Source organism: Bradyrhizobium sp. LMG 9283 (assembly GCF_045571415.1).
GTDB lineage: Bacteria > Pseudomonadota > Alphaproteobacteria > Rhizobiales > Xanthobacteraceae > Bradyrhizobium.
This window is the reverse complement of the sequence record NZ_CP120691.1, coordinates 3806638-3859792: the sequence shown is the minus strand read 5'-3', so window position 1 is coordinate 3859792 and position 53155 is coordinate 3806638. Positions and strand designations below refer to the sequence as shown.

67 protein-coding genes (2 of these 67 running past the window's edge) are annotated in these 53155 nt (G+C 64.0%); 13 read left to right on the top strand and 54 right to left on the bottom strand.

Annotation, left to right across the window (positions count from 1 at the left end; genetic code table 11):
• Nucleotides 1-1268, bottom strand: partial view of an IS1182 family transposase gene (locus P6U29_RS18110; RefSeq protein ID WP_407118805.1) — the 5' portion only. It extends 985 nt beyond the left edge of the window; 1268 of the gene's 2253 nt are visible here — the first part of the coding sequence; its start codon is at nt 1266-1268; its stop codon lies off the left edge, out of view.
• 182 nt (nt 1269-1450) lie between these two features.
• Nucleotides 1451-4942 carry an indolepyruvate ferredoxin oxidoreductase family protein gene (locus P6U29_RS18105; RefSeq protein ID WP_407118804.1) on the bottom strand — a complete coding sequence of 1164 codons (3492 nt, stop codon included), beginning with the start codon at nt 4940-4942 and terminating at the stop codon, nt 1451-1453.
• A 293-nt stretch (nt 4943-5235) separates the two neighbouring features.
• Here P6U29_RS18105 and P6U29_RS18100 point away from each other — a divergent pair, with 293 nt between their 5' ends.
• Nucleotides 5236-6459 carry a c-type cytochrome gene (locus P6U29_RS18100; protein WP_407118803.1) on the top strand — a complete coding sequence of 408 codons (1224 nt, stop codon included), beginning with the start codon at nt 5236-5238 and terminating at the stop codon, nt 6457-6459.
• A 34-nt stretch (nt 6460-6493) separates the two neighbouring features.
• Here P6U29_RS18100 and P6U29_RS18095 read toward each other — a convergent pair whose 3' ends face one another.
• Entirely contained in the window at nt 6494-7168 is a 675-nt protein-coding gene (locus P6U29_RS18095) for a trimeric intracellular cation channel family protein (protein WP_407118802.1), read from the bottom strand.
• A gap of 132 nt (nt 7169-7300) precedes the next feature.
• Between P6U29_RS18095 and P6U29_RS18090 the strand changes: the two genes are divergently transcribed.
• A complete protein-coding gene (locus tag P6U29_RS18090) occupies nt 7301-7690 on the top strand; it encodes a hypothetical protein (RefSeq protein ID WP_407118801.1) in 390 nt (129 codons plus the stop codon).
• A 189-nt stretch (nt 7691-7879) separates the two neighbouring features.
• On the opposite strand, the gene P6U29_RS18085 is transcribed toward P6U29_RS18090, so the two are convergent.
• Genes P6U29_RS18085 through P6U29_RS18075 form a run of 3 tightly spaced genes read right to left on the bottom strand, consistent with a single transcriptional unit; the run spans nt 7880 to nt 9426 of the window.
• Entirely contained in the window at nt 7880-8692 is an 813-nt protein-coding gene (locus P6U29_RS18085; protein WP_407118800.1) for an oxaloacetate decarboxylase, read from the bottom strand.
• A 51-nt stretch (nt 8693-8743) separates the two neighbouring features.
• The gene (locus P6U29_RS18080; RefSeq protein WP_407118799.1) at nt 8744-9094 is read right to left on the bottom strand and encodes an antibiotic biosynthesis monooxygenase family protein; all 351 of its coding nucleotides are present in this window, start codon (nt 9092-9094) and stop codon (nt 8744-8746) included.
• 23 nt (nt 9095-9117) lie between these two features.
• On the bottom strand, nt 9118-9426 hold the full coding sequence (locus P6U29_RS18075) for an NIPSNAP family protein (RefSeq protein WP_407118798.1): 309 nt from the start codon (nt 9424-9426) through the stop codon (nt 9118-9120).
• A gap of 148 nt (nt 9427-9574) precedes the next feature.
• Between P6U29_RS18075 and P6U29_RS18070 the strand changes: the two genes are divergently transcribed.
• The 3 genes from P6U29_RS18070 to P6U29_RS18060 all read left to right on the top strand — a co-directional run bounded on the left by P6U29_RS18070 (nt 9575) and on the right by P6U29_RS18060 (nt 11929).
• Nucleotides 9575-10273, top strand: coding sequence for a metalloregulator ArsR/SmtB family transcription factor (locus tag P6U29_RS18070; RefSeq protein WP_407118797.1), 699 nt, complete (start codon nt 9575-9577; stop codon nt 10271-10273).
• A gap of 217 nt (nt 10274-10490) precedes the next feature.
• Nucleotides 10491-11498 carry an alpha/beta fold hydrolase gene (locus P6U29_RS18065; RefSeq protein ID WP_407118796.1) on the top strand — a complete coding sequence of 336 codons (1008 nt, stop codon included), beginning with the start codon at nt 10491-10493 and terminating at the stop codon, nt 11496-11498.
• A 185-nt stretch (nt 11499-11683) separates the two neighbouring features.
• Nucleotides 11684-11929, top strand: a complete 246-nt coding sequence (locus tag P6U29_RS18060; protein WP_407118795.1) for a GCG_CRPN prefix-to-repeats domain-containing protein — start codon at nt 11684-11686, stop codon at nt 11927-11929.
• A gap of 161 nt (nt 11930-12090) precedes the next feature.
• Here the strand turns inward: P6U29_RS18060 and P6U29_RS18055 are convergent, their stop codons facing one another.
• Nucleotides 12091-12366, bottom strand: a complete 276-nt coding sequence (locus P6U29_RS18055; protein WP_407118794.1) for a twin-arginine translocation signal domain-containing protein — start codon at nt 12364-12366, stop codon at nt 12091-12093.
• A gap of 116 nt (nt 12367-12482) precedes the next feature.
• Nucleotides 12483-12797 (bottom strand): hypothetical protein, encoded by a 315-nt coding sequence (locus P6U29_RS18050; RefSeq protein WP_407118793.1) that lies wholly within the window; start codon nt 12795-12797, stop codon nt 12483-12485.
• Between the two features lie 128 nt (nt 12798-12925).
• On the opposite strand from P6U29_RS18050, the gene P6U29_RS18045 reads away from it, so the two are divergent.
• Both P6U29_RS18045 and P6U29_RS18040 read left to right on the top strand, forming a co-directional pair.
• Nucleotides 12926-13579, top strand: a complete 654-nt coding sequence (locus tag P6U29_RS18045; RefSeq protein ID WP_407118792.1) for a glutathione S-transferase family protein — start codon at nt 12926-12928, stop codon at nt 13577-13579.
• A gap of 91 nt (nt 13580-13670) precedes the next feature.
• Entirely contained in the window at nt 13671-13823 is a 153-nt protein-coding gene (locus P6U29_RS18040) for a hypothetical protein (RefSeq protein WP_407118791.1), read from the top strand.
• 28 nt (nt 13824-13851) lie between these two features.
• On the opposite strand, the gene P6U29_RS18035 is transcribed toward P6U29_RS18040, so the two are convergent.
• Both P6U29_RS18035 and P6U29_RS18030 read right to left on the bottom strand, forming a co-directional pair.
• Nucleotides 13852-14199 carry a hypothetical protein gene (locus tag P6U29_RS18035; protein WP_407118790.1) on the bottom strand — a complete coding sequence of 116 codons (348 nt, stop codon included), beginning with the start codon at nt 14197-14199 and terminating at the stop codon, nt 13852-13854.
• A gap of 110 nt (nt 14200-14309) precedes the next feature.
• Complete coding sequence (locus tag P6U29_RS18030) at nt 14310-15842, bottom strand: acyl-CoA carboxylase subunit beta (protein WP_407118789.1); 1533 nt, start codon at nt 15840-15842, stop codon at nt 14310-14312.
• A 139-nt stretch (nt 15843-15981) separates the two neighbouring features.
• On the opposite strand from P6U29_RS18030, the gene P6U29_RS18025 reads away from it, so the two are divergent.
• The 3 genes from P6U29_RS18025 (at nt 15982) to P6U29_RS18015 (ending at nt 17808) form a co-directional block, all read left to right on the top strand.
• Nucleotides 15982-16386 (top strand): DUF4260 domain-containing protein, encoded by a 405-nt coding sequence (locus P6U29_RS18025; RefSeq protein WP_407118788.1) that lies wholly within the window; start codon nt 15982-15984, stop codon nt 16384-16386.
• A 170-nt stretch (nt 16387-16556) separates the two neighbouring features.
• On the top strand, nt 16557-17153 hold the full coding sequence (locus P6U29_RS18020; RefSeq protein WP_407118787.1) for a hypothetical protein: 597 nt from the start codon (nt 16557-16559) through the stop codon (nt 17151-17153).
• Between the two features lie 163 nt (nt 17154-17316).
• A complete protein-coding gene (locus tag P6U29_RS18015) occupies nt 17317-17808 on the top strand; it encodes a hypothetical protein (protein ID WP_407118786.1) in 492 nt (163 codons plus the stop codon).
• On the opposite strand, the gene blaOXA is transcribed toward P6U29_RS18015, so the two are convergent.
• The 8 genes from blaOXA to P6U29_RS17975 all read right to left on the bottom strand — a co-directional run bounded on the left by blaOXA (nt 17805) and on the right by P6U29_RS17975 (nt 25849).
• Entirely contained in the window at nt 17805-18623 is an 819-nt protein-coding gene (blaOXA, locus tag P6U29_RS18010) for a class D beta-lactamase (protein ID WP_407118785.1), read from the bottom strand. The two genes, P6U29_RS18015 and blaOXA, sit on opposite strands and share 4 nt — an antisense overlap.
• Nucleotides 18624-18697: 74 nt before the next feature.
• Nucleotides 18698-18961, bottom strand: coding sequence for an EscU/YscU/HrcU family type III secretion system export apparatus switch protein (locus tag P6U29_RS18005; RefSeq protein WP_407118784.1), 264 nt, complete (start codon nt 18959-18961; stop codon nt 18698-18700).
• Nucleotides 18958-20577, bottom strand: coding sequence for a flagellar hook-length control protein FliK (locus P6U29_RS18000; protein ID WP_407118783.1), 1620 nt, complete (start codon nt 20575-20577; stop codon nt 18958-18960). The genes P6U29_RS18005 and P6U29_RS18000 overlap by 4 nt, the downstream gene beginning before the upstream one ends.
• A 56-nt stretch (nt 20578-20633) precedes the next feature.
• Nucleotides 20634-21428 (bottom strand): ATP12 family chaperone protein, encoded by a 795-nt coding sequence (locus tag P6U29_RS17995; protein WP_407118782.1) that lies wholly within the window; start codon nt 21426-21428, stop codon nt 20634-20636.
• Between the two features lie 76 nt (nt 21429-21504).
• Nucleotides 21505-21801 (bottom strand): hypothetical protein, encoded by a 297-nt coding sequence (locus tag P6U29_RS17990; protein WP_407118781.1) that lies wholly within the window; start codon nt 21799-21801, stop codon nt 21505-21507.
• A 40-nt stretch (nt 21802-21841) separates the two neighbouring features.
• Entirely contained in the window at nt 21842-23056 is a 1215-nt protein-coding gene (locus tag P6U29_RS17985; protein ID WP_407118780.1) for an RluA family pseudouridine synthase, read from the bottom strand.
• A gap of 52 nt (nt 23057-23108) precedes the next feature.
• Nucleotides 23109-24446 (bottom strand): replication-associated recombination protein A, encoded by a 1338-nt coding sequence (locus P6U29_RS17980; RefSeq protein WP_407118779.1) that lies wholly within the window; start codon nt 24444-24446, stop codon nt 23109-23111.
• Nucleotides 24443-25849: a DegQ family serine endoprotease gene (locus tag P6U29_RS17975; RefSeq protein WP_407118778.1), complete on the bottom strand. Its 1407-nt coding sequence runs from the start codon at nt 25847-25849 to the stop codon at nt 24443-24445. Before P6U29_RS17975 ends, P6U29_RS17980 begins: the two co-directional genes overlap by 4 nt.
• A gap of 313 nt (nt 25850-26162) precedes the next feature.
• On the opposite strand from P6U29_RS17975, the gene P6U29_RS17970 reads away from it, so the two are divergent.
• Nucleotides 26163-27776: an OprO/OprP family phosphate-selective porin gene (locus tag P6U29_RS17970; protein WP_407118777.1), complete on the top strand. Its 1614-nt coding sequence runs from the start codon at nt 26163-26165 to the stop codon at nt 27774-27776.
• Nucleotides 27777-27818: 42 nt separating this feature from the next.
• On the opposite strand, the gene P6U29_RS17965 is transcribed toward P6U29_RS17970, so the two are convergent.
• Nucleotides 27819-28196: a winged helix-turn-helix transcriptional regulator gene (locus tag P6U29_RS17965; protein WP_407118776.1), complete on the bottom strand. Its 378-nt coding sequence runs from the start codon at nt 28194-28196 to the stop codon at nt 27819-27821.
• A 121-nt stretch (nt 28197-28317) separates the two neighbouring features.
• Between P6U29_RS17965 and P6U29_RS17960 the strand changes: the two genes are divergently transcribed.
• Complete coding sequence (locus tag P6U29_RS17960; RefSeq protein ID WP_407118775.1) at nt 28318-29331, top strand: zinc-binding alcohol dehydrogenase family protein; 1014 nt, start codon at nt 28318-28320, stop codon at nt 29329-29331.
• A 119-nt stretch (nt 29332-29450) separates the two neighbouring features.
• Here P6U29_RS17960 and P6U29_RS17955 read toward each other — a convergent pair whose 3' ends face one another.
• The 3 genes from P6U29_RS17955 to P6U29_RS17945 are packed head-to-tail and all read right to left on the bottom strand — an operon-like array spanning nt 29451 to nt 31916.
• Entirely contained in the window at nt 29451-30764 is a 1314-nt protein-coding gene (locus P6U29_RS17955) for a chloride channel protein (protein ID WP_407118774.1), read from the bottom strand.
• Nucleotides 30765-30820: 56 nt separating this feature from the next.
• The gene (locus P6U29_RS17950; protein ID WP_407118773.1) at nt 30821-31117 is read right to left on the bottom strand and encodes a DUF1330 domain-containing protein; all 297 of its coding nucleotides are present in this window, start codon (nt 31115-31117) and stop codon (nt 30821-30823) included.
• Nucleotides 31118-31127: 10 nt separating this feature from the next.
• Nucleotides 31128-31916: an SDR family NAD(P)-dependent oxidoreductase gene (locus P6U29_RS17945; protein ID WP_407118772.1), complete on the bottom strand. Its 789-nt coding sequence runs from the start codon at nt 31914-31916 to the stop codon at nt 31128-31130.
• Between the two features lie 187 nt (nt 31917-32103).
• Here P6U29_RS17945 and P6U29_RS17940 point away from each other — a divergent pair, with 187 nt between their 5' ends.
• Entirely contained in the window at nt 32104-33081 is a 978-nt protein-coding gene (locus P6U29_RS17940) for a Bug family tripartite tricarboxylate transporter substrate binding protein (protein WP_407118771.1), read from the top strand.
• A gap of 79 nt (nt 33082-33160) precedes the next feature.
• Here the strand turns inward: P6U29_RS17940 and rplQ are convergent, their stop codons facing one another.
• From rplQ to rpsL, 32 genes are all read right to left on the bottom strand, one after another.
• A complete protein-coding gene (rplQ, locus tag P6U29_RS17935) occupies nt 33161-33577 on the bottom strand; it encodes a 50S ribosomal protein L17 (RefSeq protein WP_407118770.1) in 417 nt (138 codons plus the stop codon).
• A 162-nt stretch (nt 33578-33739) separates the two neighbouring features.
• On the bottom strand, nt 33740-34771 hold the full coding sequence (locus tag P6U29_RS17930) for a DNA-directed RNA polymerase subunit alpha (RefSeq protein WP_029674561.1): 1032 nt from the start codon (nt 34769-34771) through the stop codon (nt 33740-33742).
• 112 nt (nt 34772-34883) lie between these two features.
• Nucleotides 34884-35273, bottom strand: coding sequence for a 30S ribosomal protein S11 (gene rpsK, locus P6U29_RS17925; RefSeq protein ID WP_007603045.1), 390 nt, complete (start codon nt 35271-35273; stop codon nt 34884-34886).
• A 122-nt stretch (nt 35274-35395) separates the two neighbouring features.
• Nucleotides 35396-35764 carry a 30S ribosomal protein S13 gene (gene rpsM / locus P6U29_RS17920; protein ID WP_166815452.1) on the bottom strand — a complete coding sequence of 123 codons (369 nt, stop codon included), beginning with the start codon at nt 35762-35764 and terminating at the stop codon, nt 35396-35398.
• Nucleotides 35765-35951: 187 nt separating this feature from the next.
• On the bottom strand, nt 35952-36806 hold the full coding sequence (locus P6U29_RS17915) for an adenylate kinase (RefSeq protein ID WP_407118769.1): 855 nt from the start codon (nt 36804-36806) through the stop codon (nt 35952-35954).
• Nucleotides 36803-38008 (bottom strand): preprotein translocase subunit SecY, encoded by a 1206-nt coding sequence (locus P6U29_RS17910; RefSeq protein WP_407118768.1) that lies wholly within the window; start codon nt 38006-38008, stop codon nt 36803-36805. The genes P6U29_RS17915 and P6U29_RS17910 overlap by 4 nt, the downstream gene beginning before the upstream one ends.
• Nucleotides 38005-39336: a preprotein translocase subunit SecY gene (secY, locus tag P6U29_RS17905; protein WP_091894740.1), complete on the bottom strand. Its 1332-nt coding sequence runs from the start codon at nt 39334-39336 to the stop codon at nt 38005-38007. Before secY ends, P6U29_RS17910 begins: the two co-directional genes overlap by 4 nt.
• A 148-nt stretch (nt 39337-39484) precedes the next feature.
• A complete protein-coding gene (rplO, locus tag P6U29_RS17900; protein ID WP_407118767.1) occupies nt 39485-39970 on the bottom strand; it encodes a 50S ribosomal protein L15 in 486 nt (161 codons plus the stop codon).
• 75 nt (nt 39971-40045) lie between these two features.
• On the bottom strand, nt 40046-40240 hold the full coding sequence (gene rpmD / locus P6U29_RS17895) for a 50S ribosomal protein L30 (protein ID WP_027574064.1): 195 nt from the start codon (nt 40238-40240) through the stop codon (nt 40046-40048).
• 25 nt (nt 40241-40265) lie between these two features.
• Nucleotides 40266-40862, bottom strand: a complete 597-nt coding sequence (gene rpsE, locus P6U29_RS17890) for a 30S ribosomal protein S5 (RefSeq protein ID WP_014494507.1) — start codon at nt 40860-40862, stop codon at nt 40266-40268.
• 47 nt (nt 40863-40909) lie between these two features.
• Nucleotides 40910-41272 carry a 50S ribosomal protein L18 gene (rplR, locus tag P6U29_RS17885; protein ID WP_260371160.1) on the bottom strand — a complete coding sequence of 121 codons (363 nt, stop codon included), beginning with the start codon at nt 41270-41272 and terminating at the stop codon, nt 40910-40912.
• A gap of 11 nt (nt 41273-41283) precedes the next feature.
• Nucleotides 41284-41817: a 50S ribosomal protein L6 gene (rplF, locus tag P6U29_RS17880; protein ID WP_407118766.1), complete on the bottom strand. Its 534-nt coding sequence runs from the start codon at nt 41815-41817 to the stop codon at nt 41284-41286.
• A gap of 16 nt (nt 41818-41833) precedes the next feature.
• On the bottom strand, nt 41834-42232 hold the full coding sequence (gene rpsH, locus P6U29_RS17875) for a 30S ribosomal protein S8 (RefSeq protein ID WP_024342456.1): 399 nt from the start codon (nt 42230-42232) through the stop codon (nt 41834-41836).
• A gap of 14 nt (nt 42233-42246) precedes the next feature.
• Nucleotides 42247-42552: a 30S ribosomal protein S14 gene (gene rpsN / locus P6U29_RS17870; protein ID WP_122402699.1), complete on the bottom strand. Its 306-nt coding sequence runs from the start codon at nt 42550-42552 to the stop codon at nt 42247-42249.
• Between the two features lie 46 nt (nt 42553-42598).
• Nucleotides 42599-43156 (bottom strand): 50S ribosomal protein L5, encoded by a 558-nt coding sequence (rplE, locus tag P6U29_RS17865; RefSeq protein WP_036017455.1) that lies wholly within the window; start codon nt 43154-43156, stop codon nt 42599-42601.
• The gene (gene rplX, locus P6U29_RS17860; protein WP_122402697.1) at nt 43149-43463 is read right to left on the bottom strand and encodes a 50S ribosomal protein L24; all 315 of its coding nucleotides are present in this window, start codon (nt 43461-43463) and stop codon (nt 43149-43151) included. Before rplX ends, rplE begins: the two co-directional genes overlap by 8 nt.
• Nucleotides 43463-43831: a 50S ribosomal protein L14 gene (rplN, locus tag P6U29_RS17855; RefSeq protein ID WP_007603030.1), complete on the bottom strand. Its 369-nt coding sequence runs from the start codon at nt 43829-43831 to the stop codon at nt 43463-43465. Before rplN ends, rplX begins: the two co-directional genes overlap by 1 nt.
• 84 nt (nt 43832-43915) lie before the next feature.
• Nucleotides 43916-44164, bottom strand: coding sequence for a 30S ribosomal protein S17 (gene rpsQ, locus P6U29_RS17850; RefSeq protein ID WP_024342452.1), 249 nt, complete (start codon nt 44162-44164; stop codon nt 43916-43918).
• Nucleotides 44165-44177: 13 nt separating this feature from the next.
• On the bottom strand, nt 44178-44384 hold the full coding sequence (rpmC, locus tag P6U29_RS17845; protein ID WP_011088144.1) for a 50S ribosomal protein L29: 207 nt from the start codon (nt 44382-44384) through the stop codon (nt 44178-44180).
• 5 nt (nt 44385-44389) lie between these two features.
• Nucleotides 44390-44803 (bottom strand): 50S ribosomal protein L16, encoded by a 414-nt coding sequence (gene rplP, locus P6U29_RS17840; RefSeq protein ID WP_008136349.1) that lies wholly within the window; start codon nt 44801-44803, stop codon nt 44390-44392.
• Between the two features lie 30 nt (nt 44804-44833).
• Entirely contained in the window at nt 44834-45559 is a 726-nt protein-coding gene (gene rpsC / locus P6U29_RS17835) for a 30S ribosomal protein S3 (protein ID WP_130212057.1), read from the bottom strand.
• A 17-nt stretch (nt 45560-45576) separates the two neighbouring features.
• A complete protein-coding gene (gene rplV, locus P6U29_RS17830) occupies nt 45577-45963 on the bottom strand; it encodes a 50S ribosomal protein L22 (RefSeq protein ID WP_008549264.1) in 387 nt (128 codons plus the stop codon).
• A 10-nt stretch (nt 45964-45973) separates the two neighbouring features.
• A complete protein-coding gene (gene rpsS / locus P6U29_RS17825) occupies nt 45974-46252 on the bottom strand; it encodes a 30S ribosomal protein S19 (RefSeq protein WP_008136357.1) in 279 nt (92 codons plus the stop codon).
• A 12-nt stretch (nt 46253-46264) separates the two neighbouring features.
• Nucleotides 46265-47098, bottom strand: coding sequence for a 50S ribosomal protein L2 (gene rplB, locus P6U29_RS17820; protein ID WP_407118765.1), 834 nt, complete (start codon nt 47096-47098; stop codon nt 46265-46267).
• Nucleotides 47099-47110: 12 nt separating this feature from the next.
• A complete protein-coding gene (locus P6U29_RS17815) occupies nt 47111-47413 on the bottom strand; it encodes a 50S ribosomal protein L23 (protein ID WP_025036992.1) in 303 nt (100 codons plus the stop codon).
• On the bottom strand, nt 47410-48030 hold the full coding sequence (rplD, locus tag P6U29_RS17810; RefSeq protein WP_091894751.1) for a 50S ribosomal protein L4: 621 nt from the start codon (nt 48028-48030) through the stop codon (nt 47410-47412). Before rplD ends, P6U29_RS17815 begins: the two co-directional genes overlap by 4 nt.
• A 1-nt stretch (nt 48031) precedes the next feature.
• Nucleotides 48032-48745, bottom strand: coding sequence for a 50S ribosomal protein L3 (rplC, locus tag P6U29_RS17805; protein WP_407118764.1), 714 nt, complete (start codon nt 48743-48745; stop codon nt 48032-48034).
• A 52-nt stretch (nt 48746-48797) separates the two neighbouring features.
• Nucleotides 48798-49106 (bottom strand): 30S ribosomal protein S10, encoded by a 309-nt coding sequence (gene rpsJ / locus P6U29_RS17800; protein WP_002712302.1) that lies wholly within the window; start codon nt 49104-49106, stop codon nt 48798-48800.
• Between the two features lie 81 nt (nt 49107-49187).
• Nucleotides 49188-50378 carry an elongation factor Tu gene (gene tuf, locus P6U29_RS17795; RefSeq protein WP_027574053.1) on the bottom strand — a complete coding sequence of 397 codons (1191 nt, stop codon included), beginning with the start codon at nt 50376-50378 and terminating at the stop codon, nt 49188-49190.
• 40 nt (nt 50379-50418) lie between these two features.
• Nucleotides 50419-52491 (bottom strand): elongation factor G, encoded by a 2073-nt coding sequence (fusA, locus tag P6U29_RS17790; protein WP_122402694.1) that lies wholly within the window; start codon nt 52489-52491, stop codon nt 50419-50421.
• 33 nt (nt 52492-52524) lie between these two features.
• On the bottom strand, nt 52525-52995 hold the full coding sequence (gene rpsG, locus P6U29_RS17785; protein WP_018647239.1) for a 30S ribosomal protein S7: 471 nt from the start codon (nt 52993-52995) through the stop codon (nt 52525-52527).
• 15 nt (nt 52996-53010) lie between these two features.
• Nucleotides 53011-53155, bottom strand: the 3' end of a protein-coding gene (rpsL, locus tag P6U29_RS17780) for a 30S ribosomal protein S12 (protein ID WP_007603006.1). It continues 227 nt past the right edge of the window; the window shows 145 of its 372 coding nt (coding positions 228-372); the start codon falls outside the window, past its right edge; the stop codon is at nt 53011-53013.

Sequence of the window (53155 nt, the reverse complement as noted above, 5' to 3'; positions counted from 1 at the left end):
CGATGACGTTCAAGAACGCCTTCATGCTCCCAGCGACCGATCGTCCGGTAGGCCGCGTTCGACGAGAGACACTGGACCTTGAGCGGGCAGGTCCTGCAGATCGCTCCGCGCGCCGCATAGCGGATCTCGATGCGGCCGCTGGTGTTCTTTTGCCTGCTCTTCATCGGATGTAGCGGTTGGCCGGCAGGACAACGGTAGGTGTCGGTTGCGCCATCATAGTTGAAGTCCTTGAGGGCAAAGCGGCCTTGCTTCTCGAGCCGGGCGTTGCCCTCCGGCACCGGCACATAGGGCGTGATGCCATCGTCTTCACAGGCCTTCAGTTCGCGACTGCTGTAATAGCCCTCATCTGCCAGCGCCTGCAGGGCCCCGACCTCGAGAGCCTCTTTTGCCGCCATGGCCATCGCATGTAGCTGGCCGACATCGCTGCTGTCGTTCACCACCTCGCTGGCGACAATGAGCTTGTGCTTGTCATCGACGGCGGTCTGCACATTGTAGCCTGCGACGCCCTGGCCGCTCTTGACCAGAAGCCGGGCATCCGGATCAGTCAGGGATAGCTGCGTCGCGCCATTCTCTTCCAGCCGAGCAAGGTCGCCTTGTGCGCGCAAGCGCTTCGCCAGCAGCGCCGCGATCTTCGCACCGATGTCGCCGCCACCTCCGCCGCCGCCATCGGGGCCATCCTTGCCCGGCTTCTTGGCTTCCGCGGCATCATTGTCCTCAAGGCACTTGCCGTAAGCCTCGATCTCTTGGTCCAGCTTGATGATCTGATCGGCAAGCCGTTTGCGCGTAAAGATGCTGGCCTTGCTGGCGTCGCCATGGAAGAACGAGCCGTCAATTGCAACAACGCTGCCGCCGACAAGACCAAGCTCGCGCATCAGCAGCACGAAGCTGCGGTTGGCTGCCTTCAGCGCCGCCCAGTTCTCTTTGCGGAAATTGCCGATCGTCCGATAACCCGGCTTCAGATTCTTCAGCAGCCAGATCAGTTCCAGATTGCGGCCGGCCTCCCGCTCCAACCGACGCGACGACCTGATTTGGTTGATGTAGCCGTAAAGGTAGAGCTTCAGCAGATCGGCTGGATCGTATGGCGGCTGGCCGACCTCTTCAGCCTTGCGATCCGCATGGCGAAAGCCGAGCTTGGCAAGGTCGAGGACACGAACGAAGCTCTCAATCGCCCGGACGGGGTTGTCCGGTCCGACATAGTCCTCAATCCGAGCAGGAAGCAGGCTGGCCTGGTCGCGGTTCTCGCCGGTCTTGAATGTGCGATTCGTCATGAACAGAATCGTACATCAACTCACCAAAATGCCGAGTTCTTGCTCAGTCTCGACGGGCAACGCAATGGGTGGTGTCGTAGGGTGGGCAAAGCGAAGCGTGCCCACGTCTTCTGATGCAAACTGGTGAGATGGTGGGCACGGCGCTTTGCGCCTTTGCCCACCCTACGAGATCGTGGACCGCCCTACTCCGCAGCGATCTGCCTTGGTGCCGGCGGCGGGTTGGCCAAATCCGCGGCGAGCTGGGCGTAGCGGGCCTTGGCGTCGTTCACGGCCTTCTCCTTCACCGGGCCGTAGCCGCGGATGCGGTCGGGCAGCGACAGCAATTCCACCGCGGTGTCGATCGTGACCGGCGACAACAGGCCGAGCACGGTGGCGACGTCCTTCTCGTAGCCGGCGATCAGGTCGCGCTCGAGCTTGCGATCGGCGCTGCGGCCGAAGATGTCGAACGGCGTGCCGCGCAGGAATTTGAACTTTGGCAGCACGCGGAAGACGTTCAGCATCCACGGGCCGAAGGCGCGCTTCTTCGGACGGCCAAGCGCGTCGACGCCACTGCTGAGGATCGGCGAGGCGAGATTGAAGTTGAACTTGAAGTCGCCCTCGAACTGGTCGCGGAGCTGCTGCTCGAAGGCGCCGTCGCTGAACAGGCGCGCGACTTCGTACTCGTCCTTGTAGGCCAGCAGCTTGGCGTAGTTCACCGCGACCGCGCGCGGCAGCGCATCGCCGTAACCGCCCTGCGTGGCGGCGTCGCGGACCTGATCGACCAGCTTGCGATAGCGCTTGGCGAGACGGGTGTTCTGGTAGGCAGTCAGATGCTTGGCGCGGTGCTCGATGACCTCGTCGAGCGTCATCGCATCCAGCGTCTTCGGCGCGGCTACCTCGTCCGTACCCTTCAGCATGTCGGCGAGGCGCTTGGGATCGGCGACCGCGAGACGGCCGAGGCGGAAGGCTTCCTTGTTCATCTTGATCGAGACGCCGTTGACCTCGATCGCCTGCTCGATCGCTTCCGCGGACAGCGGCAGCAAGCCCTTCTGATAGGCATAGCCCATCATCATCATGTTGGTGGCGATGGCATCGCCGAGCAGCTGCTCGGCCGGCTTGGTGAAATCGAAGAACACCGAATCCTTGTGCAGCGCGGTTTCGAGCAGCCCGTTCAGCTTGCGCGTCTGGAAGTTGAAGTCGCGGTTGAGGATGAAGTCGGCGGTCGGAATGACGTGGCTGTTCATGATGCCACGGGTGCGGCTGGTGTCGCAGAGCGTGATCGTGTCCTTGGCGACCGCGACCACTTCGTCCGCGGCGAGCACGAGATCGGCCGTGCCGGTGACGATGCGCGAGCACGTCACTTCCGCCGGATGATCCGATAGGCGGACATGGCTGAGCACCGCCCCGCCCTTTTGCGCCAGGCCCGACATGTCGAGGATCATCGAGGCCTTGCCCTCGATATGCGCGGCCATGCCGAGCAGCGCGCCAATGGTGAGCACGCCGGTGCCGCCGACGCCGCCGACGGCGATGTTATAGGGCTTGTCGAGCGTCGGGCGCGATGCCGGCTCGGGCAGCTCGCCGATCTCAGCGAGTTCGGCCGGCGCGCGGTGGCGCGGCGCGCCGCCGTCGATGGTGACGAAGGACGGGCAGAATCCTTTCAGACAGGAATAGTCCTTGTTGCAGGACGACTGGTTGATGGCGCGCTTACGGCCGAACTCGGTCTCCAGCGGCTCGACCGAGATGCAGTTCGACTGCACCGAGCAATCGCCGCAACCTTCGCAGACCGCGGGGTTGATCATGACGCGGCGTGCCGGATCCTCCATCAGACCGCGTTTGCGGCGACGGCGCTTCTCGGCGGCACAGGTCTGCACGAACACGATCGCTGAGGTGCCCTTGAACTCGCGGCACATCTTCATGACGTTGTCGAGCTCGTCGCGGTGATACTTCTTCACGCCGGGCGCGATAGTATCGGCCGGGTAGGCGTCGGGATTTTCCGAGACCAAATAGAGCTCGCGGATGCCTTCAGCGTAAAGCTGCTGGGTGATCTGCTGTGGCGAGAGATCGCCGTCGTGGCGCTGGCCGCCGGTCATGGCGACGGCATCGTTGTAAAGGATCTTGTAGGTGATATTCGCCTTGGAGGCGATTGCCTGGCGGATGGCGAGAATACCCGAGTGGAAATAGGTGCCGTCGCCGAGGTTGGCGAAGATGTGGTTCTCGTTGGTGAAGGGTGCGATGCCGACCCAGGGCACGCCCTCGCCGCCCATATGGGTGAAGGTCTCGGTCGAGCGGTCCATCCACAGCGCCATGAAGTGACAGCCGATGCCGGCGAGCGCGCGGCTGCCTTCAGGAACTTTCGTCGAGGTGTTGTGGGGGCAGCCGGAGCAGAAATAAGGAGTGCGGGAGACGGGTGCGACCGCCTGCATTTGCGTGGCCTGACGGCCATTGAACCAGTCGGCCTTGGCGCGGAGCATCTCCGCAATTTCAGGATTGAGATTAAGTCTAAGAAGTCGCTCGGTGAGCGAGGTCGCAAGCGAGGCGACGCTGAGCTCGGCGGCGAAGGTCAGGAAACGCTTGTCGTGCTCGTCCATCTTGCCGACGATGCGCGGGCGGACGTCGTCGCGCCAGTTGAACAGCTCCTGCTTGACCTGATTCTCGACGATCTCGCGCCGTTCCTCGACGATGAAGATCTCCTCTAAGCCGACGGCGAACTGGCGCACGCCTTCCGGTTCCAGCGGCCAGGGCATGCCGATCTTGTAGAGGCGCAGGCCGATCTTGGCGGCGACCTCCTCGCTGATCCCGAGCTCGCGCAGCGCCTGCCGCACGTCCTCGTAGCTCTTGCCGGATGCCATAATGCCGAAACGCGCGTTCGGCGAGTCCATGGTGACGCGGTTGACCTTGTTGGCGCGGGCAAAGGCGATCGCGGCAAAGCCCTTGTAGTCCTGCAGGCGGCGGTCCTGCTCGAAGCGGTCGTCGGGCCAGCGCAGATTGAGGCCGCCGGGCGGCAGCTCGAAATCGGTGGGGATGATGAAGGGCTTCATCTCGTCGGTGAGGTCGATCTCGGCGGTGGTCTCCACCGTCTCCGTGATCACCTTCATGCCGACCCAGCAGCCGGAATAGCGCGACATCGCGATGCCGAGCAGGCCCATCTCGATCATCTCGTGGATGCTGGAGGGATAGAGATAGGGCATCAGCGCCGAGATGAAGGCATGGTCGGACTGATGCGGGACGGTGGAGGATTTCGCGCCGTGATCGTCGCCGGCAAGGCATAGCACGCCGCCGTTCTTGGCCGAGCCTGCGGCATTGCCGTGGCGGAACACGTCACCGCAACGGTCGACGCCAGGGCCCTTGCCGTACCAGATGCCGACCACGCCGTCATACTTGGCGCCCGGCGAGAGGTTGAGCTGCTGCGAGCCCCAGACGGCGGTTGCGGCGAGATCCTCGTTCACGCCGGGCTGGAACTTGATGTTGTACTGCTCGAGATGCTTGCGGGCGGCGAAGAGTTGCTGGTCGTAGCCGCCGAGCGGCGAGCCGCGATACCCGGAGATGAAGCCGGCGGTGTTGAGGCCATTGGCGCGGTCGCGCCGGATCTGGGCCATCGGCAGGCGCACCAGGGCCTGGATGCCCGTGGTGAAGACGTGTCCGGTCTGCTGGGTGTATTTTTGATCGAGACTGATCGGACCCTGGTTGATGCCCATGCTGTCCTCTTTAACCGCCCTGTTCAGGTCTTTGTCACTTAGCGTCGCTCAAGCCGTTGCATCCCCGTTGTTTTTAGCTAGGGCGTGCCGACCACCTCCGCCACTCTATGTCGGATATTTCACGATCCGCATCACAAATCTGGACCAAAGGGAGCGTCGGGTAAAAATCGCAATTTCGTGGCCTGAAACACGTTGGGCATTTTCAATTTGTGTCACCATACCCCCGCCGTCGCGAAATGAATTGATGCTCGTTTCACGCAGGCGGGGTCGATTGGTCGCAGGAGAGGCTTTCGATGCGGACGATTCTGGCTGGCTTGGCTCTTGCGGGTTTGGCGTTGTGCAGTGCGGTTGGAAGCGCCGCCCGTGCCGCCGAGCCGTCGCCGGAGCTGATCGCCTACGGCAAGGCGCTGGTCGAGGCCGGCGACTGCGCGGGCTGCCACACCGCCGATCCGGCGAGGCCCTTCGCGGGCGGCAAGCGCATCGACACGCCCTTCGGCGCGATCTATGCGCCGAACCTGACGCCGGACCGCGACACCGGGATCGGCGCCTGGGCGGATGCCGACTTCACCCGCGCCCTGCGCTACGGCATCGCGCCCGATGGATCGAACTATTATCCGGCGTTCCCCTATCCTTACTTCACGCGGATGACCAAGGACGACACGCTGGCGATCCGCGCCTATCTCGGCACGCTCGCACCAGTGGCGAGCCGCAACAAGCCACCCGAGCTGCGCTGGCCGTTCGGCTACCGCGGCCTGATGCGGATCTGGAACGCCATGTATTTCAAGCCCGGCCTGTTCGAGCCGGACCAGAGCCAGAGCGCGGCGTGGAACAGAGGCGGCTATCTCGTCAATGGTCTCGGCCATTGCGGCGCCTGCCATACGCCGAAGAACTATTTTGGCGCCGACAAGCAGGCGCAGGCACTCTCGGGCAACGAGGTCGGCGGCTGGTACGCGCCAAGGCTCGACGGCGCCGCGCGGACCGGGCTTAAATCGTGGAGCGAAGCTGATATCGCGGAGTATCTGCAAAGCGGACGCAACGCGAAGAGTCATGCCGGCGGTCCGATGGCCGAGGTGATCGTCAATTCCACGGCGAAGATGAGCGATGCCGACGTTCGTGCGATCGCGCTGTATCTGAAAAGCCTACCGCCGGCGCGGCGCGAGACGATCGTGACGCCGCCGGACGAAGCCGAGATAAAGGCCGGCCAGGCGGTCTACGCAAAGCTCTGTATCGCCTGCCACGAGGCCGACGGCACGGGCAGCCCGCGGATTTATCCGCCGCTGCCGGGCAATGCGCTACTGCAATCGATTAATCCGTCCTCGACCTTGCGCATCATCCTCGACGGCGCCCACACCGTCACGACTCCGCGTGCGCCGAATACCGGCGAGATGCCGGGCTATGCCAAGCAATTGTCCGACGGCGAGATCGCCGCGGTGACGAACTACATCCGCAATTCCTGGGGCAATGCCGCGCCGCTGGTGACGCCGTCGCAGGTGGCGAAGGCAAGGAAGGAGGATTAGCCCCCGCTCCCCGCTTGCGGGGAGAGGCGAAGACCTACCTCTCCTCGTCTCCCGTGAACACGAATTTCGGCATCTCCCATTTGTAACGCACCGCGAGCAGGCGGAAGCTGATGCCGAGGACGCAGGTCAGGATGGTCCAGAGCTCTGCGTTGAGCTGCAGGCCGAAGGCGGTGGTGTAGAACAGGCCTGTCACCACCGAGACGCTGGCGTAGAGCTCGGAGCGAAACAGCAGCGGCACGTCATTGCAGAGCACGTCGCGGAGCACGCCGCCGGCGCAGCCCGTCACCATGCCGGAGACGATGACGATGGGCAGCGTCGCATCCATCTGCCAGGCAACGTCGCAGCCCGCCATGGTGAAGATCACGAGGCCGATCGCGTCGAGCACGATGAAGGCGACCTTCAGCCGGTGCACGAGACGCGCGATCAGAATGGTGACGAAGGCGGCGCCGCCGGCGAGCGCGAGATAGATGGGGTTGGCGACCCAGGCCAGGGGATAATGTCCGAGGAAGAGATCGCGCAACGTGCCGCCACCGAGCGCGGTGATGCAGCCGAGGAAGCAGACGCCTAGCCAATCCATGCTGCGACGTCCGGCAGCGAGCGCGGCCGTCATGCCCTGTGCGGCCACCGCGACCAGCGACAGGAAATGCAGCACGCTATCGGTCGGTGGCAGGCTCCACCCCTGTTCCTCTCTCCGCGCGATGGAACTCACGCGCGGCGCTCCCGACGGAACAGGTTCCCGATTCCCGAGATAAGAGCAACATGCGACGAAAGCATTGGGTGGCGCGGAACAGAACCTCGCATCTGAGGGTTGTCCGAGGTCATAACCCGAGGAGACCAATCGATGGCTGACGACCGTTTTCCCAACGATCCGTACCGCCCGAACCTCGCCGACGATGAGTATTCTCGCGCGGTGCGCCGGGATGCCGACCTGCAGGCCGATCCCGAGCTCGGCGAAGGCCCTGCCTCCAGCGGCAAGATCGCGCTGTTTGCGGTGGCGGTCGCTCTGGTGCTGGGCGCCGTGTTCTACGGCTTGAACAATACCAGCACGACCAACCAGGCCAGCAACCCGCCGGCTTCGCAGACCGCGCAGACGCAGCCGACCAATCCGGCCGCGCCTCCCGGCATGCGTGACGTGACGCCGCGCAGCAACACCGAGCCGGGCGTAACCACGGGTGCAGCACCGAGCAAGCCGGCCCCGGATACGCAGACGCCGTCTAACGGCGCGAAGTAGCGACGCGACTGCCATCGCGTCACACACAACTGTCGTCGCCCGGCTCGACCAGGCGATCCAGTACTCCGACACGGCAGCGATTGAATCGAGAAGCCGCGGAGTACTGGAGGCTTCGTCTGCGCGGGGCATGACAGCGAGAGGACGGCGGGACATAACATCCCGCCGCTCTTCGTTTGCCTATATTGTTTGCTACTGGCTGAACATCTTGTTGAGCTCGCCGCCGGAATAGCCGCCGGCAAGCTCGGTGAATGTCCCCTTCTCCGCCATCTCCTTCGCGGCGCGCATGAAGCCGCCCCAGGCAGCGCGGGCGAGCGAGCCGCCGACGCTGATGCGGCGGACGCCGAGATCTTCGGCCTCCTGCAGCGACAGGCCGGAGCCGCCGATCAACAGGTTGAACGGCTTCGGATGCACCGCCTTCACCACCGCGGCGATGTCCTCGCGGCTCTTCAGGCCCGGCGCGTAGAGACAGTCGGCGCCGGCATCGGCATAAGCGGTCAGCCGATCGATGACGAGCTTGAGGTCGGTGACGCCCCACAAATACGCCTCGCAGCGGCCGACCAGCAGCGTGCCGCTGTCGCCGATCGCCTTGCGCGAGGCCTTGATGCGCTCGACCGCCAGCGCGCGGTCGTAGAGCGGCTTGTCCTTGTCGCCGGTGGAATCCTCGATCGACAGGCCGGCGACGCCGGTGCGCACGCAGCGCTCGACATTGTCGGCGACGTTCTCCGGCTCGATCGCAAAGCCGCCCTCGAAATCAGCGTTCACGGGGATGTCGACGGCCGAGCTCAATGCTGCCAGATGCTGACAGACCTCCTCGACGCTGACGTGATTGTCTGCCTTGCCGATAGTCCAGGCAAAACCTGCGCTCGAGGACGCAATCGCCTTGAAACCGAGATGCTGCAACGCTTTCGCGCTGCCGACATCGACCGGATTGGGTAAAATGAAGCAGCCGCTCTCGTGCATCTTCCTGAACGTCGCGCGCTTGTCAGCGGTCGTCACATGCATGTTTCTCTCCCTTGTTGGCCGCGCAGACATAGGCGTGCGGTTTCAAGTCCGCTAGTGCGCATCGTGTACGGCGCGGCTGTCCTTCGGGGCCTGCTCGCGGTCGGTCATGCCATAGTCCCGGATCACGCTGGCGATGCGCAAATGATAATCCGCGAAGATCTGTGCGCGGCCTTTCGCCTGGGTGCGCCGATGCTCCATCGTGTTGCGCCAGGCCGCCACTGCTGCCTCGTCCCGCCAGAACGACACCGACAAGATCTTGCCCTTCTCGGTCAGGCTCTCGAAGCGTTCCACCGAGATGAAGCCGTCGATGGTCTGCAGCAGCGGCTTCAGATCGGCGGCGAGGTCGAAATAGTCCTGGCGGTGTTCCGGCTTGGGCCAGACCTCGAAGATTACGGCGATCATGGGCGTCTCCTGTTGTTGCTGGGCTACAATACCACCTTGCGCAGGAAGGTGCGCTCTTCGGCGAGGATGAATTTGCTCTCCTCGGCGAAATGGAAGTTCGCCATGCCCTCCGCGTCCTGCCGCAGCCGCGCGCGATAGACCTCGTACGCGGCGAGGCTCTCGAAGGTGATCAGTGCGAAGGCGATGTTGTTGGTGCCCTCATGAGGCATGAAATAGCCGATCAGGTCACCGCCGCATTTCGGGATGATGGTGAGCCAGCGCTTCGCATATTCCTCGAACTGCGAGCGCTTGAAGGGATCGAGCTGATAACGGATGAAGACGGTGACGGGCATGATGGCTCCTTAATTTCTCGACCAAAACGCAAAACGACGCCGTCGCCGCTGAAGCAGTCTGGATTTGCTCCGCTGCGCTCGCAATGACGTGTTTGCACAGACAGACTACGCGCTTGCACCACCACAATGCTTCGGCTACCATCGAAGCATGAAATCAGGTCCCGACATTGCCATGGTCGCCTCCCTCGTCGGCGACCCCGCCCGCGCCAACATGCTCACGGCGCTGATGAACGGCCGCGCGCTCACTGCGAGCGAGCTGGCGCAGGAGGCCGGCATCACACCGCAAACCGCGAGCTCGCATCTTTCGAAGCTCGAGGCCGGCGGCCTCGTCGAGCCGGAGAAGCAGGGCCGGCACCGCTATTACCGCCTCACCGACGACGACGTCGCCGGCGTGCTCGAGGGGCTTGCCGGCCTCGCCGCGCGGACCGGTCACATGCGCGTGCGCACCGGACCGAAGGACCCTGCACTGCGGCGCGCGCGGATCTGCTACGACCATCTCGCCGGCGATCTCGGCGTGCAGATGCTGGACTCCCTGCGCCAGCGGCAGCTGGTCAGGCAGAGGAAACAGGACATCGAGCTCACGGCTGAGGGCGAGCGCTTCCTCGCCAAACATCTGCAGATCTCGCCCGACATGCTCAGCCACCCACGCCGCCCGGTGTGCAAGGCCTGCCTCGACTGGAGCGAGCGGCGTCACCATCTCGCCGGCACGCTGGGCGCGGCCTTGATGCAGCGCTTCGCCGAGCTGAAATGGGCTTCGCGCGATGCCACGCCCGGCAGCCGCGTGGTGAATTTCACGCGCACCGGCGAGAAGCAGTTCGCCGCGCTGTTCGGGAACGGAAAAGACTGATCACGCACTCCACCTGTGATCGCACGTTTGCGTGTGATTGGATGATCTCGTTATGGCCGGGCTTGACCCGGCCATCCACGTATTTATGGCCACCGTCATTCCGGGATGGTCCGAAGGACCAGACCCGGAATCTCGAGGTTCTCAGGTGCGCAATTGCGCACCTGAGTTCGCTGCTTCGCATCGCCCCGGAACGACATTACCAAACACGGGATTCCGAATGAACCGCCTCCTCCCAGCTGCGCTCGCTGCCGCCCTCGTTACAATCCCACCCGCAACACACGCAGCCGATACCGCGCCTCGCGAACCCTATGGCATCGCGCTAGAAGGCTTTGCCTATCCCTATCCCGCGCACCTCTTGCCTGTTATCAACGACGGCGAGCAGCTCAGCATGGCCCATATGGACGTGCCACCTGCGCAGCCGAACGGCCGCACCGTGGTGCTGCTGCACGGGCGCAATTTTCCGTCGAGCTATTGGGCGCCTGTCATCAAGATGCTGAGCGAGGCGGGTTATCGCGTCGTGGTGCCGGACCAGGTCGGCTTCGGCAAGTCCTCCAAGCCGCAGGGCGAACTGCATTTCGACAATCTGGCTCGCAACACCATTGCGCTGCTCGACCATCTCAAGATCGACAAGGCCGAGATCGTCGCCCATTCACTCGGCGGCATGCTCGGCGTGCGCATCGCCCGCGCCTATCCCGACCGTGTCGCCCATCTGGTGCTGACCGCGCCGATCGGGCTCGAAGACTACCGCCTCTACGTGCCGCCGACGCCGACCGAGAAGATGATCGAGACCGAGGACAAGCTGACCGCCGAAGGCTATCGCAAGCAGCTCCAGACCAATTACGCGATCAAGCTGCCGCCTGAGGCGATCACGCCGTTCATCGATGCCCGCTTCAACATCAAAGGCAGCCCCGACTATCCGCGCTGGCTGCGCGCCTTCGTCTCTTCCGGCCAGATGATTTATCGAGAGCCGGTGGCGCACGAGATCCCGCTGGTCGCGCTGCCCACGCTGTTCATCATGGGGGCCGACGATCACAACGCGCCGGGCCGGCCACTCGCGCCGGAGGCGCTGCGGGCCAAGATGGGACAGAACGCCGAACTGGCGAAGGCGCTGGCGGCGAAGATGCCGAATGCGCGGGCCGAAGTCATTCCCGACACCGGCCATCTCGTCTTCCTGGAGGCGCCGGAGAAGTACAAGGAGCTGGTGCTGGACTTTCTCGGCCGCTAGCGACACGTGCGTGTCGTCTGAGGCAGGACGCGGGGAACGTTCATGCCGCATTCAGGTCATGATTGGCAGGTTTGGATCGCAACGTGTCGGCACGTCCCAGATTTAACGTGTCGAATCGTGTCTCTTGATTCATTGTGCGCTGCAAGCGCCCCTAAGCCTGCCCCAAGGACAAGAAGGAAGATCCAATGAAATACCTGTTTGCCGCCGTCATGCTCGCCAGTGCGGTCGTCGGTTTCAGCGAGGCGGCCAGCGCTGCCGGTGGTTGCGGCCCGGGCTGGTATCGCGGCCCCTATGGCGGCTGCCGTCCGATGCGCGGCGCTGTCGTCGTTCGCCCCGCCGCCGTGGTGGTCGCCCCGGTCGTCGTCGCGCCTCGCGCGCGCGCGTGCCCCTACGGCTTCCGCTGGTACGCCGGCCGCTGCCGTCCGATCTGATCTCGTCCATTTGCCTTGCAGAGGCCGCGCGGCGAAAGCTTGCGCGGCCATCTTTTTGGGGGTGCTGCCGACGATTCCATCCTCCGTGGAACTGGAGCCTCGGAATGGAAACGGGGATCGCCAGCTGCGATCCCCGTCCATTTTCGCCGCGTATAGCGAACTTACCAGTAATGGCGGCGGCGCCAGCGCCGGCGCCAATGACGGCGGCGCCAGCCCCAGTGACGGCCGCGCCCACGCCAGTGCACCTGCTCGGGCTTCAGCTGCGTGGCCTCCTCGCTGGTCGTGACGGCAGGATGAGCGTCGGAATTGCCTTGCGGCGTGCGGGTGGGATCAGCGAGCGGTTGCGGTGACAACGGCGCGGCCTGCGCGGTCGCGGCGAAGGCGGCGGCGCTCGCCGTCACCCCCAATGCGAGTTTCAAAAAGTTCCGGCGCTCCATGACTTTCTTCCTCTTGGATCATCGTGCCAGTGATGCAGAGGAAGTGTCGCGGTGACGACATGAACCGAAGCTGAATCGTGCGTTCAGATTCAGGCGCAGCGGACTATGTATCCGGCTTATTCTGCAAACTCCTGCGCCAGCACCAGCGTCTCGCGCGTGCGCTTCACGTCGGGCCAGTCGCGGTTGAAGTCGGCGACGAGCTTATGTAGGGCGTCACCTTTCAGCATCGCATTCAGCTTCGCCTCGTCATCGAATTGATACATCGCCTGGTGCAGCGAGGGATCATCCAGGCTCCAGAACCGCCAGGCTTTGCTGACGCCGAACGCCTTCACCGCATCGGGCAGATGTTCCGTCTCGTACCATCGGTCGAAGGCGGCGCGCTTGCTGGCGGCGGTGACGGTGGCGCGGACGACGAAGAACGCTGACGGCATTGGGTTTCCTCCCATTGTTTGCAGCGAGACTAGCCGCTTCAGTCGCCGGCGACAAAAAAGTTCGTCCTTATGTCGGAATGCGCCTTCTTCGCACGTCCTTGCTTCGAACAGCGACGTGGAGATGCAAAATGGCCGACCTCACGCTGACCACTTTTGACTGGGTTCCCGAAATGCCCAGGGGCTTCGTGCGCGACCTGCGCGTGCGCTGGGCGCTGGAAGAAGTCGCCCTGCCCTATCGCGTCGCCAGCGTGCCTTTCGGCGATCGCGGGCCTGCGCATCTTGCGCACCAGCCTTTCGGTCAGGTGCCGTGGCTGACCGACGGCGACCTCTCGATTTTCGAGACCGGCGCGATCCTGCTGCATCTGGGCGAACTGAGCGAAGCCTTGATGCCGGTCGATCCGCGCGGTCGCAGTGAGACGATCAAATGGGTGTTTGCGGCGCTCAATTCGGTGGAGATGGCCAGCCTGCCCTGGGCAATGTCGAAGTTCATGGGCCATGCGGACGACACGCCGGCATGGAAATTCGTGGACGAGTTCCTCAAGCTCCGCCTGAAACATATGGAGGCGGTGCTTGCAGAGCGCGAATGGCTGGCGGGCTCCTTCTCCATCGCCGACATTCTGATGGCGGACGTGCTGCGCCCGGTCAATCGTTTTGATGGGCTCGCGAATCATCCGGCCTGCCGCGCCTACCTCGCACGCGCCACCGCCCGCCCCGCCTTCGCCAAGGCTCACGCGGATCAGATGGCCCATTTCGCCGCGGCGGATAAGGCGCGCGGAACGTGATGCGCCTCACACAATCGCTCGAGCTCTCGGCGTAGAGTCACCGCCGAAATGAAGCAGTTCGCCCGAGTTTATGTCCACCACAAGGTGCCCCATGGCCCGCATCGACTATCTCAAGCAACAGATCGCCCGCGCCGAGCGGCTAGCAAAAGCCATCCTCGACAGACAAACGGCCGAGCGACTTCAGGCGTTCGCAGCCGAATGCCGCACGGAATTGTCGGAGCTGACGCTCAAGCGGGCCGCGTGAGGCGTGCTGTTGCCGCCCGAGCGGCGCGTCACACCAGCTTCATCGGCGCATCGGTGACGACCCGAAGATCGATGCGCCCGATCAACGCCGAACGTCGCGCCTCGGCAGCACTGATGGCTTCATCCGTTTGCCGCAGCGTGCTGATGTTCGAGCCGAGGGAGACGATCCCACCGAGCACTACGGCAATCGAGCCAAGCGCTGCGGTCTGACCAAATCCGAACAGGCCGAGGATCGTAACCAACAGCAGCACCGCCCCGCCACCGATGGCGATCTTGGACGCCAGAATGTACTTACGGCACCGCTCGGCGATCTCGGCAAGCGCCTCGATCCGATCTTCGATATCAGAGATTTCGTCGGTCGGATCGTCTTCGGTCATTGGATCGAGGATACCAAATCAGAAGGAACCTGTAGCCCGCATGAGCGAAGCGACATGCGGGAACTGAACAAAGACCCGGATGTCGCTGCGCTCATCCGGGCCACGAGGCCTCACAACGGCAAATTGTCGTGCTTCTTCGCCGGCATTTCTGTCTTCTTGTCCTTCAGCATCGCCAGCGCGCGGGCGATGCGCTTGCGGGTCGAGTGCGGCATGATGACGTCGTCGATATAGCCGCGCTCGGCTGCGATGAACGGCGACAGGAAGCGGTCTTCGTATTCCTTGGTGCGCGCTGCGATCTTGTCGGGGTCGCCGATGTCGGAGCGAAAGATGATCTCGACCGCGCCCTTGGCGCCCATCACCGCGATCTGGGCGGTCGGCCAGGCGTAGTTCATGTCGGCGCCGATCTCCTTGGAGGCCATGACGTCGAAGGCGCCGCCATAGGCCTTGCGGGTGATGATGGTGACCAGCGGCACGGTGCACTGCGAATAGGCGAACAGGAGTTTGGCGCCATGCTTGATCAGGCCGCCATATTCCTGCGCGGTGCCCGGCAGGAAGCCCGGCACGTCAACGAAAGTGACGATCGGGATGTTGAAGGCGTCGCAGAAGCGGACGAAGCGCGCGGCCTTGCGCGAGGCGTCGCTGTCGAGCACGCCAGCCAGCACCATCGGCTGGTTGGCGACGAAGCCGACGGTGCGGCCGGCGATACGGCCGAAGCCGGTGACGATGTTCTTGGCGAAGGCTTCCGCGATCTCGAAGAAGTCGCCCTCGTCCACGACCTTCAGGATCAGCTCCTTCATGTCGTAGGGCTTGTTCGGATTGTCGGGGATCAGCGTGTCGAGCGACATGTCGACCCGCTCGATGGAGTCGAAGCTTGGCCATTCCGGCACGCCATCGGTGTTGTTGGACGGCAGGAAGTCGATCAGGCGCCGCATCTGCAGGAGCGTCTCGACATCGTTCTCGAAGGCGCCGTCCGCGATCGAGGAGCGCGTGGCGTGCACCGAAGCGCCGCCGAGCTCCTCGGCGGTGACGACCTCGTTGGTCACGGTCTTCACGACATCGGGGCCGGTGACGAACATGTAGCTCGTGTTCTTCACCATGAAGATGAAGTCGGTCATCGCGGGCGAATAGACGTCGCCGCCAGCGCAGGGGCCCATGATGACGGAGATCTGCGGGATCACGCCTGAGGCCAGCACGTTGCGGCGGAACACGTAGGAATAACCGGCGAGCGCAGCAACGCCTTCCTGGATGCGGGCGCCGCCGGCATCATAGAGGCCGATGATGGGCGCCCTCGCCTTCATCGCCATGTCCTGGAGCTTCGTGATCTTCAGCGCGTGGGTCTCGGACAGCGAGCCGCCGAACACGGTAAAGTCTTTGGCGAAGACAAAGGTCTTGCGGCAGTTGACGGTGCCCCAGCCGGTGACGACGCCATCGCCCGGCACCTTGGTCTTCTCCATGCCGAACTCGGTGGAGCGGTGCTCGACGAACATGTCGAACTCCTCGAACGATCCCTTGTCGAGCAAGAGCTCGATGCGCTCGCGCGCGGTCAGCTTGCCGCGGGCGTGCTGCGCCTCGATGCGCTTCTCCCCGCCGCCGAGCTTCGCGCCGGCACGACGATCTTCAAGGGCGTCCAGGATGTGTTTCATTTGCTCCCGCCAGTTCTTAAATGATGCGGGGTTCTAACACGGCATTTTGCGGGCCGGGAAGCCGCTTTCGGCGTCGCAGGGCTGCCCTGCCGCAGCGGGAAAGCGCAAGGAATTACAAAGTTTTGCCCGGGAGGCGAGCATGACGGAAGGAACGGCCGTGACGGGCGCTGCGACGGGCGGCGTCAACATCCTGCTGCGGCTGGAGGGCCTGACCCTGTTCGCAGGGATGGTGATGCTCTACGCCGCCTGGGACGGGTCCTGGCTGGTGTTTGCCTTGCTGTTCTTCGTGCCCGATCTGAGCTTCTTGGCATACCTGTCCGACGCCAAGTTCGGCGCGATGGTCTACAACGCCGCCCACAGCTACATGGCGCCGGTGACGCTGATGACGCTGGGCTTCGGCTTTGCCTCGCCCCTCACCTTGTCCATCGCCTTGATCTGGCTCGCCCATATCGGCATCGACCGGGCGCTGGGCTATGGCCTGAAATATTCGGCCGGGTTCGACTTCACCCATCTCGGGCGGATCGGACGGCAGGACAGGACCTGACCTCTCGGCCCTTGGCGGCGGACAGGACGGCAATTTTGTCACGGCTTTCCGTTGACCGGGTCAGCCGATTCAGGCTTGCTACAGCTCGCGGACAGGCGCCGAATGTAGCGTGAGCTCAGTCGGTACGGCGGCGGTCATCGCGCCCGACTGGCCCCCTTTTGGCATCACACATGTCCGCGACGGTCGTCCCCCTGCCGCCGAACAGCGCGTCCGAGACCATCGACTTCCTGCGGCGGATGGCCAGCATGGTGTCAGGGCGCAATGGCGAGATGCTGTTGCGCGCGGCAAGCCTGATCCAATCGCTGTCACAGCGGGCAATGTCGGCGGAGCGGCTGTTTCACGAGGCGCAGCAAGAGAGCAGGCGCCATGCGGAGCTGCATGAGGCCGCCGAGCGCGCCTCCAATGCCATGATCGGGCAGATCGAGACGCTGCGGACGCAGCTCACGGAGGTGACCAGCGCGGCCGCCGCCGAGCGCACCGCATTCGATGACGAGCGCGGCAAGCTGCTCTGCCTGATGCAGGATGCGGAAAGCCATATCCGCAAGCTCACCACCGAGCTGGAGGCGCTGCGCGCCTCCGTCGACAGCTTCAACGACACCGTCGTCTCCGTGCCGATCGAAGTGCTGCGGCAGGCGCGCACGCAGTTCGACTACCTCTCGAACGGCTTTGCCGGCAGAGGCGATGTCATCTCGCAGGCGATGAGCGAGATCGGCGGCTTTGCGATCGACCAGGCGCTGACGGCGAAGAAGACGGCCGACTCGGCCTGAGGCTGCAAAAGACCTCATCCAGGGAGTCCGCGCAGGCATCATCTCCTCCTTTTCCTTGTCGCGAGGCCAACCCGGCGGGCTCGGCGAAACCGGCGGCCCCCTAAGAACCGTTGTCCGGTTCGCGCGTTGGAACGGTCAAATCCCCTGCGATGGAGGTCCGCAAATGATTGGATATGGTATCGCGCGGGCAGGCCTACTCATGACGGCGCTCTGCTTTCCTTGTGGTGCTGATGCAGCCCAGGCTGCGGCATCTCCGTTCGTCGCCATGGCCGGCACATGGTCGGGCGGCGGGACGCTGAGCACGACCGATGGCGGGCAAGAGCGGCTGCGCTGCCGCGCAGCCTATAACGTCACCGCAAGCGGCACCGAGCTTCGGCTCAATCTGAGATGCGCCAGCGCAAGCTACAATTTCGATCTCGCGGGCGATGTCGAATATCGCGGCGGCGCCATTTCCGGCTCATGGAGCGAAGCCACGCGCAACGCATCCGGCACGATCTCGGGGCGCGCGGTCGGAGACCATATCGACGCAGCCGCGCGCGGCGACAACTTTTCGGCCAACCTGTCGCTGACGACGCGGGGAAGCCGCCAGAGCATCTCGATCCGTCCGCAGGGTACCAATGTCACGGGCGTTTCGTTGGCGCTCAATCGGCGCTAGATCGCGCCGATCTCGGCGAGACACGCCTGCGTCAGCGGCATTCGCTCGGCGATAAGCCGCGGCTCGCGGCAATCCATGTTGAGCGCGAATACGGTGTGCGCCTCGCCCTTCTCGGCCCAGCCGACCATCCAGCCGAGCGACGGCTCCCCGCGCTCGGCACCCAGCAATCCGGACTTGGCGCGGATGACGCTGTCGCCGACCTTGGTGACTGGCAGGATGTCGGCGACGAGATCCTGGCTGCGCTTGCTGATCGGCAGCGCACGGCGGCGCAGCCGATCGATGAAATCGATTTGCTCGACCGGATCGATGCGCAGAGCGCCCGTGAGCCAGAACTGGTCGATGCCGCCGCCGATGTCGCGATTGCCGTAGTCGAACTCGTCGACATATTTTTGCATGCGCTCCTGGCCGATGCGGCGCGCGATCTCCTGATAGACCGGCACCGCGCTGACTGCGATCGCACTGCGTAGCGTGTGGTCCTTGTTCCAGGCCTCGATGGGACGCTTGACGCCGTCCCAGGGAAATATGTCCTTGTCGGGATCGGCGACGACGCCGGTCTCCAGCGCGATCAACGAGTTCGGAATCTTGAAGGTCGAAGCCGGCAGCTTCCCCTCACCCGAGCGCTCCTTGTCGCTGGCGACGATCAGATAGTCCTCGACCTTGTAGCCGACGAAGGTGCCTGACGTGCCGAGGTCGGTGAAGCGTTTTGCAAGACTCTCGCGGATTTCGTTGCGCGGCGGCGCAACGTGGGCGCGCGCGCGGGATGGCAGGACCGCGGCTGCGGCGAGAAGAGCGAGGGTGGAACGACGGGTCAGCAAGAGCGATATCCGTGAGCAGTGAAAACAAGCGCGACCATGCAGCGGCTACGTGGTGAAACGATGACAGGTTATTTTTACCGCCCCCGGCCCGACAGCCGCAGCACGAACACCAGCACCTCGGCGACGGCTTTGTAGAGATCCGGTGGGATCTCCTCACCGAGCTCGACTTTGGACAGTGCGCCGGCCAGGACCTCGTTCTCCTCGATCGGGATGTCATGGGCCTTGGCAATTTCGACGATCTTTTCGCCGATCGTGCCCCTGCCCTTGGCGACGACGACAGGCGCGCCAGAGCCCTTCTCGTAATGCAGCGCGATCGCGAGCTTGGATGAATCGCTCATGTCGCGCGATCCAGGAAGTGGCCGGCGCGGGCCGGTGCCGGTTGCGGCGGCGAGCCGTCGCGGACCACGATATCACCGGGGTTGAGCTCGGCCCTCGTCAATGCCTGGCTGAGCTCACCGACGCCGGCACGGAGCTGCTGCGCCGTCGCCGGCCGCTCCGCCCACATCCGCACGAAGGTCTTGTCGCCGTTCAGCGTGATCAGCGCATGCACGGGACCGGCCGGCTCGATATTGAGCGAGAAGCGCGCGCGCCAGGCTTGCTTGGCGGGATCGGCGGATTCGTTGCCACCGTCACGCGAGATCTCGAATTGCGCCATCGCAGTGCCTTGCGGCGTTGCAAAGGGAATCTCGAAATTCCACTGCGGCACCATGGGATCAACGCGATGACCGCTGGCGTCGGTGCGATCGGGGAGTGAAGCGACCTGGAGCAGGATCTGCCGCGCGATTGCGGCATCGGTATCGTCGAGCAGGCGATGCACGGTCGCAGCCAACGGAGTATCGGGCGCGAGCGATGGTGAGGCGATGGATTGCGGCGATGGCAGCGCGCCACGGAACGGCGGCGGCGTCGCGCGCGCGGCGGCCTCGAAGATGTGACCGTCGGGCACGGCTTTGTTCGATCCTGGCACATTGCCGGTCAGGCGCGGCAGGTTTTGCGCGACCTCCTGCAGGAGGCTCGCGGCAAGGCCTGCCGACATACCGTTGGGCATCGTGGCCTGCGACGCGCGGCCTGCGATGTCGGCGAGCGCGGCAGCCGCGAGATTGGCGCTGCGTGGCGTTTGCGGTGGTTGGGCGATTTCGCTATCGGTTGACGGCAATGCGACCGGCGCGACCTCACCTGGCATCTGAGCCGGCGCGGCGGCGACCTGCGGCGTCCCCGTGGCAACAGGCGGACGCGCGGCACCTTGAGTCTGCGGTACGGCGGTTTCAATCGTAGCCAGCGTCTGGCGCAACACCAGCAGCGCCGCTTTCAAATCCGGCAAGGTCCCGGAGGCGGGCGTCGCACCCGCGACTAGCGAGGCCTCGAGGAACAAGCCGGATTTCTGGAACGCGGACTCGATGCCGGCGCCGTCGAGCCCAGGACTAAGCGGCGTCTGCTGCGCCAATACGTCCAGCACCGCCTGCTTCAAGCCCGCGGGCAGATTGCTGCCGGTGACGACGGACGCCAGGTTGGCGAACAGCGGCGCCTGGCTGCCCTGCCTGGTCGCGGCGTCGGCTGAGGCCAATGTAACGGCAACCTGTTCGGTCGGCGTCAGAGCAGCGCGTGCTGCATTGACCGACGGCGCAAGCGGCGGGCTTTCGACCAGCGAGGCCGCACGTGGCGTCAACGTGATCTGATCGGTGGCCGCTTCGCCTGCCCCGCCCAATACGGTGAGACGAATGGTGCCTTCATTCTCCGACACCGCCAGCTGGAGACTCTGCCCGGGGGACAGCGTCACTTCCGACATCACATCGAGGGAGAGATTGGCGATCGCGATCCGCACCAGATTGTCGGCGAGCATGCTGACCACCCTGGCGTCGACGACGCTTCCGGCCTGAAGCACGAGGTCGGGCGTCGTCGCATCAGCCACGGGGCTGGCGGCACGGACGGGAACGATGGAAGTGACCGGCGTCGGCATCTCAGGGAGCACAAAGGAGCACGGGCCACCCTAGCGCCTCCGTCGTAAACCTCTCGTTAAGGACCTGTGGTTGCGGGCGGTCTTACGGCCGCCAGCACCGCCACGGCCGCCTCGAAATCCCTGAGGCGGATGGCCCGACGGTCAGCTGCTTCCTCGTCCACGCCCCATTGCTCGGCGTTCCAGTCCTCATCGACATGGGCGGCGGCCCAGACCTGGCTGGCGTCCCGCGCGCCATGGGCGAGCGCCAGCGCCAGCAGCGCCGAGCCGGTCAGGGTCGTCACCACATGGAGCGCGGCGACCGACCAGGCATCCCGCGGCAGCGCGGCGCGCGCGGCCCGGACAGCCTCCTCCGGCTGCTTCACATGCATGATGCCCTCGGACAGGATGAAATGCGCGCCCAGCGTCTCCGCGGCCCAGAACAGCACGGGGTCCCAATGCGCGGCCTCGCGGGCGACCAGTCCCTCGGGATGGCCGGCACGATAGAACAGCAGGTCAGACTCGAAATATTTTGCGAGGTCGGCGCTGACGAGCTCGACGCGGTCGACCACTCCCTCCACCACACTGTTTGCGATCCGCGTCAGCGGCATGGCCACGGGATCAATCGTCTCGCCTTGCGCTGCCCATTCGGCAGCCACCGCATCGGCGAGCGCGCGCGCAGGGATCACCACCTGGCGGCCGGAGGGCGTACGGATCGGCTTGCCGTCGAGGGTGATGGCGAAGCCGCCCTCGGCTTCAGTGACGCTGGCTTCCTTGTAGAAGCGTTTGCGCAGCGGCGCGCGCGCGGATACGCGCGCCGATTCCCGCGGATCGGGCGGGGTTTGCCCCGCAGCTTCATCGAACAATTCGCGCATGTCGGTGTTTCGATCCCGTGTCGTCAACCAAGTTACCAGTGCCGTCATGGCTTCGCCAGGACGACGATGGATGCTGCTAATTCGCGCAACTGCGCGCATAAGTGCCGCGATCGGCCGGGCCCAGTCCTGCGGCTGCAGCGTCGTCGAGGCACTTCGATACGCGATCGCTGAACGAATTACGCGGAAGCGGCCGATAGTTGTAGCGCGGCGGCGCATCGAATTGCGGAACTTTCGGCACCTCGATTTTCGGCGGCGGTGGCGGCGAAGGCGGCGGAACGACTTGCGAGGGGTCCGGCAGCACATATTGTGCCTGAGCCCCCTGCCCCATGAGCAGCGCGGTCAAACCCATGAGGCAGATCGAGAGCCGTTTCATGGGCGATATGTTGTGCTGAGACCGCCCCCATTCAACTTAACTATTCTTCAGGCGCGTTTTCGATCGGATCAAATCTGGTTGCGTCCAGCCCGAGCAGGTTCCACGACTGCTGCATGTGTGGCGGCAACGGCGCGGTGGCGTCGATCACGCCGCCGCGCGGATGCGGAATGACGATGCGACGTGCCAAGAGATGCAGCCGGTTTTGCAAGCCGCCCGGCAGCTGCCAGTTCTCGATATTGAAATATTTGGGATCGCCAACGATGGGATGGCCGATATGAGCCATGTGGGCGCGCAGCTGGTGGGTGCGGCCCGTCACCGGCTTCAGCGAGACCCAGGTCAGCTTGTTGCCGGCGGTCTCGACCACCGCATAATAGGTCACCGCGTGGCTCGCGCCCTCATCGCCATGCTGGGCGATGCGCATGATGGTGTCGTCCTCGCCCTCCTCTTTCGCCAGGAAGGTCGAGATGCGGCCCTGCTTGGGCTTCGGCAGACCCGGCACCAGCGCCCAATAGACTTTGCGCGCCGAACGCGAGCGGAACGCGCCGGTCAGATGCGAGGCGGCGAAGCGCGTCTTGGCGATCAGGAGGCAGCCGGACGTCTCCCGGTCGATGCGGTGCACGAGGCGCGGCTTCTGGCCCTTGGCGTCGCGCATCACCTCCAGCATCTGGTCGATGTGGCGCGTCATGCCCGAGCCGCCCTGCACGGCAAGGCCGGCGGGCTTGTTCAGGACGAGGACGTCGTCATCCTCCCAGATCGTCATCTCCTTCAGCGTCTTGAGCGTCTTCTGCGCAGCTTCCGAAAGCTCGCCGACCACCTTCGGCGCATCGAGCTTCAGCGGCGGAATACGGACGCTCTGTCCCTCTTCCAGCCGGTCCTTGCTGTCGACGCGCTTGCCGTCGACACGCAGCTCGCCTTTGCGGACGACGCGCTGGATGTGGGAGAACGACAGGCCGGGAAAGCGCGCTTCGAGAAAACGATCGACGCGCATGTTGTTCTCGTCCGCCGTCACGGTGACGGTCTGCACCTTGGTCGGCAGCAATGCTTCGACCGGTTTTGCCGGCGCAGCCTTTTCCAGCACAGCTTTGCCCGGACGGCGCTCGGCACGTTCGCCTGCAAAGCGCGGCGGCTTGCTGCCGGGCTTCCCGCCCGGCCGCGCCCCCGCCTTCTTCGCGCTGCGCGCCTGATGCGGACGCGCGTCCTCGCGCTCGTCACGCGAACGGGGCCTTGGATTCATTCTCTTGATGCGACGGCTCATGATCGCCTGCCTAGCCTAAAAGCGGCCTTTCGTCACGACGAAATGGTCGCCTCTAGCGCGAGCCGCCCCGCTCCTTGCGGAGCTTGGCCCAGTAATCCAGCCGCTTCCTGATCTCGCGCTCGAATCCGCGTTCGGGCGGGTCGTAGAAGGTCTGGCGACCCAGGGCTTCCGGGAAGTAGTCCTGGCCGGAGAAGGCATCCGGGGCGTCGTGGTCATATTCGTAGCCGGTGCCGTAGCCTTCCGACTTCATCAGCTTGGTCGGGAAATTGAGGATGTGCTTTGGCGGCAGCAGCGAGCCGGCCTGCTTGGCCACCTGCATCGCGGTGCCGAAAGCGGTGTAGACGGCGTTCGATTTCGGCGCGGTGGCGAGATAGACGACGGCCTGCGCGATGGCGAGCTCGCCTTCGGGATGGCCGAGGAAGTCGAAGGCGTCCTTGGCGGCATTGGCGATGACGAGCGCCTGGGGATCGGCAAGCCCGATGTCCTCGACCGCCATGCGCACGACGCGGCGGGCCAGGAACAGCGGGTCCTCGCCGGCATCTAACATGCGCGCGAGGTAATACAGCGCCGCATCGGGATCGGAGCCGCGCACCGACTTATGCAGCGCCGAGATCAGATTGTAATGGCCGTCGGCCGATTTGTCGTAGATCGGCGCACGGCGCTGCAGGATCTCCTGCAACTGCGCGGCATTGAAAATCTCGTCCGCCCGCGCCGAACGCCAGACCTCTTCGGCAAGCGTCAGCGAGGCGCGGCCGTCGCCGTCAGCCATGCGCACCAGCACCGCGCGCGCCTCTGCGTCGAGCGGCAGCTTCTTGCCCTCGACCGCTTCCGCATGCGCGAACAGTTTTTCGATCGCAGCGGCATCGAGCGAACGAAACACCAGAACGCGTGCACGGGACAGAAGCGCCGCGTTGAGCTCGAAGGATGGATTCTCGGTGGTGGCGCCGATCAAGACGACGGTGCCGTCTTCCATCACGGGCAAAAACGAATCCTGCTGGGCGCGGTTGAAGCGATGCACCTCGTCGACGAACAGCAGCGTGCCCTTGCCCATCTCGCGGCGAGCGCGCGCGGCATCGAACGCCTTCTTCAAATCGGCGACGCCGGAGAACACGGCCGAAATCTGCTCGAAATGCAAATCCGTCGCGTCCGCCAGCAGCCGCGCCACCGTGGTCTTACCTGTACCCGGCGGGCCCCAGAAGATCAGCGAGCCGAGCGTGCGCGTCTCCAGCATGCGCGTCAGCGCACCGTCGGGGCCGAGGATGTGGTCCTGGCCGACGACCTCCGACAATGTGCGCGGACGCAGCCGGTCCGGCAGCGGATGCGGAGCCTCGTGGTCGAGCCCCGCCGCGGCAAAGAGAGTTGGCGTCTGCTGTGGTCGTTTCGGACTCATCCGCCTAGCGTGACGTTGATCTGCTGACCGCCGCGCACCAGCGTGATGCGCCAGAGCCGCGACCGCTCGCCTGCGGCCTTCTCGAGGTCGCCGGTCTTGCCGATCTTCTGGTTGTTGACGGCGAGGATGATGTCGCCCTTCTGGAAGCCGACATTCGCGGCGGCGGTATCGCCGCCGATATCGGTGATCACGACGCCTTCGGTGTCGGCATCCAGATGCAGCTCGTCAGCGACCGCCGGCGTGATGGTCGAAACCTTCGCGCCCTGAAACGGCGAACGCGCCGTGATGACGAGCTCGTTGCGCCCGCTGTCGGGTGCGGTTTCCAACGCCACGGTCAGCTTGACCGGCTTACTGCCGCGCTGCACGTCGATCTGCGCGGTACCGCCGAGCGGACGGGTTGCGAAGCGGTAGTCGAAAGCGTTGGGATCATCCACGGTCTGACCGTCGATCCCGGTGATGAGGTCGGAAGACTTCAGGCCGGCCTTCGCTGCGGGGCCATTCGGCACCACGCTTGCAACCAGCGCACCGGTCGGCGAGCGCAGGCCGAGGCTTTCGGCGATCTCCGGCGTCACCGCCTGCAATTTTGCCCCGAGCCATGGCCGCTTCACTGCCTTGCCGCCGCTCTTGGCGGAGGCGACGACGACGCGAACCATGTTGGCGGGAATCGCAAAGCCGATTCCTTGCGAGCCGCCGGAGCGCGAATAGATCGCTGTGTTGATGCCGGCGAGCCTACCGCTCATGTCGACCAGCGCGCCGCCGGAATTGCCGGGATTGATCGGCGCATCGGTCTGGATGAAGAACTGGTAGTCGGTGATGCCGACCTGCGTACGCGCGAGCGCCGAGATGATGCCGTGGGTCACGGTCTGGCCGACGCCGAAAGGATTGCCGATCGCGAGCACGACGTCGCCGACGAGCAATTCGTCGGAATTGGTGAAGTCGAGGGTCGGGAATTTCTCCTTGGTGTCCTTCAGGCGGAGCACGGCGAGATCGGTGCGGGAATCCTTCAGCAGGATCTCGGCCTCGAACTCGCGCTTGTCCGACAGCGACACCTTGACCTGGTCCGCGCCCTCGATGACGTGCACGTTGGTGACGACGAGGCCGGAGGCATCGACGATCACGCCGGAGCCGAGCGAACGCTGCATCTGCTCGGGCTGCTGGCCCGGCACGCCGAAGAAGCGGCGAAAGATCGGGTCGTCCAGCAGCGGATTGCGGTTCTGCACCACCTTGGCGGCATAGACGTTGACGACCGCCGGCTGCACCCGCTGCACGATCGGCGCATAGGACAGCCGCAGCTCGGCCGGGGACGACGGGACACGGCGGTCCTGCGCTGAAGCCGGATTGAAATGGGCCGAAAAGGCCATGCACAATGCGGTGACCGCGGCAGTCCAGGTCGATCGAAACATTCCTACCTCTTGGAAAAGACGCCGGAATATAGGCGCGTTCGCCCCCCAATAGAAGGGCGCCGGATGGCAATATTCGGCCTCTTCCCGGCGCCTCGGACCACACAGGTCCGCCGTGCGAATCGGCAAATCGGCCGGGCGGTGCATTGGCATGATGCGTGTCATCTTGCATGGTGACAGAGCCGGATTCGGTTGCGGCGAATTTACATCAGTGGGAACCACATCGCCGGGGCGCGCCGTCGCGGGGCAGTCATCGATCGTTCCTAGGCTCTCCGCTTGCGACTTGGGGAAGTCAGTCAAACGATGGAGGCGTAATGTGAGCAGGACAAGAATTGCAGCCACGGCGATTGGTCTCGCCGGCGCGCTAGCGGCTTCGCAGGCCCAGGCCCAAACGCCGACCAACAGCGAGCAGGAGATCGCGCTGTTGAAGCATCAGCTGAAGCTCTTGGAGCAGAAGCTCGACAAGCTCCAGAGCCAGACTGCGGCGAACACCGCGGCAACGGCGAAGGCGCGAGCCGAGGCGAAGGCGGAAGCCAAAGCCGAAGCCCGCTCGGAAGCGAAGGCCGTCGTTGCCAACGCCAATGCGGCGATCCCCGTCAAGGGACCAGCGCCCGCCTCCGGCGTCGTCGTGACGATGCCGAACAACCGGCCGACCATCTGCACCGCCGACCAGGCCAACTGCGTTGCCATCACCAGTCGCCTGCATTGGGATGTGGGCGGCTATGACTATCGGCCCAACACGGCGGCGACCGTGCCGCAGAAGCTCGACAGCGGCGAGAACGTCCGCCGCGCGCGCATCGGCGTCACCGGCAAGTTCTTCAACGACTGGAACTTCGCGCTCGTCTACGATTTCGGCGGCTCGTCGGACGGATTTGGCGGCACCGCGCCGGGATCACTGCCGGGCGGCGGCGTCTCCGGCGTCGAGAACGCCTACCTCAGCTACACCGGCCTGAAGCCGTTCGGCGGACGAATGGCGATCGAGGCCGGCATCATGGACCTGCCCTACACCCTGGACGAGGCCACGAGCTCCAACGATATCATGTTCATGGAGCGCGCCTCGCCCGGCGTGATCGCGACCAATATCGCCGCCGGCGACTTCCGCTCCGCAGCCGGTGCGCGCTGGTTCAACGACCAGCTCTGGATCGGCGGCTATGTCACGGGGCCCTCGACCGGTGCGATCCATTCCGCCTCGAGCGCGGCGCCGCCCGGCACGAGCGAACAATATGGCGCCGTGGCGCGTGTCGCCGGCAATCCCGTTAGCGGCAAGGACTACTCGGTGCATATCGGCGCCGACGCGCAATGGCTGATCCAACCGCCGCGCAATTTGATCGCCAACACGCAGACGGTCACGCTCAGCGATCGTCCGGAGTTGCGTCTCGACCCGACCACGCTGATCTCCACCGGCGCCATCGCCAATGCCTCGGGCGCGCAGGTCTACAGCGTCGAGGCAGCGGCTACCTACGGGCCGTTCATCGTCCAGGGCGAGTATTTCTGGTACAATGTCGATCGCACCGCCAACACCGGCGTGCCTCTGGTCGGCGCACCGAGCCTGAAATTCCAGGGCGGCTATGCGCAGGCCGGCTACGTGCTGACGGGCGAAGGCCGCACATACAATGCGGCGAACGCGGCCTATAGCGGCGTCAAGCCGGCGCATCAGTTCTCGCTCGACGGCGGCGGCTGGGGCGCATGGGAGATTGCGGGGCGCTTCTCGACGATCGACCTCAACAATCGGTTGGGAGCAGCGACCGGCGTCGCCGGCGGCCGGCAGACCGTCTATACGCTCGCGCTCAACTGGTACGTCAACGGCAATGTGCGCTTCATGCTCGACTATCTGCACGGAACGGTGTCGCGACAGGCCTCGCCGATCTCGACCGCTGACGTCGGCTCGAAGTTCGACGCGGTGGCGATGCGCACGCAGTTCGCGTTCTGACGCTCACCCTTTCCGGGAGCGGTATGATCCGCTCCCGGATACTCACGCCGCTCGCTTCGGCTTCTTCGCCACTACGGGCGACGGTGCGCAGGACAGCCGCTCCTGATGGCTCTCGCCCCAGGCTTTCAGGATATCGATCACGGGCTTGAGGCTCTCGCCGAGTTCGGACAGGCAATACTCCACGTGCGGCGGCACTTCGGCATAGACCTTGCGGATGACGAGATTGTCCTCCTCCAGCGCGCGAAGCTGCTTTGTCAGCATGCGCTGGGTGATGCCGGGCATCCGGCGGCGCAATTCGCCGAAGCGCTGGGTTCCGCTCTGCAGGTGGTAGAGGATCACGCCCTTCCACTTGCCGTCGATCAGGTCCAGAGTCGCATCGACAGAGCAGCCGGGACGACGAGCAAAATTGCGCCGTTTCATGCGTGTTTTCCCAATAGTATCCAAACAGGGACTATATCCCCAAATTTAGAGTACTTGCCAATTTGAGGCCAAGGCGACAGTTAGAGCTGCGGGCGAACACGCCATCTGATGGAGACAAGCCATGAAGGCCGTCGGCTACAAGAAATCGCTTCCGATCGAGGATGCGGATTCACTGATCGATTTCGAGACCGCAAAGCCCGAGCCCGGAGGGCGCGACATCCGTGTCGCCGTGAAGGCGATCTCGGCCAATCCGGTCGATTACAAGGTGCGCAAGCGCGCCGCCCCGCCCGAGGGCGAGACGAAGATCCTCGGCTATGACGCGGCCGGCGTGGTCGATGCCGTTGGCCCCGACGTGACGCTCTTCAAGCCGGGTGACGAGGTGTTTTACGCCGGCTCGATCCTGCGCCAGGGCACCAACGCCGAATTCCACCTGGTCGACGAGCGCATCGTCGGCAACAAGCCGAAGTCGCTCTCGTTCGCGCAGGCAGCAGCCCTTCCCCTCACCTCCATCACGGCGTGGGAATTGCTGTTCGACCGTCTCGGCGCCGTGCCCGGCAAAAGCGTCGATCCGCGCACGCTCTTGATCACGGGCGGCGCCGGCGGCGTCGGCTCGATCCTGATCCAGCTCGCGCGCCGCCTCACCGGATTGACTGTGCTCGCCACCGCAACACGGCCGGAGTCTCGAAAATGGTGTCTCGATCTCGGTGCCCATGCGGTGATCGACCACGGCAAACCGATGAAGGAGCAGATTGAGAAGCTCAAGCTGCCGCCGGTCGCGCTGGTCGCAAGCCTCACCTTCACCGACCAGCACTATAAGGCGATCGCCGATTTCATGGCGCCGCAGGGCCGGTTCGGTCTGATCGACGATCCGCCCGAGTTCACCATGAGCACGTTCAAGGGCAAGGCGATCTCGGTGCACTGGGAATCGATGTTCACGCGCTCCTCGTTCCAGACGCCTGATATGATCGCGCAGCATCATCTGCTCAACGATGTCGCCGACCTCATCGACAAGGGTGTGTTGCGCACCACGCTCGACCAGACCTTTGGCACCATCAACGCCGCTAACCTCAAGCGTGCGCACGCGCTGCTGGAGAGCGGCAAGTCGCGCGGCAAGATCGTGCTGGAGGGGTGGTAGCGAAAACCTCGTAAGGTGGGCAAAGGCGCACTTGCGCCGTGCCCACCGTCTCGCAACCGATGCAAAAAGTGGTGGGCACGCTTACGCTTTGCCCACCCTACAGGTTCCTGCTCGGCCCCCTACTGGCTCTTATCCCCCGACGCCGTCGCCCGCTCGACAAAGCCTTTGGCGAGCGCGTGATAGATGCCTTCTTCGCAAACCATGCGTGAAACGAAATGGGCGATCAGCGCGGCCGCCATCAACGGCACGACCATGCCGTGATTGTCGGTCATCTCGGTCACGATCACGAAGGCGGTGATCGGCGCCTGCACGACGCCGGCGAAGTACGAGACCATGCCGAGCAGCATGATCGCACCGAGCGGCGCATCGTAGAAGAACGAGGCGATGTTGCTGCCGATGCCGGCACCGACGGCGAGCGACGGCGAGAAAATGCCGCCCGGTATGCCGCTGATCGCGGCAAAAGTCGTCGCCAGGAGCTTGAGCACGCCAAAATCCTGCGGCAACGGCGAGCTGTGCTCCAGCGCCGTCTTCACCTGCTCATAGCCCGTGCCGTAGATCGTATCGCCAGACACCAGCCCGCAGATCGCGACGAGCAGTCCGCACGCGAATGCGAACCAGAGCGGGTGGCCCTTGATCGCGCGTCCGAGCGGATTGTTGAAACCGCGCGCCATCGCGATGACGACGCGGCTGAACAAACCACCCGAGAGGCCACCAGCCACGCCACAGAGCGGAACGGCCAACCAGTCCGCGCCACGCGCCAGCGACATCGCGCTGCTGCCGAAATAGGCGTAATTGCCCGCCAGCGCCAGCGACGTAAGGCCAGCCGTGATCACGGCCGCAATGATGAGGCTGGAGGTGCGAGTCTCAAAAGCGCGGCTCATCTCCTCGATACCGAAGACGATGCCGGCCAGCGGCGTATTGAAAGCTGCGGCAACGCCTGCGGCGGCGCCTGCCAGGATCAACCCGGGCTGGCGGCGCGGCGAGACGCGGCCGAGCGCGAACATGATCGACGCACCGACCTGCACCGTCGGCCCTTCCCTGCCAACGGAGGCGCCGCACAACAGACCGAACAGAGTGAGGATCACCTTTCCGATCGCGATCCGGATCGAGACCAGGCTCTCTCGCGCGCTCTGATCGGTCAGATGCCGTGCGGCCATCGCCTGCGGGATGCCGCTGCCCTGCGCGTTCGGGAACAGACGAATGGTCAGATAGGCCGAGAGCACGAAGCCGAGCGGCGTCACCACCAGCACGGCGTAGCGGGACTTCACGAGCAGCAGCGCGAAGGCATGCTGGGCGAGATCGGCCAGTTGTGCCAGCGCCACAGCTGCGGCGCCGACCCCGATCCCGCCGAGCAAAAAAATCGCCCGCCGCTGCCATCGCGCGGATGTCAGCCTGAACAAACGTTTATGGCGGGTCGAAACGGGCCAAAGCATGGAAGCTTGTTTTAGCCCGTCATGCGCCGAATTGAAGCGGCAAGTGGGCAGATCAGCTAGGCTGGAACCGCGCCCTCCACGAACATCAGCCGCCGCTCCAACGCGTCCCGCCGAAACTTCAACGCCTCGGCATATTCCGCCGATGCGTACCATTCGCGCGCACGGGCCATCGAGGGAAACTCCACGATGATGATCGTCCTCGCCGGCGGGTTGCCCTCAACCACCTCAGCGGCGCCGCCGCGCGCGAGGTAGCGGCCGCCATATTGCGCGATGGTCTGCGCCGCGAGCGTGCGGTAGGCCTCCATCGCGGCTCTGTCGCGCACCTCGACCTCGGAGATCACATAAGCCGCCATGCGCATCGCCTCAGGCGATCGTGTTGACGATGCCGCCCTCGGCGCGCAGCGCTGCGCCGTTGGTTGCGGACGCCTCCTTCGATGCGACGTAAACCACCATGTTGGCGATCTCGTCGACGCTGGCGAAGCGTTGCAGCAGCGAGCTCGGGCGATGCTGCTTGACGAAATTGGCGGCGGCCTCGTTCACGGACTGACCGTTCTGCTTTGCGAGGTCCTTCACGAAGGTCTCGACGCCTTCGGACATGGTCGGGCCCGGCAGCACGGAATTCACGGTGACGCCGGTGCCGCGGGTGAGCTGCGCCAAGCCGCGCGCGACAGAAAGCTGGGCCGTCTTGGTCATGCCGTAGTGGATCATCTCGACAGGAATGTTGAGGCCGGACTCGGACGAGATGAAGACGATGCGTCCCCAGTTGCGCTTGAGCATGCCCTTCATGTAGGCGCGCGACAGCCGCACTCCGCTCATCACGTTGACCTCGAAGAAGCGGCTCCAGTCCTCGTCGGGGATGTCGAAAAAATCCTTCGGCTCGAAGATGCCGGCGTTGTTGATGAGGATATCGACCTCAGGCAGAGCGGCCACCAGCGCCTTGCAACCCGCAGCGGTGGAGACGTCGGCGGCGATGCCGCGGACCTTGGCGCCCGTCCCTTCCAGCTTGCGCACGGCTGCATCGACCTTGTCCTGGCCGCGCCCGTTGATGACGACGCTCGCACCCGAGGCGGCAAGGCCCTTGGCGATGGCATGGCCAATGCCGGCGGTCGAGCCGGTCACCAGCGCGGTTTTTCCGGAAACGTCGATGTTCATGTACTATCTCCATCAGATTGATGACGGGGATATCGGACGCGGCGGATCGGGACGCAATCGGTGCTCACCAAGCAGTGAGGCGCCCGGCACTTTTCCTGCGCCCCCTGGACGCCGCGCATCGCTGCTGGAACGATTGTTGCTTGGCTATCCGAGATTCTCTCGCTCACATAAAAACGGAAGAAACGCGATGAAAAGAACGGCTTTAGCGGTTGTGCTCGGGGTGGCCGGTTTGATTGCGGGCAATGCGCCCGCGCCGGCTCAAGCGGTCTATCCGGAAAAGCCGTTGCAATTGATCGTCCCCTTCCCGCCCGGCGGCGCCTCGGATGTGGTCGCGCGCATCATCGGTGGCGAGCTGGAGACGCGGCTCGGCAAGCCCGTGATCATCATGAACCGTCCCGGCGGCGGCACCACGATCGCGGCCAAGGAGGTCGCGCGCTCTGCGCCTGATGGATATACCCTGTTCTTCAGCTCGAACTCGAGCTTCACGCTGCCGGCCGCCGTCAAGGAAAGCGTGCCTTACGACGCGGCCAAGGATTTCGAGCCGCTCGGCCAGGTCGGCAAAATCACACTGGCGCTGGTCACCTACAAGGACAACCCGGTCAAGGACGTGGCTGCGCTGGTCACTGAGGCGAAGGCCAATCCCGACAAGCTGTCGCTGGCATCGTTCGGCGTCGCGACCGTCTCACATTTTGCCGGCGAGCTGTTCAAATCGGCCGCCGGAATCAAGATGGTCCACCTGCCCTACAAGGGCAGTGCGCCGGCGATGAACGACCTGATCGGAAAGCACATCCAGTATCACGTCGACACTGTCATCGCGGTCAAGCCACAGATCGAGGCCGGCACGGTCAAGGTGCTCGCCGTGTTCTCGGCCAAGCGCACGCCGTTCCTGCCCGACGTACCGACGCTCGCCGAGCTCGGCTATGGCAATATCGACTTCGCGTCATGGGGCGCCGTGGTCACTCCCAAGGGCCTGCCGCCGGCCGTTCACGACAAGCTGTCGGCAGCCCTGGAGGAGACGATCAACAGCCCGTCCGTGACCGAGCGCTTCACCAAGGTCGGCTTCGAGCCGGGCTTCACGCGCTACAGCGATTGGGCGGGAGCGATCGGCAAGGAGACCGCCGAAATGAAGGACATCGCGCAAAAGGCGGGGATCAAGGAGGAATAGTCCCGCGGATCCGCACAATTCCAGGAACAAAAAACGGCGCCCGAAGGCGCCGTTTTCAATACATATCTGCAGAAACAGCTTACGCCGCCTCGGCTTCCTTCTCCTGCACCGGACCGGAATCCTGGCCCTTGGCATCGACGTCGCGATCGACGAACTCGATCACGGCCATCGCGGCGTTGTCGCCGTAGCGGAAGCCGGCCTTGATGATGCGGGTGTAGCCGCCCTGGCGATCCTTGTAGCGGGTCGCAAGCGTATCGAAGAGCTTCTTGACCATGTCGACGTCGCGCAGCTCCGCGATGGCCTGGCGGCGCAGCGACAGCCCGCCCTTCTTGCCGAGGGTGACAAGCTTCTCGACGATCGGACGGAGCTCCTTGGCCTTGGGCAGCGTGGTGACGATCTGCTCGTGCTTGATCAGCGCAGCCGCCATGTTGGCGAACATCGCGCGGCGGTGCTCGGCCGTGCGGTTGAGCTTCCGATGAACCTTGCCGTGACGCATGTGTGTAGTCCTTACGTTAAAACTGCCGCGACGGTTCGTCGGACATGTTGCTCAGGTGGGCTGCCTGCGTTCGCCCGCGAAAGCGCGACGCGCTTTCGCTTTCTTGTTTGAGCATGATCCTATCGGAAAACCGCTGCGCACTTTTCCGGGATCATGCTGCGCTCAATAATGATCCTCGAAGCGCTTGGCGAGCTCGTCGATGTTCTCCGGCGGCCAGCCCGGCACTTCCATGCCGAGATGCAGACCCATCTGGGCCAGCACTTCCTTGATCTCGTTCAGCGACTTGCGGCCGAAGTTCGGGGTGCGGAGCATCTCCGCCTCGCTCTTCTGCACGAGGTCGCCGATGTAGACGATGTTGTCGTTCTTCAGGCAGTTGGCCGAACGCACCGACAGCTCGAGCTCGTCCACCTTCTTGAGGAAGGCCGGGTTGAAGGCGAGGTCCGGGATGATCTCCTGGGCGACTTCCTTGCGCGGCTCTTCGAAGTTGACGAACACGTTGAGCTGGTCCTGCAGGATGCGCGCAGCGTAGGCCACGGAGTCATCCGGCGTGATCGCGCCGTTGGTCTCGATCGTCATGGTCAACTTGTCGTAGTCGAGGATCTGGCCCTCGCGGGTGTTCTCGACCTTGTAGGAGACCTTGCGGACCGGAGAATACAGGCTGTCGACCGGGATCAGGCCGATCGGCGCGTCCTCGGGACGGTTGCGCTCGGCGGGCACGTAGCCCTTGCCGGTCGAGACCGTGAACTCCATGCGGATCTCGGCGCCCTCGTCGAGGGTGCAGATCTGCAGATCGGGGTTCAGCACGACCACATCGCCGACGGTCTGGATGTCGCCGGCAGTGACGACGCCCGGGCCCTGCTTCTTCACGACCATGCGCTTGGGGCCTTCGCCCTGCATCTTGATCGAGATGTCCTTGATGTTGAGCACGATGTCGGTGACGTCCTCACGGACGCCCGCGATCGAGGAGAACTCGTGCAGCACGCCGTCGATGTGCACCGACTGCACCGCCGCGCCCTGGAGCGAGGAGAGCAGGATGCGGCGCAGCGCGTTGCCGAGGGTCTGGCCGAAACCACGCTCGAGCGGCTCGGCGACGATGGTCGCGAAACGCGAGGGATCGCTGCCGGGCGTGACCTGGAGCTTGTTCGGCCGAATCAGTTCTTGCCAATTTTTCTGGATCGTCACTGTTTCACCCATACAGGCCAGTCAATTTGACCGTTCAAATACTGGCGTTGGAGAAAGGCCGCGGGTCATTCCCGCGGCTTTTTAGTAAAGTCATTGCGGGCGCCTATGCGCCCGCAACTTGGTATCAAACGCGCCGACGCTTACGGGGACGGCAACCGTTGTGCGGGATCGTGGTCACGTCGCGGATCGAGGTGACGGTGAAGCCTGCGGCCTGGAGCGCGCGGAGCGCCGACTCGCGGCCCGAACCGGGGCCGGCGACTTCGACTTCCAGCGTGCGCATGCCGTGCTCCTGCGCCTTCTTGGAGACGTCCTCGGCGGCGACCTGCGCGGCGTACGGCGTCGACTTGCGCGAGCCCTTGAAACCCATCGTGCCGGCCGAGGACCAGGCAATCGTGTTGCCCTGCGCGTCGGTGATGGTGATGGTCGTGTTGTTGAACGACGAGTTCACATGCGCGACGCCGGAGGCGATGTTCTTGCGCTCACGACGACGAACGCGGGTGGCTTCCTTGCCCATTGAGTCCCTTTCCTGAAGATCTCAAACGCCGCCGTAATGCCAGCGGCTACACCTGTGGAACGAAAAGCGCGTGGCGAACGGGGCACCCCCTTTCGCCACACGCCGCGACTGGATTCGAAAACTTACTTCTTCTTGCCGGCGATGGCCTTGGCCGGGCCCTTGCGCGTACGTGCATTGGTGTGGGTGCGCTGACCGCGCACCGGCAGACCGCGACGATGACGCAGGCCGCGATAGCAGCCGAGGTCCATCAGACGCTTGATGTTGATGCCAACCTCGCGACGCAGGTCGCCCTCGACGAGATAGTCGCGATCGATCACTTCGCGGATCTGGAGCACTTCGGCGTCGCTGAGCTGATTGACGCGACGGTCCTGGGGGATCTTCACCTTCTCGATGATGTCACCGGCGATCTTCGGGCCGATGCCATGGATGTACTGGAGCGCGATCAGCACGCGCTTGTTGGTGGGAATGTTCACGCCGGCAATACGGGCCACGGCCTTCTCTCCTGTTGCCGATCCCTCGTCAGGAATCGGGCTTTAAGTGCTTGCTTTCTCGGGCAGGTGTTCACAAACGCGAACACGACGCCCACCCCCGGTCTTCCTGGGGCCCGGCATCGTCTGAAACTATCCGACTTGGATGCGGGGCTTATTAGGGGATTCCGGGGGCTTTCGTCAACCGCTGCTAGCGCTTGGCTCGCTTTTTCGTGACCTTTTTTGGGGCCTTTTTGGAACCCTTTTTGACGGCCTTCTTGGCCGTCTTTTTGACCGTTTTCTTGGTCGCCTTCTTGGCGCTCTTCACGGCCTTCTTGACCGACTTTTTGGCGGTTTTGGCCGATTTAGGGGCCTTTTTGGCTGCTTTCGCCGGCCTTTTGGCCGATTTCTTCGCCGCTTTTGTCTTCCTCGCCGTTCCCGACTTGGCTGCGCTTCGGGCATGGGTCTTGGGCTCGACCGCCCCCAGCGCCAGGAGCTGGCGGTGGATGGCGCGGGTGACCTCGTCAATGGCCATCATGCCGTCGATGGTCGAGAGCTTCCGACGCTCGGAATAGTAGTGAATCAGTGGTTCCGTCTGGCTGCGGTAGCTGGCAAGCCGTTTGGTCAGGACCTCAGGGGTGTCGTCGAGCCGGATCTCCTCGCCGCGCTCCCGCATCTGGGCAACGCGGGTCTCGACGCGACTCAGCAGCGCGCTCTCGTTGACGCGGAGCTCGATCACGGCGTCGAGTTTGAGATGCTTGCGCTTGAGCAGTCCGTCCAACGCCTCGGCCTGCGGCACGGTGCGCGGGAAACCATCGAGGATGAAACCGTTCTTGGCGTCTGGCTGGTCGATGCGGTCGGAGATGATTCCCACCACGACGTCATCAGGCACGAGGCCGCCGCTGGCCATGATCTCCTTGGCCTTCAGCCCGACCGGCGTTCCGGCCGCGACCGCGGCACGCAGCATCTCGCCGGTCGAGAGCTGGACGATGCCATAGCGCTGCACCAGGAGCTGCGCCTGAGTCCCCTTGCCCGACCCCGGCGGTCCCAGAAGTATAATTCTCATCGGCGTACGCCCCCCGGATTGGTGAGCGATACCTCGCGCACCTGTGTTTGAAGATCGAGAATAGTGCAAACCACAATCAGCGCCGCACCACCACCCATTTTATAAACTAGCGCATTCCCGTAGGCTAAGAACACCTCGGGAATCAACGATAGCGCCGTCAGGTAACTGGCGCCGATCACAGTGGTCAGCGACACCACGCGGTCGAGATAGCTGGCTGTTGCCTCGCCCGGCGTGACGCCGGGAATGACGCCGCCCTGCCGGGCAAGCGATTCGGCGGCATGATCGGGATCGATGACAAAGGCCGTGTAGACGAAAGCCAGCGCGAATACCGCGATCGATCCGAGAACGATGTGAGTCTTCTCGCCGAACTGAAGATGCGCGCTGATGGCTTCGACCCAGGATCCATCATCGGCACCGAAGATGGAGCCGGCAAAAGCCACTGGCAGCGAGATCGCCCATGGCGCCACGGTCACCGGCAACAGGTAGCCCGCGCTGTTGATCCTGATCGGCAGCACCGTCGAACGCGAGAGCAGTGAGCGGTCCCCGACGAAGCGCGCGGCAAACTGCACCGGAACGTTTCGCCGCGCGCGCTCGACAAACACGATCAGCGCGACGATCAGGATCAGTAAGATCGCGTTGCCCACCAGAACATTGCTCGAGATCGCTCCTCGCCGCAGCTGAGTGAGGAAGGTCTCCACCTCGGACGGCAACGAAGCCACGATGCTGACACTCAGGATGAGTGCAAGGCCGTTGCCGATTCCGCGGCGCGTGATCTGTTCGCTGAGCCAGATCAGGACGAGCACGCCGCCGACGAGCGAGGCAGTGGCGCTCACAACGAACCAGTCGCCGGGATTGACGACAAGTCGCGGCAATTGCCGCATGGCGGAGGCGATGCCGAAGGCCTGAAACGCAGCAAGGAGCAACGCCAGGATCAGCGTGATACGCGCGAGCTTACGCCGGCCGGCCTCGCCCGATCGTTCAAGCGCCCTCACCCTGCGCCACACCACAGCGACGAGCTGAACGAGAATTGCGGCAGTCAGATAGGGAATCAGAGACAGCGAGAAGATCGAAAGCGGGGCAATCCTGTCTGCCGCGAACGCGGGATGCACCACTATTCCCGCGATCGGGATCTGCGTGCCGAGCCTGAAAAGGAGCAGCGCGCCAATCGTGAAAGCGATTCGGCGCGCGAGCTCCCTGCTCACCTACGGCGGCCCCGCAGCTTGGACTTGCGGATCAAGCCTTCGTACTGATGGGCCAGCAGATAGCCCTGCACCTGCGCCACCGTATCCATGGTGACACTGACCACGATCAGCAGCGAGGTGCCGCCGAAGTAGAACGGCACCGAAGCGTAGGAGATCAGGATCTCCGGGATCAAGCAGACGATGGCGAGATAGATCGCGCCAAGCACGGTGATGCGCGACAGCACGTAATCGATATATTCGGCGGTGCGCTCGCCGGGGCGGATGCCCGGAATGAAGCCGCCATGCTTCTTCAGATTGTCCGCGGTTTCGGTCGGGTTGAACACGATTGCGGTGTAGAAGAAGGCGAAGAACACGATCAGCGCCAGATACATGATCAGGAACAGCGGACGGCCATGGCCGAGCTGGGTGGTGATCCACTGGAACCATTCCGGCCCGCTGCCCGCGTTGAAATTCGCAACCGTGGTCGGCAGCAAGAGCAGCGAGGACGCGAAGATCGGCGGGATCACGCCCGAGGTATTGAGCTTGAGCGGCAGATGCGAGGACTGGCCCTCGAACATCTTGTTGCCGACCTGGCGCTTCGGATACTGGATCAGCAGCCGGCGCTGCGCGCGCTCCATGAACACGATGAAGGCGATCACGGCGACGGCCATGATGATGACGACCAGGATCAGCCCGGTCGACATCGCGCCCTGACGGCCGAGCTCGAGCATGTTGGCGAGCGCCGCAGGCAGCTCGGCGACGATGCCGGCGAGAATGATCAGCGAAATGCCATTGCCGATGCCGCGCGAGGTGATCTGCTCGCCCAGCCACATTAGGAACATGGTGCCGCCGGTCAGCGTGATCGCCGTGGACAGGCGGAAGAACATGCCGGGGTCGCTGACCACGTTGCCGGCGCCTTCGAGACCCACCGCGATGCCATAGGACTGGAACGCGGCCAGGATGACGGTCAGGTAGCGGGTGTACTGGTTGAGCGTCTTGCGGCCGGCCTCGCCTTCCTTCTTCAGCGCCTCAAGCTGCGGCGAGACGGTGGTGAGGAGCTGGATGATGATCGAGGCCGAGATGTACGGCATGATGTTCAGCGCGAAGATCGCCATGCGGTGGATGCCGCCGCCGGCGAACATGTTGAACATGCCGAGGATGCCACCCGCCTGGGAGCGGAAGACCTGCTCCCAGATGTTGGGATCGATGCCCGGCAGCGGGATGTAGGTCCCGAGCCGATAAACGAGCAGCGCACCCAGTGTGAACCAGATGCGCTTCTTCAGTTCGTCGGCCTTGGCAAACGCGCCGAAATTGAGATTGGCTGCCAGTTGTTCCGCTGCAGAGACCATCTTGGACTTTCTCCCGCCGCCTGTTGCGCCGTCATGCCCGCGGCCGGGCTAGTTTAGCGGACGCCGGACATTATCTGGGGCTCGGCTTCGATAAGTCCACGTCCCGCATGCGTAAAGGCCCGCGCGCCGCGGGCCAATGACGCAGTTGTTACGCCGCCTCGCCTTCTGCCTTGGGCTGAGCGAGGATCTTCACCGAGCCGCCGGCCTTCTCGACCGCCGCGATCGCGGTCTTGCTGGCGCCGTGCACTTCGATGTTGAGCTTGGACTTGAGCTCGCCCCGGCCGAGCAGCCGCAGGCCGGCCTTGGCGCGGCGCAGCACGCCACCCTTGACCAGGGCTTCGACGTTGACGACGCTGCCGGCGTCGATCTTCTTGGCATCGACCGCTTCCTGGAGCCGGTCGAGATTGATCTCGGCGAACTCGACGCGGAAGATGTTGTTGAAGCCGCGCTTGGGCAGACGGCGATGCATCGGCATCTGGCCGCCTTCGAAACCCTTGATGCGCACGCCCGAACGCGCGGTCTGGCCCTTGCCGCCGCGGCCGGACTGCTTGCCCTTGCCGGAACCGATGCCGCGGCCGACGCGCATACGCTTTTTGCGCGAGCCGGCGTTGTCGGCGATATCGCTGAGCTTCATCGCCCTTCTCCTTGTGTCTTGCGCACGATCTTCACCGAAAACCGCTTCCCGCTTTTCGGGACCGTGCGCCTTTGCTTACTTCTCGTCGACGATGCGGACGAGATGGTGAACCTTCTCGATCATGCCGCGGACCGCCGGAGTGTCCGGCAGTTCGCTGGTGCGGCCGATCTTGTTGAGCTTGAGCCCGATCAGGGTCGAGCGCTGCGAGTGATGGCGGCGGATCGCGCTGCCGGTCTGCTCGACCTTGATCGTCTTTGCGGCCTTGGCCATGGGAGTCTACTCCGAAAAGCTTCCGTTAGTCGGCGGCCGCCTCGGCATCGCCGCCGATACGACGGGACTGGAGGGTGGACACCTTGATGTTGCGGCGGGCTGCGACCGAACGCGGCGAATCCTGGTGCTTCAGCGCGTCGAACGTCGCGCGCACCATGTTGTACGGGTTCGACGAGCCGATCGACTTCGCCACGACGTCCTGGACGCCGAGCGTCTCGAACACGGCGCGCATCGGGCCGCCGGCGATGATGCCGGTACCGGCCGGAGCTGCACGCAGGTAGACACGGCCCGCGCCATGACGGCCGGCGATGTCGTGATGGAGCGTGCGGCCCTCGCGCAGCGACACGCGCGTCAGGTTGCGCTTGGCGGACTCGGTCGCCTTGCGGATCGCCTCAGGCACTTCGCGCGCCTTGCCGTGACCGAAGCCGGCGCGGCCCTTCTGGTCGCCGATCACGACCAGCGCTGCGAAACCGAAGCGCTTGCCGCCCTTGACGACCTTGGCCACGCGGTTGATGTGGACGAGCTTGTCGACGAACTCGCTGTCGCGCTCCTCGCGCTCCCTGCGTTCACGTCCGCCGCCGCGTTGATCGCGTCCACCACGTTGTTCGCGTTCAGCTGCCATGGTTTTTCCAATCCTTCAGAGGCTTACGCCCCAATCCTCAAATTCTGTTAGAAGCTCAGCCCGCTCTCACGCGCCGCGTCGGCCAGAGCCTTGACGCGCCCGTGATAGAGATAGCCGCCGCGATCGAACACGACTTCCTTGACGCCCTTCTCGACCGCGCGCTCGGCCAGCAACTTGCCGACCGCCTTCGCCGCATCGATGTCGGCACCGGTCTTGCCGCCGTCGCGCATCGACTTCTCGAGCGACGAGGCAGAGGCCAGCGTCTCGCCCTTCAGGTCGTCGATGACCTGGGCGTAGATGTGCTTGGACGAGCGGAACACCGACAGACGCGGACGGCCGCCGGCGGAACGGCGCAGCTTCAGCCGCACACTCCGCTTGCGCCGGGCATTCGTAACCTTGGCTTTCGACATGACCGGCTCCGTTACTTCTTCTTGCCTTCCTTGCGGAAGATGAATTCGCCAACGTACTTCACGCCCTTGCCCTTGTAGGGCTCCGGCGGACGGTAGGCGCGGATCTCGGCGGCGACCTGACCGACGCGCTGGACGTCGCTGCCCGCCACCGTGATCTCGGTGGGCTTCGGCACGGTGATCGTGATCCCCTCAGGGATCGGATAGATCACGTCATGGCTATAGCCGAGCGCGAGCTGCAGGTTCTTGCCCTGCATCGCGGCACGATAGCCGACGCCGGTGATCTCGAGCTTCTTCTCGAAGCCCTTGGTGACGCCTTCGACCAGATTCGCGACCTGGGCGCGAGCGGTGCCGTACAGCGCCCGCGCGCGGTTGGTCTCGGCCCGCGGCTTGACCTTGATCTGGCCGTTCTCGAGCTTCACCTCGACCTCGTCGTGGACGATGAACTGAAGCTGGCCCTTCGGCCCCTTCATCTTGACGGTCTGGCCGTCGACGGTCGCGGTAACGCCCGACGGCACCGTCACAGGCTTCTTGCCAACACGTGACATGGATCGAAAATCCTTCTCAGAACACCGTGAAGAGGACTTCACCGCCCACATTCGCGTCGCGCGCGCTGTGGTCGGCCATGATCCCCTTCGGCGTCGACAACACCGAAATGCCGAGTCCGTTGTTCACCCGCGGCAGGTTCTTCACCGAGGCGTAGACGCGGCGCCCGGGCTTGGAAACGCGTTCAATCTCGCGGATGACGGGCTCACCGTCGAAATACTTCAGCTCGATCTCGATCTCGCTGCGGCCCGAGGAATGCTCGAGCGTGGCGTAGCCGCGGATGTAGCCCTCGGCCTTCAGAACCTCGAGCACGTTCTCGCGCATCTTCGAGCCAGGCGTGGAGACCTTGGTCTTCGAACGCATCTGCGCATTACGGATACGGGTGATCAGATCGCTGATTGGATCGTGCGTAGACATCTAAACGACCCTCCTTACCAGCTGGACTTCACGAGGCCCGGGACCATGCCCTTGGAGCCAAGGTCGCGCAGCGCGATACGGGACAGCTTGTTCTTGCGGTAGTTCGAGCGCGGACGGCCCGACAGCTCGCAACGCATGCGGATGCGGGTCGCCGACGAGTTGCGCGGCATTTCCGCCAGCTTCAGGGTCGCGGCGAACCGCTCCTCCATCGGCAGCGTCTTGTCGGCGATGATCGCCTTCAACCGCTCGCGCTTGGCGGCGGCGTTCTTCACCATCCGCTTGCGCCGGTTGTTCTTCTCGACTGAACTCTTCTTTGCCATGCTTGGCTCCTGGGTATCCGCGTTTGAGAAGCTCTAGGTCAGCGTCTCACTGCCGGAACGGGAAATTGAAAGCGGTCAACAAGGCCCTCGCCTCTTCGTCGGTCTTGGCCGTGGTGCAGACGGTAATGTCCATACCGCGGGCTTCCGCGACCTTGTCGAAGTCGATCTCGGGGAAAATGATGTGCTCCTTGATGCCGAGCGAGTAGTTACCGCGGCCGTCGAAGCTCTTCGGGTTCAGGCCGCGGAAGTCGCGGACGCGCGGCAGCGCGACATTCACCAGGCGATCGATGAACTCGTACATGCGGGCCTTGCGCAGCGTGACCTTGCAGCCGATCGGCTGGTTCTCACGCAGCTTGAAGGTTGCGATCGCGATGCGCGAATAGGTCACGATCGCCTTCTGGCCGGCGATCTGGGTCAATTCGGCAGCCGCGGTCTCGGCTTTCTTGCGGTCGTTGACCGAATCGCCAACGCCCATGTTCAGCACGACCTTGTCCAGGCGCGGAACCTGCATGACGTTCTCGTAACCGAACTTCTCGGTCAGAGCCGTGCGGATCTTCGCGTCATATTCCGCGCGCAGGCGCGGTGTGTAAGCGGCCTCAGCCATCGATCTCAGCTCCCGAGCTCTTGGCGATGCGAACCTTCTTGCCGTCCGCCAGAATCTTGAATCCGATGCGGGTCGGCTTTCCGTCCTTGCCGACATACGCGATGTTCGACAGGTGGATCGGCGCCTCTTTCGAGATGATGCCGCCCTCCTGGGCCTGCGTCTGCTTCTGGTGACGCTTGACCATGTTGATGCCGCGCACGAGCGCGGTACCGGCGTCGGGACGAACCTCGAACACTTCGCCGGTGCGGCCCTTGTCGCGGCCGGTCAGCACGACGACCTTGTCGCCCTTGCGGATCTTCGCAGCCATCACAGCACCTCCGGCGCGAGCGAGATGATCTTCATGTGGTTCTTGGCGCGCAGCTCGCGCGGCACGGGCCCGAAGATACGGGTGCCGACCGGCTCGGACTGGTTGTTGATCAAGACGGCGGCATTGCGGTCGAAGCGGATGACCGAACCGTCGGCGCGGCGGATGTCCTTGCGGACGCGCACCACGACGGCTTTCATCACGTCGCCCTTCTTCACCTTGCCACGCGGGATAGCTTCCTTGATCGAAACGACGATGATGTCGCCGATCGTGGCGTAGCGGCGCTTGGAGCCCCCAAGCACCTTGATACACATGACACGGCGTGCGCCAGAATTGTCGGCCACGTCGAGGTTGGTCTGCATCTGAATCATTGATGCACCTCGTCCTCTTTCTCTTTGCGCCAGCCCAGCCGGCGCTCAACATTTCCCTGAAGTCAGTCGGCTAAAGCCAACAGATCAGGCGCTTTTCTTGTGTTCGCCCCGGATCACGACCCAGCGCTTCAACTTCGAAATCGGCTTCGTTTCCTCGATCCACACCATGTCGCCCGGCTTGAACTGGTTGCTCTCATCGTGCGCGTGGTAGTTCTTCGAACGGCGGATCGTCTTCTTGTAGATCGGGTGCGTGAAGCGGCGATCGACGCGCACCACGATGGTCTTGGCTTGCTTGTCGCTGACGACCACGCCCTGCAAAGTACGTTTCGGCATCTTCGTAAGCCTCTTACTTCTTCTTCGCGCGCGTCTGCGCGGCGACGGTCTTGATCCGGGCGATGTCACGGCGAGCCTCGCGCAGGCGCGAGGTGTTCTCGAGCTGCCCGGTGGCGCGCTGGAAGCGCAGGTTGAAGCGCTCCTTCTTCAGGTTCAGGATGGCATCATCCTGCTGGTCGGGGCTCATCGCGCGGATGTCTTCGATCTTCATCTGGGCCATGGCCATTACTCCGCAATGCGCTCGACGAAGCGCGTCTTGATCGGCAGCTTGGCGGCCGCCAGGGTCAGCGCTTCACGCGCCGTCTGGGTGTTGACGCCGTCGATCTCGAACAGCACCCGGCCCGGCTTGACGCGCGCGACCCACAATTCCGGCGAACCCTTGCCGGAGCCCATGCGGACTTCGGCCGGCTTCTTGGACACCGGAACGTCGGGGAACACGCGGATCCAGACGCGGCCGGCGCGCTTCATGTGACGGGTCAGCGCGCGACGGGCGGCTTCGATCTGCCGCGCAGTAACGCGCTCAGGCTCGGTTGCCTTCAGGCCGAACTGGCCGAACGCCAACGTCGCGCCCGAAGACGCAACGCCGTGGATGCGGCCCTTATGCGCCTTCCGGAACTTCGTTTTCTTAGGTTGCATCATGGCTTTAAGCCCTCAAATTCTCAGGTCAGCTCAGGCTGCGGCCGCGTCGCGGCGCTGCCGGCCACCACGATCACCACTGCCGCCCGTCTCGCCCTCGGCCATTCTCTTGTCCTGGGCCATCGGATCGTGCTCGAGGATCTCGCCCTTGAAGATCCAGACCTTGACGCCGCAGGTGCCGAAGGTCGTGAACGCGGTCGCGACGCCGTAGTCGATGTCGGCGCGCAGCGTATGCAGCGGCACGCGACCTTCGCGGTACCACTCCATGCGCGCGATTTCCGCACCACCGAGACGTCCCGAGCAGTTGATGCGGATGCCCTCGGCACCGAGGCGCATCGCCGACTGCACGGCGCGCTTCATGGCACGGCGGAATGCCACGCGGCGCTCGAGCTGCTGCGCGATCGACTCCGCCACCAGCGTCGCATCGAGCTCCGGCTTCCGGATCTCGACGATGTTGATGACGACGTCGGACGAGGTGATGTCGGCGACCTTCTTGCGCAGCTTGTCGATGTCCGCGCCCTTCTTGCCGATCACCACACCCGGACGGGCCGAGTGGATGGTGACGCGGCACTTCTTGTGCGGACGCTCGATCACGATGCGGGCGACGGCCGCCTGCTTGAGCTCCTTGTGCAGGATCTCACGGATCTTGACGTCCTCGTGCAGCAGCTTGCCATATTCCTGCTTGCCGGCGAACCAGCGGGAATCCCAGGTCCGGTTGATGCCGAGACGCAGACCGATCGGATTGATCTTTTGACCCATCGTGTTCTCCTGCGCCCTTAAGCGGCGGCTTCAGCTTCGACCTGACGAACGATGATCGTCAGCTGCGAAAACGGTTTGTAGACACGGCCCGAACGGCCGCGGCCGCGAGCGGCAAAGCGCTTCATCACGAGGCCGTTGCCGACGAAGGCCTGCGCCACGACGAGATCGTCCACATCGAGGTCGTGGTTGTTCTCGGCGTTGGCGATAGCCGATTCCAGGCACTTCTTCACGTCGACCGCGATCCGCTTGCGCGAAAACTGCAGGTCGGCGAGCGCGGCAGACGCCTTCCGGCCGCGAATGAGCTGGGCGACCAGGTTGAGCTTCTGCGGGCTCACCCGCAGCATCCGGGCGACCGCCTTGGCCTCGTTGTCGGCGAGGCTCCGTTCGCGCTTAGGTTTGCTCATCGTTTAATCCTCAAGCCTTCTTGGCTTTCTTGTCGCCGGAGTGGCCATGGAAGGTCCGGGTCGGCGAGAACTCGCCGAACTTGTGACCGACCATTTCCTCGTTGACGGCCACCGGCACGTGCTTCTGACCGTTGTAGACGCCGAAGGTCAGGCCGACGAACTGCGGCAGGATCGTCGAGCGACGGCTCCAGATCTTGATGACGTCGTGACGGCCGGACGCGCGCGCGGCATCTGCCTTCTTGAGCAGAGAACCCTCGACGAACGGGCCTTTCCAGACTGAACGAACCATGTCCGGCGTTCCTTACTTCTTCCGCTTGTGGCGGCTTAGGAGAATGAATTTGTTGGTCGACTTGTTGGTACGGGTCTTCTTACCCTTGGTCGGCTTGCCCCACGGGGTGACCGGGTGACGACCGCCCGAGGTGCGACCTTCACCACCGCCGTGCGGATGGTCGATCGGGTTCATCGCGACACCGCGGTTGTGCGGCCTGCGGCCCATCCAACGCTTGCGACCGGCCTTGCCGATCGAGGTGTTCATGTGATCCGGGTTCGACACCGCGCCGATCGTGCCGCGGCAACGGCCGTGCACCAGGCGCTGCTCGCCCGAGTTCAGGCGGATGATCACGTAATCCTGGTCGCGACCGACGAGCTGGGCGTAGGTGCCGGCGGAACGGGCGAGCTGGCCGCCCTTCCCGATCTTGACCTCGATGTTGTGGATGATCGTGCCGACCGGCATGTTGCCGAGTGGCATGACGTTGCCCGGCTTCACGTCGACATAGTTGCCGGCGATGATGATGTCACCCACGGCCAGGCGCTGCGGCGCCAGGATGTAGGCCTGCTCGCCGTCCTGATACTTGATCAGGGCGATGAAGCCGGTGCGGTTCGGATCATACTCCAGCCGCTCGACGGTCGCGGGAATGTCGACCTTCTCGCGCTTGAAGTCGACGGTGCGCAGCGTCTGCTTGTGACCACCGCCGCGGAAACGCACGGTGATGCGACCGGTATTGTTGCGGCCGCCCGAGGACTTCTTGCCCTCGGTGAGCGCCTTGAGCGGCTTGCCCTTGTAGAGGGCCGAACGATCGACCATGACCAGCTGGCGCTGGCCCGGCGTCGTGGGATTGAATGTCTTCAGTGCCATCGTCGTACGACCTTACAGACCGGTGGTGACGTCGATCCGGTGACCCTCTTCGAGAGTCACGATCGCGCGTTTGCTGTTCGACTGCGAGCCGATGGTGCCGCGGAAGGCCTTGACCTTGCCCTTGCGGACCAGCGTGTTGACGCTCTTGACCTTGACGTCGAACAGCTTCTCGATCGCTTCCTTGATCTGCGGCTTGGTCGCCTTGGCGGCCACCTTGAACAGCACCTTGTTGTGCTCCGAAGCGATCGTCGCCTTTTCGGTCACGACCGGCGACAGGATCACGTCATAGTGGCGAGGCTCGATGTTCTTGCTCATTTGAAGCGCGCCTCCAGCGCATCGATGGCGGCCTTGGTCAGAACGAGTTTCTGACGGCGCAGGATGTCATAGACGTTGATGCCCTGGATCGGCAGCACGTCCATGTTCGGGATGTTGCGAGCCGCGGCGGCGAAGCCGTTGTTGAGCTCGGCGCCATCGATGATCAGCGCGTTGGTGAGCCCGAGGCCCGAGAAGTGGCCGAGCAACGCCTTGGTCTTGGCGGTCTCGAGCGCGGCCTTCTCGATCACGACGAGATCGCCGTCCTTGGCCTTGGCCGAGAGCGCATGCTTGAGTGCCAGGGCGCGAACCTTCTTCGGCAGGTCGGTGGCGTGCGAACGCACCACCGGACCGAAGGCACGGCCGCCACCGCGGAACTGCGGCACGCGGGCCGAGCCGTGACGAGCACCGCCGGTGCCCTTCTGCTTGTACATCTTCTTGCCGGTGCGCCAGATCTCGGCGCGACCCTTGGCCTTGTGCGTGCCGGCCTGGCGCTTGTTGAGCTGCCACTGCACGCAGCGCGCGATGATGTCCTCGCGCGGCTCGAGGCCGAAAATGGCGTCGGAGAGCTGGACCGAGCCGGCTTCCTTACCTTCGAGGGTGGTGACCTTCAATTCCATCTCACGCCTCCTGCGCAGCCGGAGCGGCTTCCGCGTCGCCAGCAACCTTGAACTTGCCGGGCTTCGGAGCTTCCTTCGGCAGCGGCTTCTTGACGGCATCGCGCACGCGGATCCAACCGCCCTTGGAGCCGGGAACGGCGCCTTCGACGAGGATCAGGCCGCGCTCGACATCGGTCTGGACGACGCGAAGGTTGAGCGTGGTGATGCGATCGACACCCATGTGGCCGGGCATCTTCTTGTTCTTCCAGGTCTTGCCGGGGTCCTGACGGCCACCGGTCGAACCGATCGAGCGGTGCGAGATCGACACACCGTGCGTGGCGCGCAGACCGCCGAAGTTCCAGCGCTTCATGCCGCCGGCGAAGCCCTTACCGACCGAGGTACCCGTGACGTCGACGAACTGGCCGACGACGAAGTGGTCGGCCTGGATCTCGGCGCCGACCGGGATCATGGCATCCGCAGAGACGCGGAATTCCTCGACCTGGCGCTTCGGCTCGACTTTGGCGACCGCGAACTGGCCGCGCTCGGCCTTGGGCATGTAAACGGTCTTGCGGCTGCCCGAACCGAGCTGGAGCGCGACGTAACCGTTCTTCTCTTCGGTGCGGTGGCCTACGACCTGGCAATTGCCGAGCTTCAGCACGGTCACGGGGATATGTTCGCCGGCCTCCGTGAAGACCCGCGTCATCCCGACCTTTTGTGCGATCACTCCGGAGCGCATCGGCTTGCTTCCTGTTCTCTTTGTCCGCTTTTGGCGAACGGGATCCAAAATCTTAGAGCTTGATCTCGACGTCGACACCGGCGGCTAGGTCGAGCTTCATCAAAGCATCGACGGTCTGCGGGGTCGGATCGACGATGTCGAGCAGGCGCTTGTGGGTGCGCATCTCGAACTGTTCGCGGCTCTTCTTGTCGACGTGGGGCGAACGGTTGACGGTGAACTTCTCGATGCGGGTGGGCAGCGGAATGGGTCCGCGGACCTGCGCGCCGGTGCGCTTCGCCGTGTTCACGATCTCGCGGGTCGACGTATCGAGGATACGATGGTCGAACGCTTTGAGACGGATACGAATGTTTTGGCCGTTCATTGCCGTGGTCTCTCTTCAGTGGGTGGCGAATAGCGAATAGCGAATGTCACCATTCGCTACTCGCCGTCCCTTTTCTCGTAATTACTCGATGATCGAGGCGACGACGCCGGCGCCGACGGTGCGGCCGCCTTCGCGGATCGCGAAGCGGAGCTTCTCTTCCATCGCGATCGGCACGATCAGGTGCACTTCCATCGCGATGTTGTCGCCCGGCATCACCATCTCGGTGCCTTCCGGCAGGTGCACGACACCGGTCACGTCGGTGGTGCGGAAGTAGAACTGCGGACGGTAGTTGGTGAAGAACGGGGTGTGGCGACCGCCCTCTTCCTTGGTGAGGATGTAGGCCTCAGCCTTGAACTTGGTGTGCGGCTTGACCGAACCCGGCTTGGCCAGAACCTGGCCGCGCTCGACGTCCTCGCGCTTGGTGCCGCGGAGCAGCGCGCCGATGTTGTCGCCGGCCTGGCCCTGGTCGAGCAGCTTGCGGAACATTTCGACGCCGGTGACGGTGGTCTTCTGGGTCGCACGCAGACCGACGATCTCGATTTCCTCGCCGACCTTGACGACGCCGCGCTCGACACGACCGGTCACGACGGTACCGCGGCCCGAGATCGAGAACACGTCTTCAACCGGCATCAGGAACGGCTGGTCGATCGGACGCTCCGGCTGCGGGATGTACTCGTCGACGTTGCGCATCAGCTCGAGGATGGCGTCGTGGCCGAGCTTCTTGTCGGAGTCTTCGAGAGCGGCGAGCGCCGAACCCTTGATGATCGGGATCTTGTCGCCGGGGAATTCGTACTTCGAGAGCAGCTCGCGGACTTCGAGCTCGACGAGCTCGAGCAGCTCCGGATCGTCGACCATGTCGCACTTGTTGAGGAACACGACGAGCGCGGGCACGCCGACCTGGCGGGCGAGCAGGATGTGCTCGCGGGTCTGCGGCATCGGGCCGTCAGCGGCCGACACGACCAGGATCGCACCGTCCATCTGGGCGGCGCCGGTGATCATGTTCTTGACGTAGTCGGCGTGGCCGGGGCAGTCGACGTGGGCGTAGTGGCGGTTCGTGGTCTCGTACTCGACGTGCGCGGTCGAGATGGTGATGCCGCGCGCCTTCTCTTCCGGCGCCTTGTCGATCTGATCGTACGCGGTGAACGTCGCACCGCCGGTCTCGGCGAGGATCTTGGTGATCGCCGCGGTCAGCGACGTCTTGCCATGGTCGACGTGACCGATGGTGCCGATGTTGCAGTGCGGCTTGGTACGTTCAAACTTTGCTTTGGCCATTTGACTCTCCGTTCAATCGTCGGCTTGAGACCGACGATAATCAGGCAAACTTCTTCTGGACTTCTGCCGACACGTTGGCCGGCGCTTCTGCGTAGTGGTCGAACTGCATGGTGAAGGTCGCGCGCCCCTGGCTCATGGAGCGCAGGTTGTTCACGTAACCGAACATGTTCATGAGCGGCACCATCGCATTGATGACGTTGGCATTGCCGCGCATGTCCTGCCCCTGGATCTGGCCGCGCCGGGAATTCAGGTCGCCGATGACCGAGCCGGTGTAGTCTTCCGGGGTCACCACCTCGACCTTCATGATCGGCTCGAGCAGGACGGACTTGCCCATCTGCAGCGCTTCGCGGAAGCAGGCGCGCGAAGCGATTTCGAAGGCGAGCGCCGACGAGTCGACGTCGTGATACTTGCCGTCGACGAGCTGCACCTTGACGTCAACCACGGGGAAGCCCGCGACCACGCCGGACGACAGCACGCTCTCCAGGCCCTTCTCGACGCCGGGGATGTATTCCTTCGGCACCGCACCGCCGACGATCTTCGATTCGAACTCGAAGCCCTTGCCGGGCTCGTTCGGCTCGACGATGAACGACACGGCCGCGAACTGGCCGGTACCGCCGGTCTGCTTCTTGTGGGTGTAGCTGTGCTCCACCCGCTTGGTGATGCGCTCGCGGAACGCCACCTGCGGCGCGCCGATGTTGGCGTCGACCTTGTAGGTACGCTTGAGGATGTCGACCTTGATGTCGAGATGGAGTTCGCCCATGCCCTTGAGGATGGTCTGGCCGGACTCATGGTCGGTCGACACGCGGAAGGACGGATCCTCCGCGGCGAGCTTGGCCAACGCCACGCCCAGCTTCTCCTGGTCGGCCTTGGACTTCGGCTCGATCGCGATCTCGATGACCGGCTCGGGGAATTCCATCTTCTCGAGGATGACCTGATGGTCGGGATCGCACAGCGTGTCACCGGTGCGCGCTTCCTTCAGGCCGGCCAGCGCGACGATGTCGCCGGCGTAGGCCTCCTTGATGTCCTCGCGGTTGTTCGCATGCATCAACAGCATGCGCCCGATCCGCTCCTTCTTCTCGCGGGTCGAGTTCACGACGCCGGTGCCGCTCTGCAGGATGCCGGAATAGATGCGGCAGAAGGTGATCGTGCCGACGAACGGGTCGTCCATGATCTTGAACGCGAGCAGCGCCAGCGGCTCCTTGTCGTCAGCCTTGCGCACGACTTCGTTGCCCTTGTCGTCGGTGCCCTTGATCGCGGGCACGTCGAGCGGCGACGGCAGATAGTCGACGACGGCGTCGAGCAGCGGCTGCACGCCTTTGTTCTTGAAGGCCGAGCCGCACAGCACGGGATAGAACGCGCCGGTCAGCACCGCCTTGCGGATCAGGCGCTTCAGCGTCGCCTCGTCCGGCTCCTTGCCGTCGAGGTAAGCGGCCATGGCGTCGTCGTCGAGCTCGACGGCCGCTTCCACCATCTTCTCGCGGTATTCCTTGGCCTGGTCGACGAGGTCTTCCGGAATGTCGACATAGTCGAACTTCGCGCCGAGCGATTCATCGTTCCAAACGACGCCCTTCATCTTCACGAGGTCGACGAGACCCTTGAAGTTGTTCTCGGCGCCGATCGGCAGCTGGATCGCGACGGGCTTGGCGCCCAGACGATCGACGATGTCGGACAGACACTTGAAGAAGTCCGCGCCGATCTTGTCCATCTTGTTGGCGAAGACAATGCGCGGAACCTTGTACTTGTCGCCCTGGCGCCAGACGGTCTCGGTCTGGGGCTCGACGCCCTGGTTGGAGTCGAGCACGCAGACGGCGCCGTCGAGCACACGCAGAGAACGCTCGACTTCGATGGTGAAGTCGACGTGGCCGGGCGTGTCGATGATGTTCAGGCGCTTGCCGTTCCAGAAGGCGGTGGTCGCAGCCGAGGTGATCGTGATGCCACGCTCCTGCTCCTGCTCCATCCAGTCCATCGTCGCGGCACCTTCGTGCACTTCGCCGATCTTGTGGCTCTTGCCGGTGTAATAGAGGATGCGCTCGGTCGTCGTCGTCTTGCCGGCGTCGATATGCGCCATGATACCGAAGTTACGGTAGTCCTCGATGGCATGTTGGCGGGGCATAGAGTGTTCCTTGCGAGTCCGTTTGTTTCGCCGTTACCAGCGATAGTGCGAGAAGGCGCGGTTGGCTTCCGCCATGCGGTGCACGTCTTCGCGCTTCTTGACGGCGTTCCCCCGGTTGTTCGATGCGTCCAAGAGCTCCGCCGAGAGCCGCTCGGTCATCGTCTTCTCGTTGCGCTCGCGCGCAGCCGCGATCAGCCAGCGGATGCCCAAGGCCTGCCGGCGGGTCGAGCGAACCTCGACCGGAACCTGATAGGTCGCGCCGCCGACGCGGCGGGAGCGCACCTCGATCGTCGGCATGACGTTCTCGAGCGCCTGCTCGAACACACCGAGCGGGTTCTGCTTGGTCTTGGATTCGATGATGCCGAACGCGCCGTAGACGATACCTTCGGCGACCGACTTCTTGCCGGCATACATCACCGAGTTCATGAACTTCGTGACGATGATGTTCCCGAACTTCGGATCCGGGAGAACTTCGCGCTTTTCCGCAGAGTGGCGACGAGACATAGGCTTGGTTCCCGCTTACTTCGGACGCTTGGCGCCGTACTTCGAACGACGCTGCTTACGGTTCTTGACGCCCTGGGTATCCAGTACGCCGCGGAGGATGTGGTAGCGCACGCCGGGCAAGTCCTTGACGCGGCCGCCGCGGATCATGACCACCGAGTGC

What these genes read in the sequence shown, in the direction of transcription:
- P6U29_RS18105 (WP_407118804.1), bottom strand. Translation starts at nt 4,942, where the DNA reads ATGGGCATCAACCAGGGTCCGATCAGTCTCGATCAAAAATACACCCAG.
- P6U29_RS18100 (WP_407118803.1), top strand. Translation starts at nt 5,236, where the DNA reads ATGCGGACGATTCTGGCTGGCTTGGCTCTTGCGGGTTTGGCGTTGTGC.
- P6U29_RS18090 (WP_407118801.1), top strand. Translation starts at nt 7,301, where the DNA reads ATGGCTGACGACCGTTTTCCCAACGATCCGTACCGCCCGAACCTCGCC.
- P6U29_RS18085 (WP_407118800.1), bottom strand. Translation starts at nt 8,692, where the DNA reads ATGCATGTGACGACCGCTGACAAGCGCGCGACGTTCAGGAAGATGCAC.
- P6U29_RS18080 (WP_407118799.1), bottom strand. Translation starts at nt 9,094, where the DNA reads ATGATCGCCGTAATCTTCGAGGTCTGGCCCAAGCCGGAACACCGCCAG.
- P6U29_RS18075 (WP_407118798.1), bottom strand. Translation starts at nt 9,426, where the DNA reads ATGCCCGTCACCGTCTTCATCCGTTATCAGCTCGATCCCTTCAAGCGC.
- P6U29_RS18070 (WP_407118797.1), top strand. Translation starts at nt 9,575, where the DNA reads ATGAAATCAGGTCCCGACATTGCCATGGTCGCCTCCCTCGTCGGCGAC.
- P6U29_RS18065 (WP_407118796.1), top strand. Translation starts at nt 10,491, where the DNA reads ATGAACCGCCTCCTCCCAGCTGCGCTCGCTGCCGCCCTCGTTACAATC.
- P6U29_RS18060 (WP_407118795.1), top strand. Translation starts at nt 11,684, where the DNA reads ATGAAATACCTGTTTGCCGCCGTCATGCTCGCCAGTGCGGTCGTCGGT.
- P6U29_RS18055 (WP_407118794.1), bottom strand. Translation starts at nt 12,366, where the DNA reads ATGGAGCGCCGGAACTTTTTGAAACTCGCATTGGGGGTGACGGCGAGC.
- P6U29_RS18050 (WP_407118793.1), bottom strand. Translation starts at nt 12,797, where the DNA reads ATGCCGTCAGCGTTCTTCGTCGTCCGCGCCACCGTCACCGCCGCCAGC.
- P6U29_RS18045 (WP_407118792.1), top strand. Translation starts at nt 12,926, where the DNA reads ATGGCCGACCTCACGCTGACCACTTTTGACTGGGTTCCCGAAATGCCC.
- P6U29_RS18040 (WP_407118791.1), top strand. Translation starts at nt 13,671, where the DNA reads ATGGCCCGCATCGACTATCTCAAGCAACAGATCGCCCGCGCCGAGCGG.
- P6U29_RS18035 (WP_407118790.1), bottom strand. Translation starts at nt 14,199, where the DNA reads ATGACCGAAGACGATCCGACCGACGAAATCTCTGATATCGAAGATCGG.
- P6U29_RS18030 (WP_407118789.1), bottom strand. Translation starts at nt 15,842, where the DNA reads ATGAAACACATCCTGGACGCCCTTGAAGATCGTCGTGCCGGCGCGAAG.
- P6U29_RS18025 (WP_407118788.1), top strand. Translation starts at nt 15,982, where the DNA reads ATGACGGAAGGAACGGCCGTGACGGGCGCTGCGACGGGCGGCGTCAAC.
- P6U29_RS18020 (WP_407118787.1), top strand. Translation starts at nt 16,557, where the DNA reads ATGTCCGCGACGGTCGTCCCCCTGCCGCCGAACAGCGCGTCCGAGACC.
- P6U29_RS18015 (WP_407118786.1), top strand. Translation starts at nt 17,317, where the DNA reads ATGATTGGATATGGTATCGCGCGGGCAGGCCTACTCATGACGGCGCTC.
- P6U29_RS18005 (WP_407118784.1), bottom strand. Translation starts at nt 18,961, where the DNA reads ATGAGCGATTCATCCAAGCTCGCGATCGCGCTGCATTACGAGAAGGGC.
- P6U29_RS18000 (WP_407118783.1), bottom strand. Translation starts at nt 20,577, where the DNA reads ATGCCGACGCCGGTCACTTCCATCGTTCCCGTCCGTGCCGCCAGCCCC.
- P6U29_RS17995 (WP_407118782.1), bottom strand. Translation starts at nt 21,428, where the DNA reads ATGCGCGAATTGTTCGATGAAGCTGCGGGGCAAACCCCGCCCGATCCG.
- P6U29_RS17990 (WP_407118781.1), bottom strand. Translation starts at nt 21,801, where the DNA reads ATGAAACGGCTCTCGATCTGCCTCATGGGTTTGACCGCGCTGCTCATG.
- P6U29_RS17985 (WP_407118780.1), bottom strand. Translation starts at nt 23,056, where the DNA reads ATGAGCCGTCGCATCAAGAGAATGAATCCAAGGCCCCGTTCGCGTGAC.
- P6U29_RS17980 (WP_407118779.1), bottom strand. Translation starts at nt 24,446, where the DNA reads ATGAGTCCGAAACGACCACAGCAGACGCCAACTCTCTTTGCCGCGGCG.
- P6U29_RS17975 (WP_407118778.1), bottom strand. Translation starts at nt 25,849, where the DNA reads ATGTTTCGATCGACCTGGACTGCCGCGGTCACCGCATTGTGCATGGCC.
- P6U29_RS17965 (WP_407118776.1), bottom strand. Translation starts at nt 28,196, where the DNA reads ATGAAACGGCGCAATTTTGCTCGTCGTCCCGGCTGCTCTGTCGATGCG.
- P6U29_RS17960 (WP_407118775.1), top strand. Translation starts at nt 28,318, where the DNA reads ATGAAGGCCGTCGGCTACAAGAAATCGCTTCCGATCGAGGATGCGGAT.
- P6U29_RS17955 (WP_407118774.1), bottom strand. Translation starts at nt 30,764, where the DNA reads ATGCTTTGGCCCGTTTCGACCCGCCATAAACGTTTGTTCAGGCTGACA.
- P6U29_RS17950 (WP_407118773.1), bottom strand. Translation starts at nt 31,117, where the DNA reads ATGGCGGCTTATGTGATCTCCGAGGTCGAGGTGCGCGACAGAGCCGCG.
- P6U29_RS17945 (WP_407118772.1), bottom strand. Translation starts at nt 31,916, where the DNA reads ATGAACATCGACGTTTCCGGAAAAACCGCGCTGGTGACCGGCTCGACC.
- P6U29_RS17940 (WP_407118771.1), top strand. Translation starts at nt 32,104, where the DNA reads ATGAAAAGAACGGCTTTAGCGGTTGTGCTCGGGGTGGCCGGTTTGATT.
- rplQ (WP_407118770.1), bottom strand. Translation starts at nt 33,577, where the DNA reads ATGCGTCACGGCAAGGTTCATCGGAAGCTCAACCGCACGGCCGAGCAC.
- P6U29_RS17930 (WP_029674561.1), bottom strand. Translation starts at nt 34,771, where the DNA reads ATGGGTGAAACAGTGACGATCCAGAAAAATTGGCAAGAACTGATTCGG.
- rpsK (WP_007603045.1), bottom strand. Translation starts at nt 35,273, where the DNA reads ATGGGCAAGGAAGCCACCCGCGTTCGTCGTCGTGAGCGCAAGAACATC.
- P6U29_RS17915 (WP_407118769.1), bottom strand. Translation starts at nt 36,806, where the DNA reads ATGAGAATTATACTTCTGGGACCGCCGGGGTCGGGCAAGGGGACTCAG.
- secY (WP_091894740.1), bottom strand. Translation starts at nt 39,336, where the DNA reads ATGGTCTCTGCAGCGGAACAACTGGCAGCCAATCTCAATTTCGGCGCG.
- rplO (WP_407118767.1), bottom strand. Translation starts at nt 39,970, where the DNA reads ATGAAGCTCAGCGATATCGCCGACAACGCCGGCTCGCGCAAAAAGCGT.
- rpmD (WP_027574064.1), bottom strand. Translation starts at nt 40,240, where the DNA reads ATGGCCAAGGCCGCAAAGACGATCAAGGTCGAGCAGACCGGCAGCGCG.
- rpsE (WP_014494507.1), bottom strand. Translation starts at nt 40,862, where the DNA reads ATGGCAGCTGAACGCGAACAACGTGGTGGACGCGATCAACGCGGCGGC.
- rplR (WP_260371160.1), bottom strand. Translation starts at nt 41,272, where the DNA reads ATGTCGAAAGCCAAGGTTACGAATGCCCGGCGCAAGCGGAGTGTGCGG.
- rplF (WP_407118766.1), bottom strand. Translation starts at nt 41,817, where the DNA reads ATGTCACGTGTTGGCAAGAAGCCTGTGACGGTGCCGTCGGGCGTTACC.
- rpsH (WP_024342456.1), bottom strand. Translation starts at nt 42,232, where the DNA reads ATGTCTACGCACGATCCAATCAGCGATCTGATCACCCGTATCCGTAAT.
- rpsN (WP_122402699.1), bottom strand. Translation starts at nt 42,552, where the DNA reads ATGGCAAAGAAGAGTTCAGTCGAGAAGAACAACCGGCGCAAGCGGATG.
- rplE (WP_036017455.1), bottom strand. Translation starts at nt 43,156, where the DNA reads ATGGCTGAGGCCGCTTACACACCGCGCCTGCGCGCGGAATATGACGCG.
- rplX (WP_122402697.1), bottom strand. Translation starts at nt 43,463, where the DNA reads ATGGCTGCGAAGATCCGCAAGGGCGACAAGGTCGTCGTGCTGACCGGC.
- rplN (WP_007603030.1), bottom strand. Translation starts at nt 43,831, where the DNA reads ATGATTCAGATGCAGACCAACCTCGACGTGGCCGACAATTCTGGCGCA.
- rpsQ (WP_024342452.1), bottom strand. Translation starts at nt 44,164, where the DNA reads ATGCCGAAACGTACTTTGCAGGGCGTGGTCGTCAGCGACAAGCAAGCC.
- rpmC (WP_011088144.1), bottom strand. Translation starts at nt 44,384, where the DNA reads ATGGCCCAGATGAAGATCGAAGACATCCGCGCGATGAGCCCCGACCAG.
- rplP (WP_008136349.1), bottom strand. Translation starts at nt 44,803, where the DNA reads ATGATGCAACCTAAGAAAACGAAGTTCCGGAAGGCGCATAAGGGCCGC.
- rpsC (WP_130212057.1), bottom strand. Translation starts at nt 45,559, where the DNA reads ATGGGTCAAAAGATCAATCCGATCGGTCTGCGTCTCGGCATCAACCGG.
- rplV (WP_008549264.1), bottom strand. Translation starts at nt 45,963, where the DNA reads ATGAGCAAACCTAAGCGCGAACGGAGCCTCGCCGACAACGAGGCCAAG.
- rpsS (WP_008136357.1), bottom strand. Translation starts at nt 46,252, where the DNA reads ATGGTTCGTTCAGTCTGGAAAGGCCCGTTCGTCGAGGGTTCTCTGCTC.
- rplB (WP_407118765.1), bottom strand. Translation starts at nt 47,098, where the DNA reads ATGGCACTGAAGACATTCAATCCCACGACGCCGGGCCAGCGCCAGCTG.
- P6U29_RS17815 (WP_025036992.1), bottom strand. Translation starts at nt 47,413, where the DNA reads ATGAGCAAGAACATCGAGCCTCGCCACTATGACGTGATCCTGTCGCCG.
- rplD (WP_091894751.1), bottom strand. Translation starts at nt 48,030, where the DNA reads ATGGAATTGAAGGTCACCACCCTCGAAGGTAAGGAAGCCGGCTCGGTC.
- rplC (WP_407118764.1), bottom strand. Translation starts at nt 48,745, where the DNA reads ATGCGCTCCGGAGTGATCGCACAAAAGGTCGGGATGACGCGGGTCTTC.
- rpsJ (WP_002712302.1), bottom strand. Translation starts at nt 49,106, where the DNA reads ATGAACGGCCAAAACATTCGTATCCGTCTCAAAGCGTTCGACCATCGT.
- tuf (WP_027574053.1), bottom strand. Translation starts at nt 50,378, where the DNA reads ATGGCCAAAGCAAAGTTTGAACGTACCAAGCCGCACTGCAACATCGGC.
- fusA (WP_122402694.1), bottom strand. Translation starts at nt 52,491, where the DNA reads ATGCCCCGCCAACATGCCATCGAGGACTACCGTAACTTCGGTATCATG.
- rpsG (WP_018647239.1), bottom strand. Translation starts at nt 52,995, where the DNA reads ATGTCTCGTCGCCACTCTGCGGAAAAGCGCGAAGTTCTCCCGGATCCG.